The organism is Cellulosimicrobium sp. 4261, assembly GCF_040546915.1.
Classification (GTDB): Bacteria; Actinomycetota; Actinomycetes; order Actinomycetales; family Cellulomonadaceae; genus Cellulosimicrobium; species Cellulosimicrobium cinnabarinum.
The window spans coordinates 56,220-112,697 of the sequence record NZ_JBEPOQ010000001.1 but is presented as its reverse complement, the minus strand read 5'-3'; the positions used below and the strand labels follow the sequence as shown (position 1 = coordinate 112,697).

General features: G+C 75.1%; 53 protein-coding genes and 1 tRNA gene (1 of these 54 cut by a window edge). 30 read left to right on the top strand and 24 right to left on the bottom strand.

The features are described from left to right. Window positions 1–178, top strand: the 3' portion of a protein-coding gene (locus ABIE39_RS00510) for a VanZ family protein (RefSeq protein ID WP_209828305.1). The gene continues 968 nt to the left of window position 1, outside the view; 178 of the gene's 1,146 nt are visible here — the last part of the coding sequence; its start codon lies off the left edge, out of view; its stop codon occupies window positions 176–178. On the opposite strand, the gene ABIE39_RS00505 is transcribed toward ABIE39_RS00510, so the two are convergent. Beyond that, a complete protein-coding gene (locus ABIE39_RS00505; RefSeq protein WP_074805561.1) occupies window positions 165–347 on the bottom strand; it encodes a hypothetical protein in 183 nt (60 codons plus the stop codon). The two genes, ABIE39_RS00510 and ABIE39_RS00505, sit on opposite strands and share 14 nt — an antisense overlap. 264 nt (window positions 348–611) lie before the next feature. Here ABIE39_RS00505 and ABIE39_RS00500 point away from each other — a divergent pair, with 264 nt between their 5' ends. After that, a complete protein-coding gene (locus ABIE39_RS00500) occupies window positions 612–2,225 on the top strand; it encodes a methyltransferase domain-containing protein (protein WP_354049934.1) in 1,614 nt (537 codons plus the stop codon). A gap of 198 nt (window positions 2,226–2,423) precedes the next feature. Further along, window positions 2,424–3,029, top strand: a complete 606-nt coding sequence (locus ABIE39_RS00495; protein ID WP_175007577.1) for an ASCH domain-containing protein — start codon at window positions 2,424–2,426, stop codon at window positions 3,027–3,029. A 159-nt stretch (window positions 3,030–3,188) separates the two neighbouring features. On the opposite strand, the gene ABIE39_RS00490 is transcribed toward ABIE39_RS00495, so the two are convergent. Next, the gene (locus ABIE39_RS00490) at window positions 3,189–3,791 is read right to left on the bottom strand and encodes a pyridoxamine 5'-phosphate oxidase family protein (protein WP_175007578.1); all 603 of its coding nucleotides are present in this window, start codon (window positions 3,789–3,791) and stop codon (window positions 3,189–3,191) included. Between the two features lie 48 nt (window positions 3,792–3,839). Here ABIE39_RS00490 and ABIE39_RS00485 point away from each other — a divergent pair, with 48 nt between their 5' ends. Further along, the gene (locus ABIE39_RS00485) at window positions 3,840–4,454 is read left to right on the top strand and encodes a DinB family protein (protein ID WP_175007579.1); all 615 of its coding nucleotides are present in this window, start codon (window positions 3,840–3,842) and stop codon (window positions 4,452–4,454) included. A 25-nt stretch (window positions 4,455–4,479) separates the two neighbouring features. Here the strand turns inward: ABIE39_RS00485 and rlmC are convergent, their stop codons facing one another. After that, complete coding sequence (gene rlmC, locus ABIE39_RS00480) at window positions 4,480–5,604, bottom strand: 23S rRNA (uracil(747)-C(5))-methyltransferase RlmC (RefSeq protein WP_354049931.1); 1,125 nt, start codon at window positions 5,602–5,604, stop codon at window positions 4,480–4,482. Between the two features lie 244 nt (window positions 5,605–5,848). Here rlmC and ABIE39_RS00475 point away from each other — a divergent pair, with 244 nt between their 5' ends. Continuing rightward, a complete protein-coding gene (locus ABIE39_RS00475; RefSeq protein WP_175007581.1) occupies window positions 5,849–7,495 on the top strand; it encodes a glucan endo-1,3-beta-glucosidase in 1,647 nt (548 codons plus the stop codon). Window positions 7,496–7,609: 114 nt separating this feature from the next. On the opposite strand, the gene ABIE39_RS00470 is transcribed toward ABIE39_RS00475, so the two are convergent. Beyond that, window positions 7,610–7,897, bottom strand: coding sequence for a DUF4287 domain-containing protein (locus tag ABIE39_RS00470; protein ID WP_034651273.1), 288 nt, complete (start codon window positions 7,895–7,897; stop codon window positions 7,610–7,612). A 71-nt stretch (window positions 7,898–7,968) separates the two neighbouring features. Beyond that, window positions 7,969–8,208, bottom strand: a complete 240-nt coding sequence (locus tag ABIE39_RS00465) for a three-helix bundle dimerization domain-containing protein (protein ID WP_043655044.1) — start codon at window positions 8,206–8,208, stop codon at window positions 7,969–7,971. Window positions 8,209–8,401: 193 nt separating this feature from the next. On the opposite strand from ABIE39_RS00465, the gene ABIE39_RS00460 reads away from it, so the two are divergent. Continuing rightward, a complete protein-coding gene (locus ABIE39_RS00460) occupies window positions 8,402–8,863 on the top strand; it encodes an ATP-binding protein (RefSeq protein ID WP_209828309.1) in 462 nt (153 codons plus the stop codon). Window positions 8,864–8,907: 44 nt separating this feature from the next. Here ABIE39_RS00460 and ABIE39_RS00455 read toward each other — a convergent pair. Continuing rightward, window positions 8,908–8,980 (bottom strand) — tRNA-Lys (locus tag ABIE39_RS00455). A 383-nt stretch (window positions 8,981–9,363) separates the two neighbouring features. Here ABIE39_RS00455 and ABIE39_RS00450 point away from each other — a divergent pair. After that, window positions 9,364–9,645 (top strand): HesB/IscA family protein, encoded by a 282-nt coding sequence (locus ABIE39_RS00450; RefSeq protein ID WP_021479822.1) that lies wholly within the window; start codon window positions 9,364–9,366, stop codon window positions 9,643–9,645. Between the two features lie 166 nt (window positions 9,646–9,811). Here ABIE39_RS00450 and ABIE39_RS00445 read toward each other — a convergent pair whose 3' ends face one another. Further along, window positions 9,812–10,528 (bottom strand): M50 family metallopeptidase, encoded by a 717-nt coding sequence (locus tag ABIE39_RS00445; RefSeq protein ID WP_255436980.1) that lies wholly within the window; start codon window positions 10,526–10,528, stop codon window positions 9,812–9,814. Window positions 10,529–10,823: 295 nt separating this feature from the next. Between ABIE39_RS00445 and ABIE39_RS00440 the strand changes: the two genes are divergently transcribed. Both ABIE39_RS00440 and msrB read left to right on the top strand, forming a co-directional pair. Continuing rightward, a complete protein-coding gene (locus ABIE39_RS00440; RefSeq protein WP_175007583.1) occupies window positions 10,824–12,338 on the top strand; it encodes a DEAD/DEAH box helicase in 1,515 nt (504 codons plus the stop codon). 132 nt (window positions 12,339–12,470) lie between these two features. Continuing rightward, on the top strand, window positions 12,471–12,899 hold the full coding sequence (gene msrB, locus ABIE39_RS00435) for a peptide-methionine (R)-S-oxide reductase MsrB (protein WP_175007584.1): 429 nt from the start codon (window positions 12,471–12,473) through the stop codon (window positions 12,897–12,899). Here msrB and ABIE39_RS00430 read toward each other — a convergent pair. From ABIE39_RS00430 to ABIE39_RS00410, 5 genes are all read right to left on the bottom strand, one after another. After that, a complete protein-coding gene (locus tag ABIE39_RS00430; protein ID WP_175007585.1) occupies window positions 12,868–13,329 on the bottom strand; it encodes a DUF2809 domain-containing protein in 462 nt (153 codons plus the stop codon). The two genes, msrB and ABIE39_RS00430, sit on opposite strands and share 32 nt — an antisense overlap. A gap of 19 nt (window positions 13,330–13,348) precedes the next feature. Continuing rightward, window positions 13,349–13,846 (bottom strand): MarR family winged helix-turn-helix transcriptional regulator, encoded by a 498-nt coding sequence (locus tag ABIE39_RS00425; protein WP_061266562.1) that lies wholly within the window; start codon window positions 13,844–13,846, stop codon window positions 13,349–13,351. 169 nt (window positions 13,847–14,015) lie between these two features. Further along, complete coding sequence (locus ABIE39_RS00420; protein ID WP_175007586.1) at window positions 14,016–15,731, bottom strand: MFS transporter; 1,716 nt, start codon at window positions 15,729–15,731, stop codon at window positions 14,016–14,018. A gap of 141 nt (window positions 15,732–15,872) precedes the next feature. Further along, a complete protein-coding gene (locus ABIE39_RS00415) occupies window positions 15,873–16,379 on the bottom strand; it encodes a MarR family winged helix-turn-helix transcriptional regulator (RefSeq protein ID WP_354049926.1) in 507 nt (168 codons plus the stop codon). 174 nt (window positions 16,380–16,553) lie between these two features. Further along, the gene (locus tag ABIE39_RS00410) at window positions 16,554–18,008 is read right to left on the bottom strand and encodes a sugar porter family MFS transporter (RefSeq protein WP_175007588.1); all 1,455 of its coding nucleotides are present in this window, start codon (window positions 18,006–18,008) and stop codon (window positions 16,554–16,556) included. A 239-nt stretch (window positions 18,009–18,247) separates the two neighbouring features. Between ABIE39_RS00410 and ABIE39_RS00405 the strand changes: the two genes are divergently transcribed. From ABIE39_RS00405 to ABIE39_RS00395, 3 genes are all read left to right on the top strand, one after another. Next, window positions 18,248–18,847 carry a hypothetical protein gene (locus tag ABIE39_RS00405; RefSeq protein ID WP_043655142.1) on the top strand — a complete coding sequence of 200 codons (600 nt, stop codon included), beginning with the start codon at window positions 18,248–18,250 and terminating at the stop codon, window positions 18,845–18,847. Between the two features lie 620 nt (window positions 18,848–19,467). Continuing rightward, window positions 19,468–20,088: a DUF47 domain-containing protein gene (locus ABIE39_RS00400; RefSeq protein WP_021482999.1), complete on the top strand. Its 621-nt coding sequence runs from the start codon at window positions 19,468–19,470 to the stop codon at window positions 20,086–20,088. A 5-nt stretch (window positions 20,089–20,093) separates the two neighbouring features. Beyond that, complete coding sequence (locus ABIE39_RS00395) at window positions 20,094–21,095, top strand: inorganic phosphate transporter (protein WP_021482998.1); 1,002 nt, start codon at window positions 20,094–20,096, stop codon at window positions 21,093–21,095. A 118-nt stretch (window positions 21,096–21,213) separates the two neighbouring features. Here ABIE39_RS00395 and ABIE39_RS00390 read toward each other — a convergent pair whose 3' ends face one another. From ABIE39_RS00390 to mshD, 3 genes are all read right to left on the bottom strand, one after another. Further along, window positions 21,214–22,251, bottom strand: a complete 1,038-nt coding sequence (locus ABIE39_RS00390; RefSeq protein WP_175007589.1) for an NUDIX domain-containing protein — start codon at window positions 22,249–22,251, stop codon at window positions 21,214–21,216. Between the two features lie 3 nt (window positions 22,252–22,254). After that, window positions 22,255–24,519, bottom strand: a complete 2,265-nt coding sequence (locus ABIE39_RS00385) for an RNA degradosome polyphosphate kinase (protein WP_085386554.1) — start codon at window positions 24,517–24,519, stop codon at window positions 22,255–22,257. Window positions 24,520–24,593: 74 nt separating this feature from the next. Continuing rightward, the gene (mshD, locus tag ABIE39_RS00380; RefSeq protein ID WP_354049922.1) at window positions 24,594–25,625 is read right to left on the bottom strand and encodes a mycothiol synthase; all 1,032 of its coding nucleotides are present in this window, start codon (window positions 25,623–25,625) and stop codon (window positions 24,594–24,596) included. A gap of 257 nt (window positions 25,626–25,882) precedes the next feature. Here mshD and ABIE39_RS00375 point away from each other — a divergent pair, with 257 nt between their 5' ends. After that, on the top strand, window positions 25,883–27,013 hold the full coding sequence (locus ABIE39_RS00375) for an FAD-dependent oxidoreductase (protein ID WP_354050235.1): 1,131 nt from the start codon (window positions 25,883–25,885) through the stop codon (window positions 27,011–27,013). 40 nt (window positions 27,014–27,053) lie between these two features. Then, window positions 27,054–28,433: an MFS transporter gene (locus tag ABIE39_RS00370; RefSeq protein WP_209828317.1), complete on the top strand. Its 1,380-nt coding sequence runs from the start codon at window positions 27,054–27,056 to the stop codon at window positions 28,431–28,433. A gap of 140 nt (window positions 28,434–28,573) precedes the next feature. Here the strand turns inward: ABIE39_RS00370 and ABIE39_RS00365 are convergent, their stop codons facing one another. Continuing rightward, window positions 28,574–29,527 carry a pentapeptide repeat-containing protein gene (locus ABIE39_RS00365; RefSeq protein ID WP_354049920.1) on the bottom strand — a complete coding sequence of 318 codons (954 nt, stop codon included), beginning with the start codon at window positions 29,525–29,527 and terminating at the stop codon, window positions 28,574–28,576. A gap of 145 nt (window positions 29,528–29,672) precedes the next feature. Then, a complete protein-coding gene (gene acs / locus ABIE39_RS00360; RefSeq protein WP_209828321.1) occupies window positions 29,673–31,703 on the bottom strand; it encodes an acetate--CoA ligase in 2,031 nt (676 codons plus the stop codon). Window positions 31,704–32,045: 342 nt separating this feature from the next. Here acs and ABIE39_RS00355 point away from each other — a divergent pair, with 342 nt between their 5' ends. The 3 genes from ABIE39_RS00355 to ABIE39_RS00345 all read left to right on the top strand — a co-directional run bounded on the left by ABIE39_RS00355 (window position 32,046) and on the right by ABIE39_RS00345 (window position 34,103). Further along, window positions 32,046–32,720 (top strand): response regulator transcription factor, encoded by a 675-nt coding sequence (locus tag ABIE39_RS00355; RefSeq protein ID WP_354049918.1) that lies wholly within the window; start codon window positions 32,046–32,048, stop codon window positions 32,718–32,720. Between the two features lie 125 nt (window positions 32,721–32,845). Further along, window positions 32,846–33,319, top strand: coding sequence for a hypothetical protein (locus ABIE39_RS00350; RefSeq protein ID WP_354049916.1), 474 nt, complete (start codon window positions 32,846–32,848; stop codon window positions 33,317–33,319). A gap of 67 nt (window positions 33,320–33,386) precedes the next feature. Continuing rightward, window positions 33,387–34,103: a hypothetical protein gene (locus ABIE39_RS00345; protein ID WP_209828323.1), complete on the top strand. Its 717-nt coding sequence runs from the start codon at window positions 33,387–33,389 to the stop codon at window positions 34,101–34,103. Window positions 34,104–34,180: 77 nt separating this feature from the next. Here the strand turns inward: ABIE39_RS00345 and ABIE39_RS00340 are convergent, their stop codons facing one another. From ABIE39_RS00340 to ABIE39_RS00330, 3 genes are all read right to left on the bottom strand, one after another. Continuing rightward, window positions 34,181–35,002: an RNA methyltransferase gene (locus tag ABIE39_RS00340; protein ID WP_354049914.1), complete on the bottom strand. Its 822-nt coding sequence runs from the start codon at window positions 35,000–35,002 to the stop codon at window positions 34,181–34,183. A 2-nt stretch (window positions 35,003–35,004) separates the two neighbouring features. Next, window positions 35,005–36,480 (bottom strand): NAD-dependent malic enzyme, encoded by a 1,476-nt coding sequence (locus ABIE39_RS00335; protein WP_083385463.1) that lies wholly within the window; start codon window positions 36,478–36,480, stop codon window positions 35,005–35,007. Window positions 36,481–36,894: 414 nt separating this feature from the next. Further along, window positions 36,895–37,716, bottom strand: a complete 822-nt coding sequence (locus tag ABIE39_RS00330; protein WP_074810358.1) for an HAD family hydrolase — start codon at window positions 37,714–37,716, stop codon at window positions 36,895–36,897. 141 nt (window positions 37,717–37,857) lie between these two features. Between ABIE39_RS00330 and ssd the strand changes: the two genes are divergently transcribed. From ssd to ABIE39_RS00290, 8 genes are all read left to right on the top strand, one after another. After that, window positions 37,858–38,574 (top strand): septum site-determining protein Ssd, encoded by a 717-nt coding sequence (gene ssd / locus ABIE39_RS00325; RefSeq protein WP_186810320.1) that lies wholly within the window; start codon window positions 37,858–37,860, stop codon window positions 38,572–38,574. 53 nt (window positions 38,575–38,627) lie between these two features. Continuing rightward, window positions 38,628–39,884: a TadA family conjugal transfer-associated ATPase gene (locus tag ABIE39_RS00320; RefSeq protein ID WP_502914820.1), complete on the top strand. Its 1,257-nt coding sequence runs from the start codon at window positions 38,628–38,630 to the stop codon at window positions 39,882–39,884. A 67-nt stretch (window positions 39,885–39,951) separates the two neighbouring features. Then, window positions 39,952–40,602, top strand: a complete 651-nt coding sequence (locus tag ABIE39_RS00315) for a hypothetical protein (protein ID WP_209828328.1) — start codon at window positions 39,952–39,954, stop codon at window positions 40,600–40,602. Window positions 40,603–40,642: 40 nt separating this feature from the next. Continuing rightward, window positions 40,643–41,263: a type II secretion system F family protein gene (locus ABIE39_RS00310; RefSeq protein WP_175007600.1), complete on the top strand. Its 621-nt coding sequence runs from the start codon at window positions 40,643–40,645 to the stop codon at window positions 41,261–41,263. A 100-nt stretch (window positions 41,264–41,363) separates the two neighbouring features. Beyond that, window positions 41,364–42,167, top strand: coding sequence for a phosphotransferase (locus ABIE39_RS00305; protein ID WP_354049912.1), 804 nt, complete (start codon window positions 41,364–41,366; stop codon window positions 42,165–42,167). Between the two features lie 320 nt (window positions 42,168–42,487). Continuing rightward, the gene (locus tag ABIE39_RS00300; protein ID WP_175007602.1) at window positions 42,488–42,691 is read left to right on the top strand and encodes a DUF4244 domain-containing protein; all 204 of its coding nucleotides are present in this window, start codon (window positions 42,488–42,490) and stop codon (window positions 42,689–42,691) included. A 4-nt stretch (window positions 42,692–42,695) separates the two neighbouring features. Further along, the gene (locus ABIE39_RS00295; protein WP_175007603.1) at window positions 42,696–43,085 is read left to right on the top strand and encodes a TadE family type IV pilus minor pilin; all 390 of its coding nucleotides are present in this window, start codon (window positions 42,696–42,698) and stop codon (window positions 43,083–43,085) included. Beyond that, window positions 43,082–43,597 carry an Rv3654c family TadE-like protein gene (locus ABIE39_RS00290; protein ID WP_209828332.1) on the top strand — a complete coding sequence of 172 codons (516 nt, stop codon included), beginning with the start codon at window positions 43,082–43,084 and terminating at the stop codon, window positions 43,595–43,597. The genes ABIE39_RS00295 and ABIE39_RS00290 overlap by 4 nt, the downstream gene beginning before the upstream one ends. A gap of 80 nt (window positions 43,598–43,677) precedes the next feature. Here ABIE39_RS00290 and ABIE39_RS00285 read toward each other — a convergent pair whose 3' ends face one another. Next, entirely contained in the window at window positions 43,678–46,221 is a 2,544-nt protein-coding gene (locus ABIE39_RS00285) for a DEAD/DEAH box helicase (RefSeq protein WP_354049909.1), read from the bottom strand. A 103-nt stretch (window positions 46,222–46,324) separates the two neighbouring features. Here ABIE39_RS00285 and ABIE39_RS00280 point away from each other — a divergent pair, with 103 nt between their 5' ends. After that, the gene (locus ABIE39_RS00280; RefSeq protein WP_354049907.1) at window positions 46,325–46,972 is read left to right on the top strand and encodes an SRPBCC family protein; all 648 of its coding nucleotides are present in this window, start codon (window positions 46,325–46,327) and stop codon (window positions 46,970–46,972) included. A 103-nt stretch (window positions 46,973–47,075) separates the two neighbouring features. Here ABIE39_RS00280 and ABIE39_RS00275 read toward each other — a convergent pair whose 3' ends face one another. After that, the gene (locus tag ABIE39_RS00275; protein ID WP_499278590.1) at window positions 47,076–48,473 is read right to left on the bottom strand and encodes a M18 family aminopeptidase; all 1,398 of its coding nucleotides are present in this window, start codon (window positions 48,471–48,473) and stop codon (window positions 47,076–47,078) included. Window positions 48,474–48,542: 69 nt separating this feature from the next. Between ABIE39_RS00275 and ABIE39_RS00270 the strand changes: the two genes are divergently transcribed. Together ABIE39_RS00270 and ABIE39_RS00265 are read left to right on the top strand one after the other, a co-directional pair. Next, window positions 48,543–49,328 carry an alpha/beta fold hydrolase gene (locus ABIE39_RS00270; protein ID WP_209828336.1) on the top strand — a complete coding sequence of 262 codons (786 nt, stop codon included), beginning with the start codon at window positions 48,543–48,545 and terminating at the stop codon, window positions 49,326–49,328. Between the two features lie 142 nt (window positions 49,329–49,470). Continuing rightward, window positions 49,471–51,786 (top strand): sodium-translocating pyrophosphatase, encoded by a 2,316-nt coding sequence (locus tag ABIE39_RS00265; RefSeq protein WP_074810338.1) that lies wholly within the window; start codon window positions 49,471–49,473, stop codon window positions 51,784–51,786. A gap of 86 nt (window positions 51,787–51,872) precedes the next feature. Here the strand turns inward: ABIE39_RS00265 and ABIE39_RS00260 are convergent, their stop codons facing one another. Both ABIE39_RS00260 and ABIE39_RS00255 read right to left on the bottom strand, forming a co-directional pair. Continuing rightward, window positions 51,873–54,170: an exo-beta-d-1,3/1,6-glucosidase gene (locus tag ABIE39_RS00260; RefSeq protein ID WP_354049905.1), complete on the bottom strand. Its 2,298-nt coding sequence runs from the start codon at window positions 54,168–54,170 to the stop codon at window positions 51,873–51,875. 122 nt (window positions 54,171–54,292) lie between these two features. Continuing rightward, complete coding sequence (locus tag ABIE39_RS00255) at window positions 54,293–54,928, bottom strand: TetR/AcrR family transcriptional regulator (RefSeq protein WP_209828337.1); 636 nt, start codon at window positions 54,926–54,928, stop codon at window positions 54,293–54,295. 95 nt (window positions 54,929–55,023) lie between these two features. Here ABIE39_RS00255 and ABIE39_RS00250 point away from each other — a divergent pair, with 95 nt between their 5' ends. Next, a complete protein-coding gene (locus ABIE39_RS00250) occupies window positions 55,024–55,734 on the top strand; it encodes a DUF981 family protein (protein ID WP_354049903.1) in 711 nt (236 codons plus the stop codon). An 83-nt stretch (window positions 55,735–55,817) separates the two neighbouring features. After that, window positions 55,818–56,432 carry a hypothetical protein gene (locus ABIE39_RS00245; protein ID WP_354049902.1) on the top strand — a complete coding sequence of 205 codons (615 nt, stop codon included), beginning with the start codon at window positions 55,818–55,820 and terminating at the stop codon, window positions 56,430–56,432. Window positions 56,433–56,478 lie beyond the last annotated feature (46 nt).

Below are 56,478 nucleotides of genomic sequence, written 5' to 3'. Positions count from 1 at the left end.
GGCGGAGGTGCCGGCCGCGGTGGGGGTGGCCGCCTCGGTCGCGGCGCCGCTCGCGGCCCTGTTCGCGGTGGTGTCGGTCGTCGCGGTCCCGTTCACGCGGGGGCGCCGCGGGCTCTCGGGCGCGGTGAGCGGGGCGGAGCTCGTGGACGCGCGGGAGGTCCCGGTCAGCCCTCGGTGATCAGCCCGACGAGCAGCGCGACGGCGCCCCAGACGACGAGGCCGCCGCCGACCGCGATCGCGATGCCGCTCGCACCCGTCGACCCGGCGCGGCGCGCGCCGCGGACGGCCGTCGCGGCGATCGCGAGGCCGGACACGACGAGCACAGCCCCTGCCACGATCCAGAACATCGCCCATACCGTCGCATACGCCACCCCGTGCTGCATCGTGGACGACCGTCCAGGTCGGGCGTGTCGCACGGTGCGGACGCGTGCCCGGACCCACAGAACCGCGCCGTTCCGCGCCTCGTGAGCGGCCGTGCCCCGGATGCGCGCCCTCTGGGTGCTGCGCCCGGGCGCCCGAGACGTGAGACGGGTCGTGCCCAGGTCTGCGGCTGGCGGCCCGAGACGTGAGACGGGTTGCGCCCGGGTGTCGCCTGGCCGCACCGTGTGCGGGTGCCCCTCCCCACCGACGGCCCGCCCGTGCGCCGCATCCTCTTCCCCGGCCGCCACCACGTCGTCACGCGCTACCAGGTCGACTACCTCCGCGCGCTGCGCGCCGGGCTGGTGCACGACCTCGACGGGCGGCGCGTGCGCTGCGCCCCTGACGTGGAGGTCGTCTGGGTCGTGACGTCCGCCAACCACGCGGGCACGCGCCGCAACCCGCTGCCCGGGCACCGGCGCGAGGCGCTCGTCGAGAACGTCACGACCCGGGAGGGCCTCGCGTCCGTCGTCGTGCCCGTGCCCGACGTCGCGCCCGACGACCGCTTCGCCCACCTCGTCGTGACGAGCGTCGCGACCGCGACCGGCGTCGCGCCCGACCCCGCCGACACCGTCGTCGCGTGCTCGACGCCCGCGCTCGTCGACGCCTACCGCGCCCTCGGCTACCGGGTGGCGGGGGTCGAGCTCGACGCCGCCGAGCCGGGAGGCGACCTCCCCGCGCGGCCGTGGGACGTCGTCGAGCAGATCGCCGCGGGGGACGAGCGCTGGCGCGACGTCGCGCACCCCGCCGTGCCGGAGTTCTTCGCGCGCTACCGGTTCGTCGAGGACGTGCGGCGCATCTTCGCCGACCCGGTCGTGTCCGGCGACGGCGACCTCACGTCGACGCGCGACTACCGCACCTACGCCGCCGCGTTCGAGGACGCGTCGGCCCGCAAGTGGGCCCAGGTCGCCCCGCACGTGCGGCCCGGGCGGATCGTCGACATCGGGTGCGCGACGGGCGGGCTGCTGGAGCACGTGGCGCGTGAGCCGCGCCTGCACGAGTCGGACCTGTTCGGGGTCGACGTCGCGCGGCACCTCGTCGCGGAGGCCGAGCACAAGAAGGCGCAGGGCGTGTTCGCGAACCCGCACGTGTGGTTCGTGCAGGCCAACATCCTCGACCGGTCCGTGATGCCCGACGCTTCCGTCGACACGACCCTCACCGTCGCGCTCACGCACGAGGTGTCGTCGTACGGGGACGGCGTGCGCGACGTCGAGACGTTCGCGCGCCGCGTCCACGCGCACACGCGGCCCGGGGGTGTGTGGATCAACTCGGACGTGTGCGGCCCCGCGGAGCCGGACCGGGTCGTCGTGCTCACGCTGCGGACCGACGACGGCGTCGCCGCGACCGGCGACGGACCCGGCGGCGCGCGCACCGACCTCGACGACCTCGGGCGCGAGGACGTCGCGGCGTGGGTCGGGGAGCTCTCGACCGACGCCCGGCTCGTCCAGTTCGCGCACGACTTCCCCCGCCTCTCCGGGGCCGACTTCCGGCCCGAGCGCGTGCGCCCCGGGTCGTGGCGGCTCACGCTGCGCGAGGCGATGGAGTTCCTCACGCGCAAGGACTACGTCGACAACTGGCTGTCCGAGAGCCACGAGCGCTTCTGCGACCTCACCGGCCCCCGGTGGGCCGAGCTCCTCACCGCCGCCGGGTTCGAGGTCGAGCCGGGGAGCGGGGCGTGGCGCAACGAGTGGGTCGTCGCGCACGCGTTCGCGCCCGTCGCCGCGCTGCACGACGCCACGACCGGCGAACCCGTCGACTGGCCCGACACCCACGTCCTCACCGTCGCCCGCCGCCCCGAGCTCGCCTGACCTGCCCGCACTGCCGGGGTAGGGCCCCGGTCTCACGGCGTGCGCGAGGTAGAGCCCTGGTCGCGCGAGGTGGAGCCCCGGTGGGTCGAGGTAGAGCACCAGCGGGCTGAGGTAGAGCCCAGGTCGTGACCTCGGCTCTCCCTCACCGGACGGGCTCTCCCTCGGGAGGGCGTGGCGGCGTGGTCGTAGGCTCGGAGCGTGCTCCTCGACGCCCGCACGCTGCGCGGCCTCCAGGACGGGACGGTGACGCTGGCGTTCCGCCGCTGGACGACGCCGCGCGTGCGCGTCGGGACGCTCCAGCGCACGCGCGTCGGCGTCGTCGAGGTGACGTCGGTCGAGCGCGTGCCCGTCGGTCCGGACGGCAAGCCCGCCGTGTCCGACGACGAGGCGCGGCTCGCGGGGATGGCCTCGCCCGAGCGCGTGCTGGCGCGGGGCGCCGGGCGCGAGGGCGACCTCTACCGCGTGGGCCTGCGGCTCGCCGGCCCGGACCCGCGCGTCGCGCTGCGTGGGGACGCGGACCTCGACGCGGACGCCGTCGAGCACATCCACGCCGCGCTGGCGCGGAAGGACCGGGCCGCCGCGGAGCCGTGGACCCGCCGGTACCTCGAGCTGATCGGTGCGCACGAGGGCGTCGTCGCGCGCGAGCTCGCCGCCGGGCTCGGGACGGCCCGCGACGACTTCAAGGTGCGCGTGCGCCGGCTCAAGGAGCTCGGCCTCACCGAGAGCCTCGACGTCGGGTACCGCCTCTCGCCGCGCGGGAGTGCCTACCTCGCCGCGACGGAGGGCGACGACCCTTCCTCGTGAAATCAGGGCTCCGCCGCGCACGACCTGGCCTCTACCTCGCGAGACCAGACCTCTACCTCTCGTGACCAGGCCTCTACCTCGCGTGACCTGGCCTCTACCTCGCGGACCTGGGCTCTACCTCGGCGAGGTAGAGCCCAGGTCGTGCCTGACGGCGAGGCGTCAGCGCCTGAGGGCTTCCTGTGGCGTCGTCGTGTCCGCGATCTGCGAGCCGTCGCCGATCGCCGGGAGGCCGTCGATGCTCGTGGTGTTCTTCGTGACGCGGTAGGCCTCGAGCTGTTCCGGGGTCTTGCGGTCGGCCCAGCGGTCGAGCAGGTCCCGGTCCTCGACGAGCGCCATGCGGGGCACGGAGAACCCGCACGAGTCGGAGACCCGCGTCACGTCGACGACCACGACGCCGCGCTGGCCCGCCGTCTCGCGCTTGGGGAAGCGGGAGCGCAGCGCGTCGAACTCCGGGCTGCCGGCCTCGACGTACCGACCGGTCCCGTGGAAGCGGACGATGTTCGGCGGGCCGTCGAACGCGCAGAACATCACGACGATCCGACCGTTCTCGCGCAGGTGCGCGGGCGTCTCCGCGCCCGAGCCGGTGTAGTCCAGGTAGGCGACGCGGTGCGGCCCGAGCACGGCGAACGTCCCGGCCATGCCCTTGGGCGCGACGTTCACGTGACCGTCCGCCGCGAGGGGGGCGGTGCCGACGAAGAACACCGGCTGCGCGAGGACGAACGCCGCCAGCCGGTCGGTGATCTCTGCGTGCACGGTGGCCATGAGGGGAGTCTGGCACCGGTGTGGGAGGGCGTCGATAGCGTCCGGTGGATGAGCACGAGGACGGCACCGGACCACGACCCGAAGGCGACGCTGCTGCGGTACCTGAGCCGGGAGCGCGACGCGCTGCTCGCCACGGCGGAGGGGCTGAGCGAGTACGACGTCCGCCGTCCGCTCACGCGCACCGGCACGAACGTCCTGGGCCTGGTGAAGCACGTGGGCAGCGTGCAGCTCGGCTACCTGCACGAGGCGTTCGGCGGCACGCACGACCTCGACATGCCCTGGTTCGCCGACGACGCCGAGGTGAACGCCGACATGTGGGCCACGGCCGACGAGAGCCGGGAGGAGATCCTGGAGCTCTTCCGCCGGTCGTCGGAGCTGTGCGACGCGACCGTGGCGTCGCTCGACCTCGACGCGCCCGGGCACGTCCCGTGGTGGCGCCCGGCGAACCGCGACGTCACGCTCCACCAGGTGCTCGTGCACGTGCTCGCGGAGGTGGCGCACCACGCCGGGCACGCGGACATCGTGCGCGAGCTCGTCGACGGTGCGGCGGGGAACGGCCCGAGCAGCCTGCCCGCGCTGGACGACGACGCGTGGGTCGCCTACCGCGCGCGGGTCGAGTCCGCGGCGGTCGAGGCCTCCCGCCGCGCGGGGGAGCGACCCTGAGCGGCGCTCGCCACCACGGTCGGGGTCAGGCGCGCTCGAGCAGGACCGCGACCTCGTAGTGCGACGTCTGCGGGAACATGTCGAGCACGCGCGCCTCGCGCGGCCGGAGCGACGGCATGAGGGCCAGGTCGCGCGCGAGCGTCGTCGCGTTGCAGCTCGAGTAGACGACGTGCCCGACGCCGGACCGCTCCAGCCAGGTGCTGAGCGTCTCCCCGATGCCGCGCCGTGGCGGGTTCACGACGACGAGGTCCGGCACGTCCTGCCGTGGGAGGGCGAACGCGGTCGCGTCCTCGGCGAGGAAGGTCGTGCGGTCGAGCCCGGCGTCGCGCGCGGTGAGCCGCGCGCTCGCGACGGCCTCCGCGCTCGTCTCGACGCCGACGACGTCGCGACCGGGCCCCGCGACGTGCAGCGCGAACCCGCCGACGCCGCAGTAGAGGTCCCAGACCGAGGCGGGTGCGGCGTCGTCCACCCAGGCCCGGCCCTGGCGGTAGAGGGCCGCGGCGACGTCGGTGTTGGTCTGGAAGAAGCTCTGCGGGCGCAGGTGGAGGTCGATCCCGTTGACGTGCATGCGCAGCGTCTCGGCCTCGGTGAGGACGATCTCGGTCTCGCCCTCGACGACGGCCTTGTGCTCGGGGTGCAGGTTCACGGACACGACGCGCAGCGACGGGAGAGCGTCGAGCAGGGACGGCAGGTGCTTGCGGACCCGCGGCACGGACTCGGTGGACCGCAGGACGAACCGCGCCATGAGGTCGCCGTCGGGGGAGAGGGTGACGAGAACGTACTTGAGCTCGCCGCGCCGGGAGCGGACGTCGTAGGGGACGAGCCGCGCGCGCGTCACGAACTCCGCGAACGCGGGGAACGACGCCTGGAGCGCGGGCGGGTAGAGGGGGCAGTCGGTGAGGTCGACGCCGCCGCCCTCCGCGAGGATCCCGAGCACCGGGGCGTCGGTGGTGCCGGTGACGACCATCTTCGCCTTGTTGCGGAAGCCGGACTCCGCCGACCCGACCGTCGGCAGCCAGGCGAGGTCCGGGGCGAGCGGGGCGAGGAGCTCGGCGCAGTGCTCCTGCTTGCCGGTGACCTGCGTGGGGTAGGCGAGGTCGAGGAGGGTGCACGACCGGCACCGGCCGGCGTCGTAGTGGTGGCACTGCACTCGTTCGAGTCTACGGGCGACCCAGGTCCGTCCCGAGGCGCGCGGACGCGCCCGGACCGCGGCGGCGTCCCGCGCGGACGTGGCGCGAGGTGCGCCGCAGAAATCTGAGGGAGCGCTCCCTGGCGTCGTGAGCCGTCGTCCGTTACCGTCGTGGCAGCGCTTCCACACCTCCTGTGGCAACGCTGTCGCCGGGACGGTCCGGCGACCGGTTTCGACGGAGCAACCGAACAGGAGCAGATCCCGTATGCCTCACGACAGGAAGAACAGCAGCAGACGAGCGTGGGCCGCGCTGTGCGCCGTGGTCCTCGCGGTGAGCGGGGCGCTGGTCGGCGTGGCGGCGCCCGCGAGCGCGGTCCCCGCGACCATCCCGCTGACGATCACCAACGACTCGGGCAGGGGGCCGATCTACCTGTACGTCCTCGGCGAGCGCGACGGCGTCGCCGGCTGGGCGGACGCGGGCGGCACGTTCCACCCGTGGCCCGGTGGGGTCGGGCCCGTGCCCGTCCCGGCGCCCGACGCGTCGATCGCCGGCCCCGGCCCCGGCCAGTCCGTGACGATCCGGCTCCCGAAGCTGTCCGGGCGCGTCTACTACTCCTACGGCCAGAAGATGTCGTTCCAGATCGTGCTCGACGGGCGGCTCGTCCAGCCCGCCGTCCAGAACGACTCCGACCCCAACCGGAACATCCTCTTCAACTGGACCGAGTACACGCTCAACGACGGCGGCCTGTGGATCAACAGCACGCAGGTGGACCACTGGTCCGCGCCGTACCAGGTGGGCGTCCAGCGCGCCGACGGGCAGGTCCTCAGCACGGGCATGCTCAAGCCGAACGGCTACGAGGCGTTCTACACGGCCCTCGAGAGCGCGGGGTGGGGCGGGCTCGTGCAGCGCGCGCCCGACGGGAGCCGCCTGCGCGCGCTCAACCCGTCGCACGGGATCGACGTCGGGAAGATCTCGTCGGCCTCGATCGACTCCTACGTCACCGAGGTGTGGAACTCGTACCGCACGCGCGACATGGTCGTCACGCCGTTCTCCCACGAGCCCGGCACGCAGTTCCGCGGCCGGGTCGACGGCGACTGGTTCCGCTTCAGGAACGGGTCCGGACAGGAGGTCGCCGCGTTCAAGAAGCCCGACGCGTCGAGCGTGTACGGGTGCCACAAGGACCTCCAGGCGCCCAACGACCACGTGGTCGGGCCGATCGCCCGTACCCTGTGCGCGGCGCTCGTCCGCACCACGGCGCTGACGAACCCGAACCAGCCCGACGCGAGCAACGCCGGCTTCTACCAGGACGCCCGCACCAACGTCTACGCGAAGCTCGCGCACCAGCAGATGGCGAACGGCAAGGCGTACGCGTTCGCGTTCGACGACGTCGGCGCGCACGAGTCGCTCGTCCACGACGGCAACCCTCAGGCCGCGTACATCAAGCTCGACCCGTTCACCGGCACGGCGACACCCATCGGGAACGGCGGCAGCACCGAGCAGCCGGGCACCCCCGGCGGTCTGCCCACCGGGACGGGCGCGCTCCGCATCGGGAGCACCCTGTGCCTCGACGTCCCGTGGGCCGACCCGACCGACACCAACCAGGTCCAGCTCGCCACCTGCAGCGGCAACGCGGCGCAGCAGTGGACGCGCGGCACCGACGGGACGGTGCGCGCCCTCGGCAAGTGCCTCGACGTCGCGCGCAGCGGGACGGCCGACGGCACCGCCGTGTGGATCTACACGTGCAACGGCACGGGCGCGCAGAAGTGGACGTACGACTCCGCGACCAGGGCGCTGCGCAACCCGCAGTCCGGCAAGTGCCTCGACGCCCAGGGCGGCGCACCGCTGCGTGACGGCCAGAAGGTCCAGCTCTGGACCTGCAACCAGACCGACGCCCAGCGCTGGACGCTCTGACCGCGTTCGTCGCCCGAGCGGCACCGCACCCCGGTGCCCGACGACGCCCGCTCCCGGGACGTCGTCGGGCACCGGCGTGCGGGCCGGGGACGGCCGTGCCGAGCGCGCCGGGTGTCAGGCCGGCCGGGTCGCCTTGCCGTCGAGCCACAGCGTGTCCGAGTCGTCGCGGTGCGAGCCGTCCGACCCCACGTGCTTCGACGAGATCTGCGGACCCTTCGTGATGACGTGGACCATCGCCATGCCGTGCCCGCGGCCGAGGCCGTAGTCGTCCCGGAGCCACTCGAGGATCGGGGTCGCCTTCGTCGTCTCGTCGAACCCGCGCTCGTGCGCGAGGTCGACCAGCTGGCGCGGGGTCAGACCGGTCTTGTCCTCGACCGCGTCGAGATAGGCCTGGAAGGACATGCGAGCTCCTCGTCGTCGGGGCGGGTCGATCGACCCGCCGCGAACCTACCGACGACCGCCCACACCCGGACTCATCGGTCGGGGCGCACGCTCCCGCGGGGCGGCCGGTGCGCCCGCTCGCCCGAGCGCAGCACGTCCATCACCGCGTTCTCCACCAGGACCGGCACGAAGTCGCGCACGTGCGCGGCCTGGTACCGGCCCAGCTCCGCGAGCACCTGCTCGCGGACGTCGTCCACCGGAACGTCCGGGAAGCGCGTGCTGACCCGCTCCACCACGACGTCGATCTCGCGGTCCTCGTCCTCGATCGCCATGGTCCGACGGTCCGGCCGCACCCCTCCCGCGCGCAACCAACAGGGGATGAACAGGCGGCGGCCAGCCGCCGATCCGCCAGGGGCCGACGGCAGGGCGCGGCCCCGGGAGAGCCGGACGGGACGGGGTGCGGGTCGGAGGTTCGCGTGTCAGGGTGGCCGCTCCGCTCCTTCAAGCCGCTGGAGGTACCCCCGCGTGGACGACCAGACCCTGATCGACGTCCCCCTCGACGACGCCGACCTCATCACGTCGATGCCGCCCGAGGAGTACCAGCCCGTGGAGGAGTGGGTGCTCTCCACGACGGAGGAGCTCTCCGCGCTGCGCGCCGGCCTTGTCGCGCGGCTCGAGCACGAGGGCGTCGCGTCGACCGGTCGGCTCTCGTCCACTCCGGACAAGCTCGTCCTCATCGCCTCGGAGCTCGCGACCAACGCGCTGCGCCACGGCCTGCCCCCGACGATCGTGCGCCTCGCCCGCAGCGGTGACCGGTTCCTCCTCGAGGTCGCCGACCACGACGTGTCCACCGAGCCCGTCTACGCCGGGCGCCGCATCCCCGGCGCGGGCGGCGTCGGCCTGCACATGGCCCGCCAGCTCTCGCTCGACGTCGGCTGGTACCGGACCGACGACGTCAAGACCGTCTGGGCGACGTTCACGGCCTGAGCGTCCGCGGATGAGCGAGGTGCTGACGCGTCCCCGGCGGGAGGTGGGCCCCGTGGGGTTCGAACCCACAACCTACGGATTAAAAGTCCGCAGCTCTGCCGATTGAGCTAGAGGCCCCGGACGCCGGTGGCGTCCACGCACAGGCTACCCGCGCCCCGCCGTCGGCAGCCCCGACCGAGATCGGCAGCCCCGACCCGGATCGGCACGTGCGACTGCCGATCCCGGCACGAACTGCCGATCCCAGCAGAACCTGCCGATCCGTCGTCGACCCCCGCGGGCGCGCACCCTATGCGGCGCTCGGCGACGTGTCACCCGCGGTCTTGCTCCGTGAGAAATGTGGTGAGAACCGGGCGTCTCGCTTGCGACGACCGCGAGTTCTTGTTTCGGTGGAGAAGACCGAGGAGCCCGCGGGAGGGTGCACCGACGGCAGGTCACGCCGGCCAGGCGTGGGCCGCACGGACGTGTCCCGCAGGTTCCGCCCGGCGACGAGAGGAGCTCTCGTGCTTACCCTGACCGACAACGCCCGTACCGCTGTCCACGACCTGCAGACCCAGGCCGGCGTCCCCGAGGGAGGCGGTCTGCGGATCGCCGAGTCCGCGGACCAGGCGGGCAGCTTCGAGCTCGCGCTCGTCCCCGCCCCGCAGCCCGACGACACGGTCGTGGAGAACGGCGAGGCGAAGGTGTTCGTGGAGTCCGCCACGGCCCCGACCCTCGCGAACCTCACGCTCGACACGGACCCGAACGCGCAGGGACCGGCGTTCGTCCTGACGCCGCAGGGCTGACGGGACGTTCCCGGCGCTCGCGCCGGACCATCTCGACGACGCGTCCTCCTCCTCCAGGCGCGTCCTCGGTCCCACGACGGGCCGCTCGCTCCGGCGGGCGGCCCGTCGTCGTGTGTCGACCGGTGTGCGAGGGCCGCTCGACCGGGGTGCGACCGGGGTGCGAGGGTCAGGCGGCCGGGCCGACGATCCACGACCCGCCGAGCACGGCGGCGCCGACCGTCACGACGAGGAACACCCCGACCCAGAACAGGCCGGGCAGGCGGGTGAGGCGCGCGAGGATGTCGGCGTCGGAGGTGCCCGCCCGGCCGCGCGACCGCTCGGACTGCAGCTCCAGCACCGGCCGCACGGCGCCCAGCAGGAGGAACCACGTCACGGCGTACGCGACGGCGCTCTGCACGGGCGGCGTCGCCCACCACGACACGCCGACGAGCGCGGCGCCGGTGACGAGCACGGACCAGAGCCCGAACCAGTTGCGGATCTGCAGCAGCATGAGGGCGAGCAGCACGACGAGCAGCCACAGCAGCCCGACGGCGTACCCCTGGCGGAGCAGCGCGGCCGCCCCCAGACCGATGAGGCCGGGGCCGACGTACCCCATGAACGCGGTGAGGACCATGCCGAACCCGCGCGGGCGCCCGGACGACACGGTGAGCCCCGACGTGTCGGAGTGCAGGCGGATGCCCGCGAGCCGACGGCCGGTCAGCAGGGCTGCGATCGCGTGCGACGCCTCGTGCGCGATGGTCACGACGTGCCGGGCCACGCGCCACACGGGCGTGACGAGCACGACGACGAGCGCGAGGGCACCCATCGCGACGACCACGGCGGCCGCCGGGGGAGGGACGGGCGTCGTCGCGGCCTCCCACACCTGCCCGACGACGTCCCCCACGGACGCGGCGACGTCACCGCCCGCGGTGGAGGCGTGGTCGAGCGATCCTGTGACCAGGTCTCGGGGGAGGCCGGGCAGGGCGGTGAGGGCGTTCGCCAGGGCGTGCACGCGCGACATTCCACCACAGGGCCCTGTGCCCGAGGGTGCCGAGACGCACCTCACCCGGCCGCCCGTCGTCGGGCATGAGACACTGGACGTTCGAGGGCAGCGCGATCCCGCGCGCCCGGCGTCGTGGAGATCCCCCCGGATTGCGTGCGGCGGACCCCGACCTTGAGCCCCGAGAGGCCCATCACCTGTGACTTCCTTTGCCGACTTCGGCCTGCCCACCCCTGTCGTGCGCGAGCTCTCGCGCCAGGGCATCGACTCCCCGTTCCCCATCCAGACCGCCACGCTGCCCGACTCGCTGAAGGGCCGTGACGTCCTCGGCCGCGGTCGCACCGGCTCCGGCAAGACGCTCGCGTTCTCGCTGCCGACCGTCGCCCGCCTGTCGTGGGCGAAGTCGTCGCGCCACCCGCGCCGGCCCCGCGCGCTCGTGCTGTGCCCGACGCGCGAGCTCGCCAACCAGATCAACGCCACGATGGAGCCGGTCGCCAAGGCGCTCGGGCTCGTGACGACGACGATCTTCGGCGGCGTCGCGCAGTCGCGCCAGGTCGCCGCGCTCGACAAGGGCGCCGACATCGTCATCGCGTGCCCGGGGCGCCTGGAGGACCTCCTCAACCAGCGCCTGCTCACGCTCGACGGCATCGAGATCACCGTGCTCGACGAGGCCGACCACATGGCCGACCTCGGCTTCCTGCCCGGCGTGAAGCGCATCATGGACAAGACGCCGAAGCAGGGGCAGCGCATGCTGTTCTCCGCGACGCTGGACAACGGCGTCGACCAGCTGGTCAAGCGGTACCTCAGCAACCCCGTGCGCCACTCGGTGGACGACGCCGCGGCCGCGCCCCCGCAGATGACGCACCACATCCTCGCGGTGCGCGACGCGGACGCGAAGAAGCAGATCGTGCACGAGCTCGCCTCGGGCACGGGCCGCCGCGTGCTGTTCATGCGCACCAAGCACCAGGCGAAGAAGCTCGCGAAGCAGCTCACCGCCGCGGGCGTCCCCGCCGTCGACCTGCACGGCAACCTCGGCCAGGGCGCGCGCGAGCGCAACCTCGAGGCGTTCTCGTCGGGCGCGGTCAAGGTGCTCGTCGCGACGGACATCGCGGCGCGCGGCATCCACGTCGACGACGTGGAGCTCGTCGTGCACGTCGACCCGCCGGCGGAGCACAAGGCGTACCTGCACCGCTCGGGCCGCACGGCCCGCGCCGGGTCGGAGGGCGTCGTCGTCACCGTCATGCTCCCGGAGCAGCGCGGCGACGTGCGCGACCTCACGCGCAAGGCCAAGATCACGGCGCAGCCGCAGCAGGTCGCACCCGGCGATGCGACGATCCAGGGGCTCGTCGGCGAGGTCGCGGAGTACGTGCGCCCGGCCGACATCACGCCGCCGCAGACGCAGGCGAAGCGCGGCACGGGCTCGACCAACGGCGGGTCGCGCGCGTCGCGTCGTGGCCGGGGCGGCCAGGGCGGCGCACGCCCGGCCGCGCAGCCCGCGGGCCAGGGCACGACGGCGTCGCGCGCCGGGGGTGCCTCGCGGCCCGCGCGCTCGTCCGGCGGCCGCCCGGAGGGTGGCCGCGGCGCGTCGACCGGTGCGGGCAGCGGTGCGGCCGGGGCGGGCCAGTCCGCGGGCCGCCGTCGCGGCGGCCGCGGCCGCGCGCAGCGCCCGGCCGGCGGATCGAGCACCGTGTACTCGACCTCCAGCCCGCGCTGACGCCCCACGCTGAGTGCAGGAAAAAGTCGCGGTCGAACCGATTCGGCCGCGACTTTTTCCTGCACCCAGCGGGTGGGGTGGGGCCGGGAACACGGGAGCGGTCGGCGTGGTTGGGACCGTCGGAGGTGGATCATGACCAGCCAGACCCACGAGAACCAGCCCTACGAGGTCGCGAAGACCGACGCCGAGTGGCGCGCCGAGCTGTCCCCGCAGGAGTACGCCGTGCTGCGGCAGGCCGGGACGGAGCGCGCGTGGACGGGCGAGCTGCTCGACGAGAAGCGCGTCGGCGTGTACGCGTGTCGCGCGTGCGGGAACGAGCTGTTCCGCTCCGACACGAAGTTCGACTCGCACTGCGGGTGGCCGAGCTTCTTCAGCCCGCTCGCGGGCGACCGCGTCGAGCTGCTCACCGACCGCAGCCACGGCATGGTGCGCACCGAGGTGCGCTGCGCGCGCTGCGGCTCGCACCTGGGCCACGTGTTCGACGACGCGCCCCAGACCCCGACGGGCGACCGGTTCTGCATGAACTCGGTCAGCCTGACGTTCGAGGCCGACGAGCGGTAGCCGACCGGGCGCCGACGCCCGCGTCCACCGCGCACGCGAGCGCCACGCCCACCAGATAGCAGACCAGGTCCCGCACCGCGAACGTGCTGCCCAGCAGCCACGCCGCGGGCGGGACCGCGTCGTTCACGGCGGCGGCGACGCCCGTCGCCTGGAGCGCCTCGACCGCCCAGCACCACCCCAGCGCGACGGCGCCCGCCACGAGCGGGCGCACGCGGGCCGCCACCAGGACCACGAGGACGTAGGTCGCGACGGCGTAGAGGACGTCGCCGCCGACGTCGCCCCACGGGTCGGGGACGCGCGTCGCGACGACGAGGCCCAGCACCACGACGGCCGCGAGGACGAGCGCGACGACGGGCCGCCGTCGGGCTCGGGACCCCGCGCGAGCCGGCGGGGCCACGCGGGGCGGCCGGGCGCCGTCGGACGCTGTCATGCGGCCCCGGGAGACAGGGTCACCGGTTGGCGGCCCAGCGCACGACGTCCTCCGAGTACCGGTGCAGGAGCGTCGCGAGCGTCGCGACGTCGCGCCGGTCCCAGCCGTCGAGCGCCTCGGTGATCGACGTGACCCGCCCGCTGTGCGCGGCGTGGAGCCGGGCCTCGCCGTCGGACGTCAGGGTGATGAGCTGCCCGCGCGAGTCGTCGGGGTCGACCTCGCGCGCGACGAGGCCGAGGTCGTGCAGGCGGCTGAGCTGGCGCGAGATCGTCGCGCGCCCCACGCCGAACTGCGCCGCGAGCTCCGAGCCCCGGACGCCGGGATGGTCGGCGATGTGCGCGAGCAGCGGATAGGCGCTCGCCTCGAGGTCGGGGTGGATGCGGCGCGCCATGCCCGTCGCGACCGCGCCCGCGCGGCGCAGCAGGATCCGCAGCTCGCGTTCGAGGTCGACGTACGCGTCGTCGTCGACGCGCGCGGTGTCGGGAGCGGGGCGGGCCGGAGCGGTCTCGGGGGGCACAGGGCCATCATGGCGCGAACGGGACGGCCCGGTCACCTTCCTCCCGCGAACCTCACCCGCGCGGGGCGACGGGAGCGCCCCGCGCACGACCGCGGGGGTGGTCCCGGAAGGTCGGGACCACCCCCGCGGGGTGCGGCAGCGGTGCCCCCGCGCGGCGGGGGCACCGACGTCAGCGCGACCGGCGCGCGGTCGCCTCGTCGTCGACCACTCCCGCGGGCTCGTAGGCACCGAGCAGCGTGGACTCCGTCTCCTCGGCGAGCGTCACGCGACCAGGGGTGGCGTCGATCGGGGCGTCCGCGCCGAGCAGGGCCGCCTCCTTCTCGAGGCGCTCCTGGAGGCCGGTCTTGGTGCCGAGCGGCACCTCCTTGAGGAACGACACGGCGATGAGCGCGACGAGCGCGAGCGGCACCGCGACGAGGAAGATCTCGGCGATCCCGTCGCCGTAGGACTTCTCCACGAGGTCCTTGACCGGTGCGGGCAGGGTCGAGACGTCGGGCACGGCGTTGCCGCCGCCCATCGAGCCGGCCGGGACGCCGAGCTGCGTGAGGCCGTCCTGGATCGACGTCGTGACCTTGTTCGCGAGCACCGCGCCGAGCACGGACACGCCGATCGCGCCGCCGAGGCTGCGGAAGAACGCCACGGTCGAGGTCCCGGCGCCCATCTCCTCCACGGCGAGCGTGTTCTGCACGGCGAGCACGAGGTTCTGCATGAGCATGCCCATGCTCACGCCGAGGAAGAACAGGTAGACGCTGATCAGGGTGAAGCTCGTGTGGTAGTCGATCGTCGACAGCGCGAACAGCGAGGCGACGAGGACCGCGCCGCCGGTGACCATGAAGGCCTTGTAGCGGCCGTAGCGCGTGATGAGCTGGCCGAAGAGGGTCGACGCGACGAACGTGCCGACGATCATCGGGATCGTGAGGAGGCCGGACTCGGTCGGGGTCTTGCCCCGCGCCACCTGCATGTACTGGCTGAGGAACACGGCGGTGCCGAACATCGCGACGCCGACCGCGACGGACGCGACGACCGCGAGGACGAACGTGCGGTTCTTGAACAGGTGCAGCGGGATGAGGGGCTCGGGCGTCACGCGCTCGACGAGCACGGCACCGACGAGCGCGACGACCGCGCCGCCGACCATCGCGAAGGTCTGCCACGAGAGCCACTCGAAGTTCTGCCCGGCGAACGTGACCCACAGCAGGAGCGAGGAGACGCCGGCGCTGATGAGGATCGCGCCCCAGTAGTCGATCCGGACGACGCGGCGCGCGACCTTCGGCAGGTGCAGCGTGCGCTGGAGGACGATGATCGCCGCGATGGCGAACGGCAGGCCCACGAAGAAGTTGAGGCGCCAGCTCACGGCGTCGGTGAGGACGCCGCCGAGGAGCGGCCCGCCGATCTGGCTGACGGCCATGATGCCGCCCATGAGGCCCATGAACTTGCCGCGCTCGCGCGGCGAGATGATGTCGGTGATGAGCACCGTGGCGAGCGCCATGAGGCCACCGGCGCCGATGCCCTGGAACGCGCGCAGCGCGATGAGGGTGCCGACGTTCTGCGAGAGCCCCGCGAGCGCGGAGGACACGACCGCGACGACGAGCGCGATCTGGATGAGGACCTTGCGGTTGGTGAGGTCGGCGAGCTTGCCCCAGATGGGGGTCGAGATCGTCATGGCGAGGAGGGTCGAGGTGACGACCCACGTGTAGGACGACTGCGAGCCGTCGAGGTCGCTGACGATCTTCGGGAGCGAGCTCGAGACGATCGAGCTCGCGAGGATCGCCACGAACATGCCGAGGAGGATCCCGGAGAGGGACTCCATGACCTCGCGGCGGGTCATCGGTGCGGGGGCGCCGGCGGTGCCGGGCGGTGCGGTGGTGTCTGCGGGGGTGCTGGTCATCAGGCGCTGGGTTCCTTGCTCACGAGGCCGAGGCGGGGCGCACGTGTCGGGGGGCGGTGTCAGGGGGGTCGGGGGCCGGCCCGCGGTGCGGTCGGCGGTCGGGGGACGTGCCCGACGGCGCAGGGCCGCCGGGCGCCGTGGTCACCCGGCGCTGCGGGGGGAGTCGTGGACCGCGACGACCGCCGCGGCGACGCGCTCGATGTGGCGCGTGGCCTCGACGATCTCCTCGTCGCCCCACTCCGCGAACGTCGTCGCGGCGAGGACGTCGATGTGCGCGTACGCCCGTACGAGGAGCGCACGACCCTCCTCGGTGAGCTCGACGGTCCGGGCCCGCCGGTCGTCGTCGTCCACGGTGCGGCGCACGAGGCCCGCGTCGACCAGGTGGCTCACCTGGCGGCTCGCGACGGAGAGGTCGACCCGGAGCCTCGCCGCGACGTCCCCGAGCTGGACGGGGCCGCAGTGCTGGAGCATCCGGAGGAGCCCGAACGACGCGCGCGGCATGTCGAGGTCGCGGGCGATCCGGACGGCGGACTCTCGCTGGGCGCGCGCGAGGTCGTCGAGCGCGCGGACGAGACCCGCCGCGGGGGACGGGTCGGGGGTGAGTCCGGGGGCCGCGACATCGGTCGCGGGAGGGGCGGTCACAGGCACGGGCACTCCTTGGTTGCTGCAGGCAAGCATACTCCGCGAAGTTGCTTTCAGCAACCATTGTGCGGGGCAAGGAGTTCCCGCCGGTCGAGCCTGCGCGTGCACGACGGAGCCCGGGCCCTCCTCGTCGCCGCAGCGGCGAGGTGGGCCCGGGCCCGGTGGCGACCCGGAGGGCGGTCAGCGCGCGGAGCGGCCCCCGGCCTGGTTGCCCATGTCCTCCAGCTCGACGCCCTTCGTCTCCGGCACCTTGCTCAGGACGAAGACGAACGACAGGGCCGCGAAGATCGCGTACATCAGGTAGGGGATCGAGGCGCCGAAGGTGGCGAGCATCGGCGGGAACGTCAGGGTGATGGCGAAGTTCGCCAGCCACTGCGCCATGGCCGCCACGCCCAGGGCGGCGGCGCGGATGCGGTTCGGGAACATCTCGCCCAGCAGGACCCAGACGAGCGGGCCCCACGACGCCCCGAAGAACACGACGAACGCGTTCGCCGCCACGAGGGCGATCGGGCCCCACGGGTCCGGCAGGCTGATGTTGTCCCCGCTCCCGCTGGCCTGCGTGAAGGCGAGCGCCATGATGCCGAGCGAGAGCGTCATGCCCGCGGAGCCGATGAGCAGGATCGGGCGTCGACCCACCTTGTCGACGAGCGCGATCGCGATGAACGTCACCGCGACGTTCGTCACGGACGTGATCGTCGAGACGAGGAACGACTGGCTCTCGTCGAAGCCGACGGCCTGCCAGAGCGTCGTCGAGTAGTAGAAGATCACGTTGATCCCGACGAACTGCTGGAACACCGAGAGCAGGATGCCGACCCACACGATCGGCTTGAGGCCGAGCGCCGAGCCCTTGAGCGTGCCCTCCTGCGCGTTCTGCTCGTCGACGGCGATCGAGCGGTGGATCTGCGCGATGCGGTCGTCGACGTCCTCGTCCGGTCCGAGCACGGACTCGAGCACGGCGCGCGCCTCGTCGTCCCGGCCCTTCGCCACCAGGTACCGGGGCGACTCGGGGATGCGCAGGGCGAGGATGCCGTAGACCGCCGCGGGGATGACGCACACGAGGAACATCCAGCGCCACGCCTCCCACCCGAGCCACAGCTCGTTGGACGCTCCGCCGGCCGTCTCCGCGAGCAGCTGGTCGGAGAGCAGCGCGGCGAAGATGCCGATCGTGATGGCGAGCTGCTGGAGCGAGCCCATGCGGCCGCGGAGCCGGGCCGGCGCGATCTCCGCGATGTACGCGGGCGCGATGACCGACGCGATACCGATGCCGACACCCGCCATGAACCGCCAGATCGCCAGGTCGAAGGCCGACCAGGCGATCGCCGACAGGATCGAGGAGGCGAAGAACAGCACGGCGCCGAACACCATGACGCGGGTGCGGCCCCACCGGTCGGCCAGGCGTCCGCCCGACCACGCGCCGAGCGCACAGCCGAGGAGGGCGATCGCGACGACGAGCCCCGTCACCGCGGAGTCGAGGTCGAACTGTCCCTCGATCGCCGCGACGGCGCCGTTGATGACCGAGCTGTCGAACCCGAAGAGGAAGCCGCCGACCGCGGCGGCGACGGCGAGACCGATCGCCTTCCGGTGGGCGCTCCGCTCGCTCACGGTCCTCTGACCTGCTGCGCCGCTGCTCGACATCTCGCCCTCCGCTCCGTCCCGGAGCCGGTGGCAGCTCCTGTCGTCCCTCTGTCGTCACTGTAGGGCGGGGTCCGGACCGTGGCGCGGTGAACGAGGGTGGGCCCCGAGCGGTGCCCCGGAGGCTGCGCACGTCCCGGCGCCGGGTGGAGACTGGGCGGGTGCCAGACGACGTCCCCACCCCCGGCGGCCGGCCCGACCCCGGTCGGTCCGACCGCACGCAGCGACCCCGCCGCCCCGCCATGCTCGACCCGCGCGACGCCGACGAGCTGCCCGGCGAGCTCGACCCCGCGCTCCGCGACCGGGTCGCGCACACCACCGCGCACGCGATCGTGCACCGCGCCCGCGACACGGAGGACCCGGAGGTCGTCGAGCGGCTCGTCCACCTCGTCGAGACCGAGGGTCTCGACGTCGTCGCCGGCTTGTGGTCCGACGCCGCGCCCAACTCCTTGCCCGGCGCGCTGTGGCGGCTCTACGTGCTGCGCGAGTGGGTCCGCCGCGACCCGCAGACCGTCACCCTCCGTTACCGGCTCGGCGTCGACGCCGCGCCCGTCCACGAGGCGATCGCGGGCGTGCCCCGGCCGCCGGGGCCGCAGGACGTGCGCGACCTCGCCGACGCGGTGCTGTCCGGCGTCTTCACGGGCGACCTCGCGGTCGCGCTCGAGCGCGCGGGGTCGTTCTGCCGCATCCTCGCCACCGGCGCCGCGTTCGACGCCGACGCGCGCGAGGTCGCCGACCCCGACGGCGCCCTGCGCACGACCCGGGGCGCGGGCTCGCTGCTGCGGACCGCCCAGGAGCTCGAGCACGCCGCCGAGCTCTGGCGCGCCGACCGACTCGACTGAGCGCACGCTCCTCCCCGCTGCGGAGGCCCCGGTCGTCGCCGAGCAGGCGGACCTGGCGCGTCCGTGCCATGTCACGAGCCGAGACCGCCTGCTCGGCCGACCAGAACCTCCTGGTCGGGCCTGTCGGGACCTCGCAGGCGCGGAGGGTGCGGGATCGACGGCGCCCCCGCACGGCGGGCGGGGGCGGTCTCGCGGAGCGCGAACACGGGTACCCCGGGCGGGGTGCGGCACGTACGATGGATCTCGACGCCGGGCCGCGGTAGCCCCGGGCTCCACACTCAGCCGCTACGAGCGGCCACGCGCCGAGAGGCGCTCCCGGTCCGGCGTCACTACCTCCCCCCGCCCACCGCCTCGTGCGGTGCGCGGGTGCGGTGGCCGCACCGGCGAAGACGCCGGGCGCAGGCTGTGGGCGTCCTGAGCATCCGGGACCTTGGACCCGACGATTCCAGCATCGCTCCGCGCGTCGGCTACATTTGACGAGAGTTCGACGTGCGTTCACCGAGAGATCATCCGACCAGAGATCGTGACCACCCCGACCGTCCGGTTCCCCCGGCGGCCGAGCGGCCCTCGCGGCCGACGCCAGCTCAGACCCCTACCCCGCGTCCCTTCCGGAGCCCCCCGTGCGCCTGCGCCTGACACCGCGCGACACCTCGTTCTTCGACCTCCTCGCCGCCTCGGCGCAGCATCTGGTCACAGGGTCCACGCTCCTCGCGGAGCTGCTGGGGGCGGACCGCCCCACGCGCAAGCAGCTCGCGAAGCAGCTGAGCGAGACCGAGCACCTCGCGGACGACGCGACGCACTCGATCATGCGACGCCTCAACCAGACGTTCGTCACGCCGTTCGACCGGGACGACATCTACGCCCTCGCGTCGGCGCTCGACGACTGCATGGACTACATGGAGGAGGCGGCGGACCTCATCGTCCTCTACAAGGTCGACGAGCTCCCGGCCCGCGTGTCCGAGCAGGTCCAGGTGCTCCAGCGGGCGTCCGAGCTCACGGCCGAGGCGATGCCGCGCCTGCGCTCCATGGACGACCTCCCCGAGTACTGGGTCGAGGTCAACCGCCTGGAGAACCAGGCGGACAAGGTCCACCGCAAGCTGCTCGCCGAGCTCTTCGACGACGTGTCCGACCCGGTCCTCCTCATGAAGCTCAAGGAGATCGTGGAGGTCCTCGAGCAGGCGGCCGACGCCTTCGAGAAGGTCGCCAACACGGTCGAGACCATCGCCCTCAAGGAGTCCTGAGCCCCGTGGAGGCAGTGCTCGTCGTCGTCGTCGTGGCCTTCGCCCTGGCGTTCGACTACACCAACGGGTTCCACGACGCCGCGAACGCCATCGCGACCTCGGTGTCGACCCGGGCCCTCACACCGCGCGCGGCGCTCCTCATGGCGGCGGTGTTCAACCTCATCGGCGCGCTGCTCGGCACGGCCGTGGCGCAGACCATCGCGGAGGACATCGTCGCCGTCGGTGACGTGCCACCCCACCAGGGACTCGTCATCGTCCTGTGCGGGCTGGTCGGTGCCATCACCTGGAACCTCATCACGTGGTGGCTGGGCCTGCCGTCGTCGTCGACGCACGCGATCATCGGCGGCCTCGCGGGCGTCGGGCTCGCGTCCGGGATCACGGTCCACTGGGACGCGATCCTCGACAAGGTCGTGCTCCCCATGATCTTCTCGCCGCTGATCGGCTTCGGCCTCGCGTTCGCGCTCATGGTCCTGCTGCTGTGGGTGTTCCGGAACGCGGCGCCCGCCCGGGCGTTCCGCCGGTTCCGGATCGCGCAGACCGCCTCCGCCGCCGCGATGGCGCTGGGCCACGGTCTGCAGGACGCGCAGAAGACGATGGGCGTCATCGTGCTCGCCCTCGTGGCGGGCGGGTTCCAGGACGACAACACGATCCCGCTGTGGGTCAAGCTGTCGGCCGCGACGGCGATCTCGCTCGGCACCTACGCGGGCGGCTGGCGCATCATGCGCACGCTCGGCCGCAAGATCATCGAGCTCGACCCGGCGCGCGGCTTCGTCGCCGAGTCGGTGTCGGCGGTCGTGCTCTACGCGAACGCGTTCATCTTCCACGCGCCCGTCTCGACGACGCACACCATCACCTCGGCGATCATGGGCGTCGGCGCGACCAAGCGCCTGTCCGCGGTGCGCTGGGGCGTCGCCAAGAACATCGGCGCCGCGTGGGTGCTGACGATCCCCGCCGCCGCGCTCGTCGCGGCCGTCGTCTACTGGATCCTCAGCCCGATCCTGCTCTGAACCGCCGGCGACGCCGGTCCCCGCACGACGACGGCGCCCCGTCGGAGGGCTCTCGCCCACCGACGGGGCGCCGTCGTGCGTCCGGACGTCGCCCGCGCGGCGACGTCGGCCCCGGGTCTCAGTGCAGCGGCGGGGCGACCTTCTCCGCCGCGACGACGCGCGGGCCCTTGGGCGTGCGTGCCACGTGGGCCACGATCATCTCGCCGGGCTCGAGGAACGGGTCGTGCGCGGGGAGGGCGTTCGCGACCGGTCGGCGCGAGTGCTGGCCGAGGACGTCGAGCACGGTGGGCAGCACGGGCCGGTGCGTGCACAGCACCGACGACCGCTCCGCCTCGAGCAGCTCCCGGACCGTCCGTGCGACGCGCGCGGGGGACCGCTCGTGCTGCGCCTCGGTGAGGTGGTCGATGCTGACCGTGGCGAGGCCGGAGGCGGTTGCGTAGGGCGCGATCGTCTGGGCGCAGCGGTCCCAGCGGCTCGTGACGATCGTCTCGACGCCGTAGGCCGCGAGCACCGGCACGAGCGCCACCCCCTGGGCGTGGCCCGCGGGCGTGAGCGGGCGGTCCTGCTCGTCGCCGTGCCACGCCGACCGCGCCACGGCCTTGCCGTGGCGCGCGATGACGACGACGTGCGTCGCGAGCCGGCCCTCGTCACGCTCGCGCACGAGCGCCTCGAGCGGCGCCCGGTCGGCCTGCCGGGTGAGGCGCCGCGCGGCGTCGTCCGTGGAGAGCCACGCGGCGCGGTCGATCTCCTGGGGCGACACCGGCGGGACGGGGGCCCGCGCGGCGAGCGCGCCGGCGTCGGACCGGCCCGACGCCCGGCGCGCGGCCCAGTAGTGCACGCGCTTCACGCGGCCCTCGGGCGTGAGGTACTGCAGCCCGGGCAGCGGGACCCCGAGCACCACCGGCTTGCCCGTCTCCTCGGCGACCTCGCGCGCGGCGGCCGCCTGGAACGTCTCGCCCGGGTCGAGCTTGCCCTTGGGCCACGACCAGTCGTCGTAGCGCGGCCGGTGGACGAGGCGCACCTGGAGCTCGTCGTCGCGCACGCGCCACACGAGCGCCCCGGCAGACTCGATGACGGGCGCGTGCGACACGTGCGTCGGGCCGAGCGCGTCCACGAGGGGCACGCCGCCGCGCAGCGCGGAGGACGGCACTCCCATCCGCTACCGCCTCCCGACGAGCCGGCGGCGCTGTCGCTGGACGAGGCTGGCCTGCAGGTCGACGAGCGGGGAGCCGTCGGGCGCGGTGTCGGGGCGGTGCCACGTGCCGTCGGCGTCGAGGTGCCACGACGCCGTGCGCTCGGACATCGACGCGTCGAGCAGGTCGAGCAGCTCCATGACCTGGTCGGGGTCGGTGATCCGCACGAGCGCCTCGACGCGGCGGTCGAGGTTGCGGTGCATGAGGTCGGCCGACCCGATGAACACCTCCGGGCCGCTCTCCGGGCCCTCGCCGATGGCGGGGCCGGCGGAGTTGGCGAACGCGTAGATGCGCGAGTGCTCGAGGAACCGGCCGAGGATCGAGCGCACGCGGATGTTCTCGCTCAGCCCGGGCACGCCCGGGCGGACGGCGCAGATGCCCCGCACGACGAGGTCGACCTTCACGCCCGCCTGCGACGCGCGGTAGAGCGCGTCGAGCGTCGTCTCGTCGACGACGGAGTTGACCTTGATCTTGACCCACGCCTCGTGGCCCTCGCGCGCGGCGACCGCCTCCCGGTCGATCCGCTCGACGAGGCCGGAGCGGACGGTGCGGGGCGCGACGAGCAGGCGGTGGAACCGCGACTGCGGCGCGTACCCGGAGAGCTGGTTGAACAGGCGCGTGAGGTCCTGACCGACGTCGGGATCGCACGTGAGCAGGCCGTGGTCGGTGTACAGGCGCGCCGTCTTCGGGTGGTAGTTCCCGGTCCCGACGTGGCAGTAGCGGCGCAGGCCGTCCGACTCCTGGCGCACGACGAGCGAGAGCTTGCAGTGCGTCTTGAGCCCGACGATGCCGTACACGACGTGTACGCCCGCCTGCTCGAGCTTGCGCGCCCACGAGATGTTGGCCTGCTCGTCGAACCGGGCCTTGATCTCGACGAGCGCGAGCACCTGCTTGCCCGCCTCGGCCGCGTCGATGAGCGCGTCGACGATCGGCGAGTCGCCCGACGTCCGGTACAGCGTCTGCTTGATCGCGAGCACCGCCGGGTCGGCCGCCGCCTGCTCGAGGAAGGTCTGCACCGACGTCGAGAACGAGTCGTACGGGTGGTGCAGCAGGACGTCGCGCTCGCGGATCGCGGCGAACACGTCCGTCGGGGACGAGCTCTCCACCTCGGCGAGGAGGCGGTGCGTCGTCGGGACGAACGGCGGGAAGTGCAGGTCCGCCCGGTCGAGGTCGGCGATGAGGTTGAGGCCCGTGAGGTCGAGCGGCAGCGGGATCTCGTACACCTCCTCCTCGACGACGCCGAGCTCGCGCACGAGCAGCGCGCGGATGCGCGGGCTGATGCCCGGCGTGAGCTCGAGGCGCACGGGAGGGCCGAACCGGCGGCGCAGCAGCTCCTTCTCCATCGCCTGGAGCAGGTTCTCCGCGTCGTCCTCCTCGACCTCGACGTCCTCGTTGCGCGTGACACGGAACAGGTGGTGCTCGCGCACCTCCATGCCGGGGAACAGGTGGTCGAGGTGCTGGGCGATGACCTCCTCGATCGGCACGAACGACGTCGGCCCGCGGTCGGGCGACGCCGTCTGCGACGTCGGCGCGCTCGGGCGGCCCCGCGCGTCCACGGCGATGAACCGGGGCAGCAGCGGCGGCACCTTGACGCGCGCGAAGTGCTCCTTGCCCGTCGTCGGGTTGGCCACCACGACCGCGAGGTTGAGCGACAGCCCCGAGATATACGGGAACGGGTGCGCCGGGTCGACGGCGAGCGGCGTGAGCACGGGGAAGATCTGCTTGCGGAAGAACTTGTGCAGGCGCTCCTGCTCGCGCGTCTCGAGCTCGTCCCAGTGGACGAGCGTGATGCCCTCCGCGGCGAGCGCCGGCTGCACGTCGTCGGCGAAGACGCGCGCGTGGCGGTCCATGAGCTCGTGCGCGCGCTCGCTGATCGCGTCGAGCACCTGGCGCGGCGACAGGCCCGAGGCGGCCGTGACCGCGATGCCCGTCGCCATGCGGCGCTTGAGGCCGGCGACGCGGACCATGAAGAACTCGTCCAGGTTGGACGCGAAGATCGCGAGGAACCGCACCCGCTCCAGCAGCGGCTGGCTCGGGTCCTCCGCGAGCTCGAGCACGCGCTGGTTGAACGCGAGCCAGCTCAGCTCGCGGTCGGCGAACCGGTCGTCGGGCAGCGGACCGAGGTCGAGCTCCGCACCCACCGGTTCGATCTCCGGCTCCTCGGCGATGTGCTCCGCGATGTGCGCGGCGAGGTCCGGGTCGAGGGTGCGCTGCGTGGACGTGTCGGTCATGGGTTCATGGTGGCACCAGATGATGAACGGTGCGTGACGCGGGTCACCGCGCGGTCACCGCGGCCGGGGCGGGGTCAGCGGGCGGGGCGGGCGTACTGCACGTGCACGGCGCGCCGCACGAACCCCGCCCGCTCGTACGTCCGCACCGCCGGGACGTTGTCGCCGTCCACGTACAGCACCGCCGTGCGTGCCCCGCGCTCCGCGAGGTGCGCGAGCCCGACGGCGGTCAGCAGCCGCCCGAGCCCCTCGCCCTGGGCGGACGGGACCACGCCGACGACGTAGATCTCGCCCTCGCGCGCGGCGTCCGGCTGGCCCGTCGGGATCTTGGTCCAGACGAACCCGACGAGCTCGGGCGCCCCGTCGCCGGGCGCCGGGTCGCGCTCGAGGAGCAGGAGGCCGGCGGCGTCGAACCAGTCCTCCCGCATCCGCGCGCCCAGGTCGTCGACCGTGAGCCGGCCCTGCTCCGGGTGGTGCGCGAACGCGAGCGCGTTCGCCCGGACCCACGCTGCGTCGTCGTCCCCGGGCACGAACGCGCGCAACCGCAGACCCGCCGGGACCGCGGGGCGCTGGTGCTCCGCCGGGCCGCCCAGCGGGCGCTCGAGCACGAGCAGCTCGCGCACGACGGCGTACCCCGCCCGTGCGGCGAGGGCCTGCGCCGCGGGCAGGTCGCCGTGGGCCCACACGCGCAGCGGCGCGACGTCCCTGCCGGGGGAGGGGGCCGGTGCGGGGGCGCCGTCCGTCGGGCTCTCGTCCGGGGTGCCCGCGTCCGCGGCGCGCTCGGACGGGCGCGGCTCGACGGCGCGGTCCGCGGCGCTCCCGAGGAGGTGGAAGCCGAGGCCGTGGCGGCGGTGCGCCGGGCGCACGACGAGCTCGGCGCTCGGCGCGTCCCCGCGCTTGTCCACCTGCGCGTAGCCGGCGAGCTCGCCCCCACGCCACGTGAGGAGGTGCACGACGTCGTCGGTCGCCTCGCGCAGGTTGAGCAGCGGCTGCTCGGAGAGGGGCGCGACGCCGTCCTCCCGCTCCGCCGCCGCGGCGAGGTCGTGGACCTGCGCGATCTCGACGTCGTCGATGAGCGGCCCGGTGTGCCAGAGGATCGCGGTCTCCACCGGTCCATCTTGCCCCCGGCGCCCGCGCACGACCGAACGGGCGCAGCCGAGCACGGGGTTGCTCGCCGTCGACCACGGGGTTGTCGTCGTGGAGAGCGCGATGACGACGGCAACCTCGTGTTCGGCACCTCACCTCGGGGTGGGGGAAGGTTCCGCGAGGGCGGGCCGTTGTCCCGGACGTGAGCGAGCGGACCCACGGGCGAGAGACGGCGGCACCGGGCACGGCGGGCGCGGACCCGCTCGGTCCGGGCGGAGTCGTGCACGACGTCGTGGTCGTCGGTGCGGGCCAGGCCGGGCTGTCGGCGGCGTACCACCTGCGGCGCGCCGGGCTCGACCCGGTCGTGCTCGACGGCGGGGGTGGCCCCGGCGGCGCGTGGCAGGACCGCTGGGACGCGCTGACGATGGCCGAGACGCACGCCGTGCACGACCTCCCGGGCGTCCCGCTCCCGGCCGGCGACCCGGACGAGCGCGCGAACGTCGCCGTCCCGCGCTACTACGCGGCGTACGAGCGCGAGAACGACCTGCGCGTGGTGCGGCCCGTCACGGTGCACGACGTGCGCGACGACCCCGGCGACCCCGCGCTCCTGCGGGTCCGCGCGACGGTCGGCGCCGGGCCGGACGCGCGCGACGTCGTCGTCCGCACGCGCACGCTCGTCAACGCGACCGGCACGTGGACCCGCCCGTTCTGGCCGCGCTACCCCGGGATGGAGACGTTCCGCGGTCGCCAGCTCCACACGCACGACTTCCGCGCCGCCGAGGACTTCGCGGGGCAGCACGTCGTGGTCGTCGGCGGCGGCGCGTCCGCGACACAGCTCCTGCTCCAGATCGCGCCGCACGCGTCGGGCACGACGTGGGTGACGCGCCGCGAGCCCGTGTGGGTCGAGGAGGAGTTCTCGCCGGAGCTGGGCCGGGCCGCCGTCGCGCGCGTCGCCGAGCGGACGGCTGCGGGCCTGCCGCCCGGGAGCGTCGTCTCGGTCACGGGCCTGCCGCTCACGCCCCGGTACCGCGCGGGGATCGCGAACGGGGTGCTGCGGCGTCGGCCGATGTTCGCGCGCGTCACGGCGACCGGCGTGGAGTGGGCTCCCGGCGCGAACGACGACGGCCTCCTGCACCAGCCCGCCGACGTCATCCTCTGGGCCACCGGGTTCCGCGCCGCGCTCGACCACCTCGCGCCCCTCGGCCTGCGTGCGCCCGGCGGCGGGATCGTGCTCGACGGCACGACGGCGGCGAGCGACCCGCGCGTCCAGCTCGTCGGCTACGGGCCCAGCGCCTCCACGATCGGGGCCAACCGGGCGGGGCGCGAGGCGGCGCGCGGCGTGCTGCGGGCGCTCGGCCGACGGCCCGAGCGCGGCCCCGCGGCAGGATCTCGGCGACCGGTGGCGGTGTGAGGGCTCGTCAGCGCCCGCCGTCGAGCCCTAGCGTGCACCCGTGAGCACCGAGTCCTCCCCGGCCCCCGACCCGTCCGCCGCCCGCGAGCCCGCCCCGGTCGCGGTCGACGCGCCCGCCCTGCCGACGCAGCGCCGCACCCTGACGACCCTCGTCGCGACGCAGGTGCTGTCCGGCGTCGGGGTCGCGAGCGGCATCGCCGTCGCGCCGCTCGTGGCCTCGGCGCTGTCCGGGTCCGACGCGATCGCGGGGCTCACGTCGACCTCCGGCGTCGTCGGCGCGGCGCTCGTCGCGCTGCCGCTCGCCCAGGTCGCGGGTCGGCGCGGCCGACGGCCGTCGCTCCTGCTCGGCTTCGGCCTCGCGACCGGCGGCGCCCTCCTCGCGACGGTGGCCGTCCTCCTGGGCTCGTGGCCGCTGCTCGTCGTGGCGATGCTGCTCTTCGGCTCCGGCACGGCCGCCGGTCTCGCCTCCCGCTTCGCCGCGACGGACCTCGCGACCCCGCAGCGCCGGGCCCGCGACCTGTCCGTGGTGGTGTGGGCGACGACCGTCGGGTCCGTCGTCGGGCCGACGCTCGCGGGCGTCGCCGACCGGGTCGCCGGCCCCGCCCTGCGCCTCGGGGACGCGCACGCCGAGCACGGGAGCACCGCGCCGAGCGCGGCCCCGTTCGTGCTCGCGACGCTCGCGTTCGCGCTCGCGGCGACCGTCGTCGCGGTGTGGCTGCGCCCGGACCCGCTGCTCGCCTCGCGTGCGCCGTCGGGGGCGGGTGCGGTGGGCGCGGGTGGTGCGGGGGGAGCGCCGGGTGGCGCGCCCGGCCACGTGTCGTGGCGCGACGGCCTGCGCGCCGGCTGGGCCGTGGTCGCGGCCAGCCCGACGGCGCACCTCGCCCTCGGCGCGATCGTGCTGAGCCACCTCGTCATGGTCGGCCTCATGTCCATGACCCCGGTCCACATGAACCACGGCGGCGCGACGCTCCAGGTCGTGGGGCTCGTGATCAGCGCCCACATCGCGGGCATGTACGCGCTGAGCCCCGTGGTCGGCTGGCTCGCGGACCGGCTCGGGCACGCGCGCGTGCTGTACGCCGGCGGCGCGCTGCTCCTCGCCGCGGCGGTCGTCGTGGCGGGCGCGCCGGGCGAGGACTCCGCGCGTCTCACGGTCGGCCTGGTGCTGTTGGGGCTCGGGTGGTCGTGCGGGCTCGTCGCCGGGTCGGCGCTGCTCGTCGACGCGACGCCCGGGCCGTCGCGCACCGCCGTGCAGGGCCTGTCCGACCTCGCGATGAACACGGGCGGCGCCGTCGGCGGCATCCTTGCCGGAGCGATCATCGGGTTCTCCTCGTACGGCGCGCTCGCGTGGGGTGCGGCGGTGCTCGTCGTCGTGTGCGCGGTCGTGGCGGCTCCGCTCGCGCGGCGGGCAGCGCTCCGCTGACGACGGCCGCCGAGATCGGCACCCGGAGGCGGGATCGGTGGTCGTGACCGCCGACCTCGCCCGCGACCACCGACCTTGCCCGCGACCGCCGATGTCGCCCGCGGGCGCCGATCTCGCGGGGGTGCGCGGTCGGGGGAGGGTCAGGCCAGGACGGCCGGGAGCGCGGTGCGCTCGTCCCGGCGGACGGCGCCGACCTGCGCCGGGGTGAGGAACAGCGCCCGGGAGAGGTCCGTGCCGCGCGCGTCGGCGCCGCGCAGGTCGGCGCCGAGCAGGTCGACGGCGTCGAGCCGGGCCCCCCGCAGGTCGGCGCCCAGGAGCAGCGCGCCCCGCAGGTCCGACGCCGTGAGGTCCAGCCCGCGGAGGTCCGCACCGACGAGGTCGGCCCCCGGTCGCAGCCGACGACGCAGCCCGGCGCCCGGAGCCCGGTGCCGCGCTCCGTCGTCGGGCGGGGCCGCTGCGCGCGCGCCGTGGTGCCGGGCGGGGCCGTGCCGTGCGGGGCTCCGCCGGGCGTCCAGGCTCCGACCCGCCCGGGCCGCGTCCCGCACGAGCGCGCTCGCCCGGTCGACCAGCGGGCCGACGGCGCGACGGACCGCGCCGACGTCGAGCGCGAGCAGGTCCGCCGCGGCGAGGTCGACGAGGGGCGCGGTGCGGTCGAGCGCCTCCCGGGCGTCGTCGTGCACGGCGGCGGCCGCGGGGAGCGCGAGCACCTCCGCGAGGTACCAGAGCAGCTCCTGGAGCTGCGTGACGACGGGCAGGGCGGCGAACGCGTCGCGCGCGGCGGCAGGGTCGTCGCGCCAGGTCGCGCCGTCGTGCGCCGCGCGGACGGCCGCGGTCACGCGCTGGCCCGCGCCCAGGCAGTCGTAGGCGACGCAGCCGGGGAAGCCGGACTCGGGCAGGCGGGCGTGGATGCCGCAGCCGAAGTCCGTGCGCAGGTTCGGGCAGGGCGTGCCGGCGGGCTTGTCGATCGCGAAGTCGGCGGACCGCACGAGGTGCAGGCCCACGCAGCACAGCCCGGTGCAGCGGGAGCAGTCGCTGCGCAGGTCGAGCTGCTCGACGAGGAGAGCGCGGCCGTCGGCCGCGGGGACGCGGGGCACCCCTCGACGCTACGCCGTCGCGGGGACGCCGGGCACGGGCATCTCGTCCGCGTGCGCGGGCCGGGGGCGACCGCAGCGCGAGAACGGGGCCGGTGCCGTCGTCGCGCGGACGACGGCACCGACCCCGCGGCCGGCGTGCGGCGCGTCAGTCGTCCGAGGACGACGGCTTCTGCAGGCCTGCCGAGATGAGCCCCATCACGGACGAGTCCGCGAGGGTCGTCGCGTCGCCCACCGTGCGGTTCTCCGCGACGTCGCGCAGGAGGCGGCGCATGATCTTGCCGGACCGCGTCTTCGGGAGCTCGGGCACGACGAGGATGCGCTTCGGCTTGGCGATCGGGCCGATCTCCTTCGCGACGTGGTTGCGCAGCTCGGTCTGCACGGCCGCCGCGCCGTCGGCGTCGGACGCCCGGCCGGCGTGCTCGCCGCGCAGGATGACGAACGCGACGACGGCCTGGCCCGTGAGGTCGTCGCTCGCGCCCACGACCGCGGCCTCCGCCACGGTCTCGTGCGAGACGAGCGCGGACTCGATCTCCGTCGTGGAGAGGCGGTGGCCCGAGACGTTCATGACGTCGTCGACCCGGCCGAGCAGCCAGATGTCGCCGTCCTCGTCCTTCTTGGCGCCGTCGCCCGCGAAGTAGATGCCCGGGAAGCGCGACCAGTACGTGTCCTTGAAGCGCTCGAGGTCGCCCCAGATGCCGCGCAGCATCGACGGCCACGGCTCGGACAGCACGAGGTACCCGCCGCCCCCGTTCGGCACGGAGCGCGCCTCGTCGTCGACGACGTCCGCCACGATGCCCGGCAGCGGCACCTGGGCGGAGCCCGGCTTGGCCGCCGTGACGCCCGGCAGCGGCGAGATCATGATCGCGCCCGTCTCCGTCTGCCACCACGTGTCGACGATGGGCGTGCGGTCGCCACCGATGACGCGGCGGTACCACATCCACGCCTCGGGGTTGATGGGCTCGCCCACCGACCCGAGCACGCGCAGCGACGACAGGTCGAACGTCGCGGGGATCTCCTCGCCCCACTTCATGCACGCGCGGATCGCGGTCGGCGCGGTGTAGAGGATCGAGACCTGGTACTTCTCGACGATCTCCCACCAGCGGCCCTGGTGCGGGGAGTCCGGGGTGCCCTCGTAGATCACCTGCGTCGCGCCGTTGAGCAGCGGGCCGTAGACGACGTACGAGTGGCCCGTGACCCAGCCGATGTCGGCCGTGCACCAGTAGACGTCGGTCTCGGCCTTGAGGTCGAACACGTTGCGGTGCGTGTACGCGGCCTGCGTGAGGTAGCCGCCCGTGGTGTGGAGGATGCCCTTGGGCTTCCCCGTGGTGCCCGACGTGTAGAGGATGAACAGCGGGTGCTCCGCCTCGACCCACACGGGGGCGTGCGTCGGGTCGGCGGCCTCGAGCGCGTCGTGCCACCAGACGTCGCGGCCCGCGGTCCACGCGGTGTCCTGGCCGGTGCGACGCACGACGAGCACGTGCTCGACCGTCGTCGGGGCCGCGCCCTCCTTCGGCGCGAGCGCCTCGTCGACCGCGGGCTTGAGCGCGGAGGCCGCGCCGCGGCGGTAGCCGCCGTCGGCCGTGACGACGAGCTTCGCCTCGGCGTCCGCGATGCGGCTGCGCAGCGCGTCGGCGGAGAACCCGCCGAACACGACCGAGTGCGGGGCGCCGATGCGCGCGCACGCGAGCATCGCGACGACGGCCTCGACGACCATCGGCAGGTAGATGACCACGCGGTCGCCCGTCTCGACGCCGAGGGCCGCGAGCGCGTTGGCCGCGCGCGACACGTCGCGCTGCAGCTCGGCGTACGTGACCGTCCGGGTGTCGCCCGGCTCGCCCTCGAAGTGGATCGCGACCCGGTCGCCCAGGCCGGCCTCGACGTGGCGGTCGACCGCGTTGTACGCGGCGTTGAGCGTGCCGTCGGCGAACCAGCGTGCGACGGGCGCCTGCGACCAGTCGAGGGTCTCGGTGAACGGGGTCTGCCACGTGACGAGGTCGTTCGCCTGCCGCGCCCAGAACGCGAGCCGGTCGGCCCGCGCCTCCTCGTACAGCTCGGGCTGCGCGTTCGCCTGCGCGGCGAACTCGGGGCTCGGGGGGAAGCTCCGGGTCTCGTGGAGGAGGTTCTCCAGGCTGGACGTGGTGGCCGCTGCTGCGGCCTCGGGCTCGTTCTCTGGCACGCTGACCTCCGGTGCGCATCGACTCTGGTGCGGTCCCGCCGACCGCGGCGGCCGCCCGGGGGCGGCGTGACGGTACGACGGTACGACGGGGCGGACGGCCGCACGACCGGGGCCCCGACCTGGCGAGTCTAGACCTCCTGCGGTGAGCGCGGTCACATCCGTCCGGGATTCGGCGAGAGTGCTCGCAAAGGAGCGGGCGGGCGGCCGGGACGGTGGGGAGCGCGCCGTCGGACGACGCGCCGGGCGCCCCGCCGCGCTGTTGCCGCGCAGGGGCCGGTGCCCCACCATGGGCTCACGTTCCTCGCGGAGCGGGCGGCCTCACGGCGAGGCACAGGGGGCGGGTTGGCGTACGCGGCGGTGCGGGGCGCGCGGTCGCGCCCTGCCGCGCCCGCACGCCGGGACGACGGCGTCGACGTCGCGTCCCGGGACCGCGTGCTCGCCGTCGCCGTGGCCGCGGGGCTGCGTGCCGTCGGCCGATGCGGGGCGCGCACGGTCCCCGAGGACGCTCTCCGGCCGGGGTCCGGCGGCCGCCGCGGGCTCGTGCTCGTGGCCGACGACGCGGGCTCCCTCCCCGGCCCGCCGCTGCTCGCGGTCCTGCGGCGCCCGGGCCCGGTCGTGGTCGTGGGCGGCGCGGTGGCGGCGGACCGGCTGCTCGTCGCCGCGCGGGCAGGCGCCCTGGTCGTCGCCGCGGAGCGGCCGTTCGGCGACCAGGTGCGGACGGTCGCCCGCATGCTCGCGGGGGACGTGCGCGCGGGCGACGCGCTGCTGGTGGACCAGCTCGTCGGGGTCGTGCGCGACCGTCGGGCGGTGGCGTCGCTCACGGGCCGGGAGACCGAGGTGCTGGAGCACCTCGCGGGCGGTCGGTCGGTGGCCGAGATCGCGGCTGCCCTCGTGCTGTCGGTCGCGACCGTGCGCGCCCACGTCCGCTCGATCCTTCGCAAGCTCGGCGTCTCGTCGCAGCTCGCGGCCTCTGCCGCCCTGGCGCGGGCGCGGGGCGGACGTCCCGTCCGCAGATAGTCAGAACTGACGATGTGGGGCGGTGCGCGGCCGGCAGATCCTGGCGACGGACCCGGACGAAGGCACCGGGCCGACGGCGGGGCGACGCAGCCCCGCCGACGCACGAGAGGGGGCACGACATGCTGGTGGTCTGCACACAGGACGACGACATCCGCGAGGCCGTCGAGGAGCACGGCTCCGGGGCGGACGCGTGGGGCGAGGTCGTCCTGCTTCCGAAGGGTTCACGGGCCGCCGCGGAACGGGCGCTCGTCGCGGCGCTCGCGACGGCGCGGGGCCCGGTCTGCTTGTCCGCGCACGGCAACGACGAGGAGATCGGCGACGAGGGGAACGGCGCCGACGACTGGGGGTGGGGCCGACGGCAGGTCGCGCGGCTCCTCGCCCGGGTGCCCGGGCCGGTCGGACCGGTGCTCGTGCACGCGTGCGCCGAGAACGTCTCCAACTTCTCGGCGGGGCTCGCCCTCGCGCTCGAGGAGGAGCGGGCGCTCGAGGGCGTCTGGATCTACGGCTACAACCGGCCCGTCCCGGCGGACGCCCGCTACCCGCGGCCGGACGCGCTGAGCAGGCAGGTCGACCTGCAGGGCACGCAGGTCCTCTTCTGACCTCGCGCCACGGGGGCGGGGCGGTCGCCGCGCTCCGACACCGCACCACACGTCATCGGAGGAAGCCATGTCGCTCGTGAGAGACATCGTCAAGCAGTTCGACAACAGCGACGAGCTCGCGCAGACGCAGCGCGAGGTCGTGGAGTCGCTCGCCCGGCTCGGCGAGACGAAGGCCGAGCTGTTCGAGGCGAAGATCCAGGAGTCGCTCCGCGGGGCGGGAGGCACGAACTCGACCGTGCCCATCACGTCCATCCTCGCGTCCAAGAAGGAGGTGCACGCCTTCACGTCCACGTCGGCGGAGCACCTCGCCGACACCGTGAAGTCGTCGCTCAAGTCGTTCGTCTCGGGGACGGCGGACAGCATCATCGACGGGGTGGGCGGCCTCATCTCCGAGGCCCTCACCGTGTTCCTCGGCGGCGCGTCGGCGTCGACGGGCACGATGGAGGAGTACTACGTCGTGACCGAGGGCCTGTCCATCGTCCGGGTGGACCTCAAGGCGTGGTACCTCAACGTCTCCGCCCGCGGCATCTACGAGAAGATGGAGCGCATCAGCGCGTTCGTCGCGGTCAAGTCCACGGTGGACCTGACGAAGATCGACTTCAACACGTTCCTGTACCTCTACCAGAACCAGCTGACCGCGGCTCACCTCGACAAGAACCAGGTCAAGCAGGCGCTGCAGGAGGCGAAGGAGATCTACCAGGAGTTCCACGGGGCCGGCCTGCGCACGCAGGCGGTGCACCACATCACCCGCGCTCCGGGCAGCACGGCGCCGCGCTCGTCCTGACGCGGGGACGACGGCGGGTGCGGCGCCCCGGGACGCCGCACCCGCCGTCGGGCGTGCACCGACCGCCGTGCGTGCCGTCAGCGCGCCCGGCGCTGGCGCACGGCCTCGTACAGCACGACGGTCGTCGCGCTCGCGGCGTTGAGCGAGCTCGCGGCGCCGAGCATGGGGATGCTCACCATGACGTCGCACGCCTCGCGCCACCCCGCGCTGAGACCGGTGGTCTCGTTGCCCGTGAGCACGAGCGTGGGCCCCGTGAGGTCGTGCTCGGCGAGCTCGACCTCGCCGTGCTCGTCGGTCCCGACCAGGGTCAGCGGGACGCCCGAGGAGCGCTGCGCGGCGACCCAGTCGAGGACGTCGCGCCCCGCGGGGACGCGGACCGTCGGCACGGAGAAGATCGAGCCGGTGCTGGCACGGACGGCGCGCGGGTCGTACGGGTCGGCGGCGTGCCCGGCGACGACGAGCCCGTCGCCGCCGAACGCGTCGAGCGACCGCGCGACGGTCCCCACGTTGCCCGGGCTCGTGGGCCGGTCCAGCACGACGCCGAGGAAGTCGGCGCCCGGGGCGCCGCCGCCGATCCGGCCCAGGTCGTCCGGCGGCGTCGCGACGACGGCGAGGAGCTCGGGCGTCTCGTCCTCCTTGCCGCCGAGCTCGCGCAGGAGCGCGGACGACACGGCGAACCGCTGCGCGCGGACGCGGTCGAGCATCGCGTGGGCCCACGACGACAGCGACCGGTCGGCGTCGACGAGCCAGGTCCGCACGGTCCACCCGGACTCGACGGCGAGCGTGATGGGCCGGACCCCCTGGACGACCATCTCGCCCGCCCGGTGCCGCTTCGTGCGGTTGGTGAGCAGCGCCTCCCACTGCTGGAACGCCGCGTTGCGGGTCGTGACGCGCTGCACGCTCAGGCCTCCGGGGCGGTGGTCGGGGCGGACGTGGTCGTGGTCGCGACGCGCGGGAGCCCGCCGGTCAGCGCGGGAGGCTCGGCGACGCCGTCCTCCCGCGCGGCGCGCTCGACCGCCGCGGCGACGAGCGTCGTCACCTCGGGGTTGAACACGCTCGGGATGATGTAGGTCGGGTTGAGCTGGTCCTCGTGGATCGCGGACGCGAGCGCGCGGGCGGCGGCGAGCAGCATCGCGTCGGTGATCCGGTGCGACCGCGCGTCCAGCAGGCCGCGGAACACGCCCGGGAACGCGAGCACGTTGTTGATCTGGTTCGCGAAGTCGGAGCGCCCGGTGCCGACGATGGCGGCATGCTCGGCTGCCTCGACCGGGTCGACCTCGGGCCGCGGGTTTGCCATCGCGAACACGATGGCGTCCGGCGCCATGCGCGCGACGTCGTCGCCGGTGAGGACGTCGGGGGCGGAGACGCCGATGAACACGTCCGCGTCGACGACGGCCTCGCGCAGCGTGCCGGTGACGCGCCGCGGGTTGGTGTTGACGGCGGTCCACGCGAGCGACGGGGACAGGCCCGGGCGGCCCGGGTGCACGACGCCCTCGATGTCCGCGACGACGACGTCGTGCGCGCCCGCCGCGAGGAGCAGCTTGAGCACCGCGGTCCCGGCCGCGCCCGCGCCCGAGAGGACGATGCGCACGTCGGGCAGCTCCTTGCCGACGACCTTGAGCGCGTTGGTCAGCGCGGCGAGCGCCACGATGGCCGTGCCGTGCTGGTCGTCGTGGAACACGGGGATGTCGAGCTCGGCCCGCAGCCGCGCCTCGATCTCGAAGCACCGGGGGGCCGAGATGTCCTCGAGGTTGATCCCCGCGAAGACGGGCGCGATCGCCTTCACCGTCCGCACGATCTCGTCGACGTCGGTCGTGTCGAGCGCGATGGGGAACGCGTCGATGTCCGCGAACCGCTTGAACAGGGCCGCCTTGCCCTCCATGACGGGCAGCGACGCGAGGGGGCCGATGTCGCCCAGCCCGAGCACGGCGGACCCGTCGGTGACCACGGCGATGGTGTTGCGCTTGATCGTCAGGCGGCGGGCGTCGTCGGGCTTGGCGGCGATGGCCTCGCACACGCGCGCGACGCCGGGCGTGTAGATCATCGACAGGTCGTCGCGGTTGCGGATCGGCACCTTGGACTCGATCTTCAGCTTGCCGCCCAGGTGCAGCAGGAACGTGCGGTCGGAGACGCGGTCCACGACGACGCCCGGGAGCGCGCGCAGCGCCTCGACGATCTGCCCGGCGTGCTCCTCGCCGCGCGTCGCGACGGTGACGTCGACCGTGATGCGCTCGTGGCCCGACGCCGTCACGTCCAGGGCGGTGACGATGCCCCCGGTGTGCTCGATCGCCGTCGTCAGCTCGCTCACGGCGGTGGGGCGGGCCTCGACCTGGAGGCGGGCGGTGATGGAGGAGGAGACACTCGGCGCTGACGTCATGGGCCCCAGTATCGCCCCGCGGGCGGGCCGCGACGCGGGAACGCGGCGCGCGAGCCCGGACACGACGACGGCGCCCTCGCGGACGCCGTGGTCGCCAGCGGCGACGGTGAACAGGCGCGCTCGCTCCAAGTCGCTGCAACGGGTCGGGGGCCGTCGTGGCCGGGTCCGCCCCGGTCAGCGCGTCCTTCGGTGGACTGCCCTGCGCGTGGGTACCGCCGCGGTGCTGTTGTCCTTCCATCACAGCCCGTCGGGACGGCGGACGCAAGCGCTCCGGGGGTTCTTCCACACCGTGTTCTACCGGGGTTCGAACACGCCGGTGCGGATGGTCCGGGAGGTCCGGATCGGGCCCTTCGGCGGTCGTCCGCGGACGCCGGACGCGCGGGTCAGCCGCGCGGGCGGCGACGCTGAAGAGGGTCAGCCGCGCGAGCGGCGGCGCCACGCCCGCCACACGAGCCACCCGACGACGCCGAGCCCGACGAGGCCCGCGGCCGCGAGCACCGGCGTCGGCGCGGCGAGCTGCGAGCGCAGGGCGACGGGCCGCGAGAACGTCAGCGCGCCCCACCCGTGCTCGGCGGCGAGACGACGCAGCGTCCGGTCGGGGTTGACGACGAACGCGTGGCCGACGGCGCTCAGCATCGGCGCGTCGGTCACCGAGTCCGAGTACGCGTAGCTCGCCGCGAGGTCGTAGCCCTCGCGCTCCGCGAGCTCGCGCAGGGCCACGGCCTTGTTGTCGCCGTACGCGTAGAAGTCGATCGCGCCGGTGTAGCGCCCGCCCTCGACGGCCATCCGGGACGAGATGGCGTGGTCGGCGCCGAGCACCGCGGCGATGGGCTCCACCACCTCGCTGCCTGACGCGGAGACGATGACGACGTCGTGCCCGTGCTCGTGGTGCGACTCGATGAGCTCGACCGCCTCCGCGTACACGACCGGGTCGATGTGCTCGTGGAGCGTCTCCTCGACGATGCGGGAGACGGTCGCGACGTCCCAGCCGGTCACGAGGTTCGACAGGTGCGCGCGCATGCGCTCCGTCTGGTCCGCGTCGGCGCCGCCCACCATGAACAGGAAGTGCGCGTACGCGCTGCGGAGCACGTCCCCGCGGTTGATGAGCCCGCCCGCGAAGAACGGCCGCGAGAACGCCGCGGCCGACGACGTCGCGATGATCGTCTTGTCCAGGTCGAAGAACGCGGCGACCCGGCCGGCGCGTGGCGGGTCCTTCGGGTCCGGGAGCGGGGTCACGGTCGCGAGCCTAGCGGCGGAACGTGGCCGTCCCCAGGAGCGCTCGCCGACGGGCCCGTCCCCAGGGTCGGCGACGGGCCGACGGCGGCCCGCGTCCACGGGCGAGGGTGGTCCCCGGTCGACGGAGGGCGGGGGAGCGCGATGGTCGGAGCGGTCGTGGCGGTGGTCGGTGCGCGCGGCGGGGCAGGGGCGAGCGTCGTCGCCGCGTCGTTGGCCCGGGCGGTCGCCCGGCGGCGCGCCCCGACGTGCCTGGTCGACCTCGCCCTCCTGGGCGGGGGCCTCGACGTCCTCCTGGGCGTCGAGCAGGACCCGGGCGTGCGCTGGCCGGACCTCGCCGACGCGCGGGGCCGGCTCGACGGCGACGACCTCCTCGCGCGCCTGCCCCGCTGGGGCACCGTGCCGGTGGTCAGCACCGAGCGCGGCGGGGGCCCGGAGCAGGCGGCCCTGGCCGACGTGGTCGCCGCGCTCGCCGAGGCCACGGCGGCGAGGTCCGGGGTGCTCGTGCTCGACGCCGACCGCGCGGCCCTCGCGCCGGGTGCGGCCGGGGCGTCGTTGCTCGAGGCCTGCGACGAGGTGCTCCTCGTGACACCGCTCGACGTCGCCGGGGTGGCGGGCGCGGCCGCGGTGCGCGACCGGCTCCCCGGCCGGGCGGCCCTCGTGGTCCGCGGTCCCGCGCCCGGTCGGCTCTCGCCGCCCGAGGTGGCCGCCGCCGTCGGGCTCGACGTCGCCGCGACCGCCGGGTGGGACCGCGCGCTCGCGGGCGCGGTCGAGCGCGGGCAGGGACCGTGCGTCGGCCGCGGCGCGGTCCTGCGGGCCGGTCGCGAGCTCGCCGCGCGCTACCTCGGGCCCGTCCGGTGACGGGGCGGGAGGCGCGTGCGCCGCGCGAGGGGCGCGGTCGTGACCGGGGTGTCGTGGACGACGCGTACCGGCGCGGGGAGGCGTCGCCGCGTGCGGAGCGCGGCCGGGTCGCGCTGCTCGACGGCGTCCGGGACCGCCTCGTGCGGTCGGGCGACGAGCAGGGCGGTGCCACCGAGACGCTCGGCGACGCGGCCGTCGCGGACGCGCTGCGGGCGTCGGGCCGGGTGCTCGGCACGACCGCGCTGCGCGAGCTGACCCGGACGGCCCACGCGGAGATCTTCGGGGCAGGGCCGCTCCAGCGGTACCTCGACGAGCCCGGCGTCACGGACGTGCTCGTCAACGGGCCCGACGACGTGTGGGTCGACCGCGGCGCCGGGCTCGAACGGGTCGAGGTCGCGCTCGGCGGCCCCGAGGCCGTGCGGGCGCTCGCCGTGCGTCTCGCCGCGGCGGGTGGGCAGCGGCTCGACGACGCGTCCCCCGTCGTCGACGCCCGCCTCCCGGACGGGACGCGGCTGCACGCCGTCGTCGCGCCCGTGTGCGCGACGGGGGCGGTCGTCTCGCTGCGCGTCCTGCGGACGCGGACGTTCCGGCTCCACGACCTCGTCGCGGGCGGGACCGTCCCGCACGCGTGGGAGGCGGTGCTGCGCGGGCTCGTCGCGCGGCGCGCGAACGTCCTCGTGTCCGGCGGCACGGGCACCGGCAAGACGACGCTCCTCGCCGCGCTCCTCGCGCTCGTCCCGCCCGACGAGCGGGTCGTCTGCGTCGAGGAGGCGCGCGAGCTCGACCCCGACCACCCCCACGTCGTCCCGCTCACCGCGAGGCGTCCCAACGTCGAGGGCGCGGGCGGCGTGGACCTCGCCGACCTCGTGCGCGCCGCGCTGCGCATGCGGCCCGACCGCATCGTGCTGGGCGAGTGCCGCGGCCCGGAGGTCCGCGAGGTGCTCATGGCGCTCAACACCGGCCATGACGGCGGCCTCGCGACGATCCACGCCAACGACGTCGAGGTGGTCCCCGCCCGGCTGGAGGCGCTCGCGGCGCTCGCGGGGATGGACCGGGCCGCGGTCGCCGCGCAGGCCGCGGGCGGGCTCGACGTCGTGCTGCACCTGCGCCGCGTCCGCACGGCGGGCACGACCCGGCGCGTCCTCGCGCAGCTGGGCGTCGTGCGGCAGGACGAGCGCGGCGCCCTGCGCGTGGACGTCGCGGGGTCGTGGGACGGGACGGTCGTGCCGCCGGGCGGTGGGTCGACGGGTGCGGCGGGGCCGGTCGCGGGACCGGCGTGGGACGAGCTCGTGGGGCGGTGGTCGGCATGACGCGGCGGCGCGGCGTGGGCCGTCGGCCGGGTGCGGCCCCGACGACGCGCGGCGGGAGAAGCGGCGCATGACGGTCGTCGTGGGTCTGCTCGTCGGTGCCGCGGTCTGGTGCGCCACGGCGCGGGTCGGGCGGTCGGCGCGTCGCGTCGTCGGCCGGCCGGCGTCGCGCGCCACGCGGTGGTCCGTGCTGCGCCGGCCCGGCCGACCGCAGGCGGTGCCCGAGCTCGTGCGTGTCGTCGTGACGCAGGTCGGGTCGCTCCTGCGGTCGGGAGCCGCGCCCGGCGTCGCGTGGACCCGTGCGGTCGGCGTGCGCGTCGACGGCGGTGGCGTCCCCCGGGTCGCGGACCTCGCGCCGCACGTCGGCGGTCCGGCGACGGCGCGTGCCCTCGTCTCGGCGTGCCGGCTGGCCGCGGAGCTGGGCGCGCCGCTCGCGACCGTGCTCGACGAGGTCGCCGCGTCCGTGGCCGCGGACGCCGAGGCGCGCGCCGAGCGGGAGGCGGCGCTCGCCGGACCACGCGCGACCGCCCGCGTGCTGCTCTGGCTCCCCGTGGTCGGCGTGCTGCTCGGCTACGTGCTGGGCGCCGACCCGCTCGGCACCGCGACCGACGGCGGCCTCGGGACGGCGGGCGTGCTCCTCGGGGTCCTGCTGCTCGTGGCGGGGCGCACGTGGTCCGCGCGGCTCGTCGAGCGGGCGCGCACGGCGGGGGAGGACCGGTGACCGCGCTGCGCCCGAGACCGGCCCGGGAAGGAGAGCACCGATGACCCTCGTCCTCCTGGCGCTCTGCGTGCTGGCGGGCGCCGCGCCGTGGTGGTCCGCGCGCGCCGCCGTCGGGCGGCGCGCGGCCGCCGTCGGACGGCGCGCGGCCGCCGTCGGGCGGCCAGGACCCGAGCGCGACGCGGCCTCCGCCGGGGAGGGCGGTCGACGGCCACGGGGTGACGACCGCGACCCCGGCATCGAGACCGGGGTGCTCCTCGAGCTGCTCGCGGCCGCCGTCGGGTCGGGTGCGGCGATCCCGCGGGCGCTGGACGTCGTCGGGACGTGCGTCGGGGGCCGCGACGGTGCCGGGCTGCGTGCTGCGGGAGCCGCGCTCCTCCTGGGGGCGTCGTGGGACGGCGCCTGGGCCGGCGCGCCGCCGCGGCTCGGGGTCGTCCAGCGGGCGCTGCGACCCGCGTGGCTGCACGGCGCTGCTCCCGCGTCGTCGCTGCGGGCTGCCGCCGAGGCGTCGAGGCAGGACCGGACCGGAGCGGCCAAGGCGGCCGCGGCGCGGCTCGCCGTGCACCTCGTGCTCCCGCTCGGTGCGTGCTTCCTGCCCGCGTTCGTGCTCGTCGGGCTGCTCCCCGTCCTCGTCTCCCTCGGGGCGGGTCTGCTCTCCGGATAGGCGTCGGGGGTCCGGAGGACGGGGCGGGCGTGGGTCTCGGCGTGGGTCTCGGTGTCGGTGTCGGTGTCGGTGTCGGTGTCGGTGTCGCTCCGGTGGCCGCATGGACCCGTCCCCCGTCTCCCGTGTCCCCGCTGCGCGCCGAGACGACGCCTGGCGTGAAGCAGGGAGCGGCGAGTCCTCGGCCCGTGTGCTCGTCAGCGCGGACGGCTCCCGGTACGCCAAGGTCGTGGGCCCGGACCAGCTGGCCGCCCTGGTGGGCGAGCGGGACCGCGCGCTCTGGTCGGCCTCCCGCGGGATCGCCGTCCCCGAGGTGCTGGCATGGGAGGACACGGGGGAGGGGGCCGCCCTCGTGACGCGCACGGTGCCGGGGGTGCCCGCCGACACGGTCCGCCCCGACCAGGTCGACCGCGCCTGGACGAACGTCCTCGCGGCGGCGCGGACCCTCCACGACCTCCCCGTCGACGGCTGCCCGTTCGACCGGAGCCTCGACGCCATGGTCGCCCTCGCCCGCGACGTGGTCGACGGCGGCCGCGTGCACGCGGAGTTCCTGCGGCCGGAGCAGGAGTCCCGGGACCCTGTGGACCTGCTCGCGGAGCTCACCACCGAGCTGCCGACGCGCCGGGAGCAGCAGGTGGCGGACCTCGTCGTCTGCCACGGCGACCTGTGCCTGCCCAACGTCCTGCTCGACCCGGAGACGCTGGAGGTCCGCGGTCTCGTCGACGTCGGGCGGCTCGGGGTCGCGGACCGGCACGCCGACCTCGCCCTCCTCCTGGCGAACGCCCAGGACACCTGGCCGGAGCACGCCCGTGCCCTGGAGGAGACGCTGGCGCCGCGGTACGGGTCCCCGGTCGACCCGGGTCGGCTCCGCTTCCACCTCGAGCTCGACCCGCTGACCTGGGGCTGACCGCACGCGCCTCGACGAGGGCGGGTCGCTCGACCTGTCGACCGGGCCGCGCGCTTCGACCTGTTGACCGGGCCACGCGCTCCGACCTGTCGACCGGGTCGGCCGCTTCGACCTGTCGACCCGGGCTGGGTGCTCGGCCTGTCGACGGTGGCTCGCCACTCGGCCCGTCGACGCGGGCGGAGCGCGCGCTGCTGTGCACAGGTCGTCGCCTCGACGGCCCCGTCCACCGGCGCGGCGGGGTGGGGTGCGCCGCAGCCGCCGGTCCCGGCAGGGTCGCTCCGACCGCCCGCACGACGCGGGCCACGAGAGGGGAGTCGGAGATGACACGACAGCCGCGACGCGCGTTCGCGCGCCTGACGGGGACGAGCACGGGGCAGGGCGAGGCGGGTCTCGCGACCGCGGAGTACGCCATCGCGACGGTCGCCGCGGCGGGCTTCGCCGGGCTGCTCATCGTCGTGCTGAAGAGCGGCGAGGTGCGCGAGATGCTGCTCGGCATCGTGCGCAGCGCGCTCTCGCTGGGCTGAGCCCGTGCGACGGGACGCCGGGGCCGACGGCCGCCGGCCGAGGGATCGGGCCCGTGAGGGGAGCGAGCGCGGTGCGGTCACGGCCGAGCTCGCGGTCGCCCTGCCGGCCGTCGTCCTGGTTCTCGTCGTGGTCCTCACCCTCGCCGCGGCGGCGGGCGCCCAGATGCGCTCCGCCGACGCGGCGAGGGCCGCCGCCCGGGCGGCGGCCATCGGCGAGGACGACGCGACCGTGCGTGCGACGGCGCTCCGGGTCGCCGGAGCCGGCGCGACGGTCGGCGTGGTGCGGGGCGACCCGTGGGTCGAGGTGCGCGTGACGACGCCCGTCGTGGGCGGGTGGCTCGCGGGCTCGCCCTTGCGCGCCAGCGGTGAGGCCGTCGCCTGGGCCGAGCCATGACCACGGCGCAGCCACCTCGGGGGCGGTGCACCGAGACCGAGACCGCGACCGCGGGCGAGATCGAGACCGAGACCGCGGGCGAGATCGAGACCGACGGACGAGCAGCGGCGGGACCCGGGGCGGTCACCATCCCCGACACCGACACCGACACCGACACCGACGCCGAGCACGGAGCGGGCACCGTGCTCGTGCTCGGCGTCGTCGCGGCAGTCCTGGTGCTGGCGGTCGCCCTCGGCGCGCTCGCGCAGGCGCAGGCGGCGCGTGGCACGGCGCAGACCGGGGCCGACCTCGCGGCGCTCGCGGCGGCGACGGCAGCCCGCGACGGGTGGGAACCGTGCGGCCGGGCGCGCGAGGCCGCGGCGCACAACCGGGTCGTGGTGGTCGCGTGCACGGAGCAGGGCGCGGGGGTCGTCCGGGTGGACGTCGAGTCGAGAGCCGGTGTCACGTTCCTCGGCGCCTCGCTCGGTCGCGCGAACGCCGCGGCACGTGCCGGCCCGGCGAGCGCGCGGTGAGCCGCAGCGGGCCGTCGGGCGGCGGCACCTGTCCGGGCCCGGCCGCAGCGGTCCTCGACCCCGTGGGGGGAAGCGGTGCCCTATCGCGCGGAACCGGCGCTCCGCCCCGCGGGGTCGGTCTCGGCGACCGGGGCGTGCGCCAGGACGGCGTCGAGCAGCCGGACGGCGGCGGCCTTCTCGAGCGGGGCGTTGTACGACCCGCACTTCGGCGACTGCACGCACGCCGGGCAGCCGTCGTGGCACGGGCAGCGCGCGATGGCGTCGCGGGTCGCGCGGAGCCAGGTCGCGCCGAGCTCGAACCCGCGCTCGGCGAAGCCGGCTCCGCCGGGGTAGGCGTCGTGGACGAACACGGTGGCCTCGCCGGTGTCGGCGTGCAGCGCGGTGGACACCCCACCGAGGTCCCAACGGTCGCACGTCGCGAGGAGGGGGAGCAGGCCGATCGACGCGTGCTCGGCGGCGTGCAGCGCGCCGGGCAGCTCGTCGGCGTCGACGCCCGCCTCCTCGATCACGGAGGCGGGGACGGTCCACCAGACGGCCATGGTCGGCAGCGTGCGCTCGGGGAGGTCGAGGGTCTCCGTGCCGAGGACCTGCATGTCGAGGAGGCGGCGACGCTGGAAGCTCACCACCTGGGAGCACACGTCGACCGGGCCGTAGCCCCAGCCGACCGGGCCCCAGGTGCGCTCGACGACGTCGCGGCCCGTCGCGACGTCCCCGCCCGTGGGCTCGTCGACGATCGTGATGGACGTGGTCGACCGCGACCACGTGCCGTGGTCGACGTCCTGCCGACGCACGAGCGCGACGTGGTCGGCGAGGTCGAGGTGCTCGACCACGTAGGTGCGGCCCTGGTGGACATACACCGCGCCGTCGTGCACCGAGCCGTCCGCGGAGGCGGCGTCGACCGTCCCGAGCAGCCGGCCGGTGCGCGCCTCGGCGACCCGGACGGGCGCGCCGCCGGACCCGCGCAGGTCGGTCATGCCCGACGCGGGCTGCGCGTGGGTCCAGTACCAGCCGGAGGCCCGGCGTCGCAGGGCTCCGCGCGCGACGAGCACGTCGAGCAGGCCGCGCACCACGTCGGGCGCGCCGAACGCGGCGAGGTCCTCCGACCGCAGCGGCACCTCGGCTGCCGCCGCGCACAGGTGCGGCGCGAGGACGTAGGGGTTCGCGGGGTCGAACACGGTCGCCTCGAGCGGCGCGTCGAACACCGCCTCGGGGTGGTGCACGAGGAACGTGTCGAGCGGGTCCTCGCGCGCGACGAACGCGACGAGGCCGTCGGCGCCCGCCCTCCCGGCGCGGCCCGCCTGCTGCCACACCGACATGCGGGTGCCGGGCCAGCCCGCGATGAGCACGGCGTCGAGCCCCGAGATGTCGACGCCCAGCTCGAGGGCGTTGGTCGTCGCGAGGCCCAGCACGTCGCCGGTGCGCACCGCGTCCTCGAGCTCGCGCCGTTCCTCGGGCAGGTACCCGCCCCGGTAGGCGGCGACGCGGCGCACGAGGCGGGGGTCGACGACGCGCACGCTGTCCTGCGTCTGGACCGAGACGGACTCCGCGCCGCGGCGCGAGCGCGTGAACGCGAGCGTGCGGGCGCCCGCGATGACGAGGTCGGCGAGCAGGTCGGCCGTCTCGGCCGTGGCGCTGCGGCGCGGGTGCTCGGGCCCCTCGGCGGGCGTCGCGACCGCGGGGTCGTCGTCGTGACCCTCCGCGGGCCCGGCGTCCGCGGACGCCTCGAAGCCCACGACGACGGGCGGCTCCCACAGGGCGAACGTCTTGCGCCCCGCGGGCGAGGTGTCGCGCGCGACGGTCACGACGTCGTCGGGCTCGACCCCGACCAGCCGTGCCGCGCTCGTGGCCGGGTCGGCGGTCGTCGCCGACGCGACGACGAACGTCGGAGGCGGGTCGCCCTCCCGCGCGTAGTGCGCGGCGAGCCGCCGCAGGCGCCGCAGGACGAGGGAGACGTGCGCGCCGAACACCCCGCGGTAGGCGTGCCCCTCGTCCACGACGACGTACCGCAGGTCCCGCAGCAGCCGCGTCCAGCCGCGGTGGTGCGGCAGGAGCGCGAAGTGCAGGAAGTCCGGGTTCGTGAGGACGACGTCGGCGTGCTCCCGCACCCACCGGCGCTCGTCCTGCGCGGTGTCGCCGTCGCACGTCGCGACCCGCACGTCGCGCGTCCCGGCGGCGTCGAGGAGCCGCTGGAGGCCGGAGAGCTGGTCGGCCGCGAGCGCCTTCGTGGGCGAGAGGTAGAGCACGGCACCACGGCGCGCGACCGACTCGATGCGACCGGGGTCGAGCACGCGCGCCGCGGCGTCGGCGCGGACGGCCGTGAGCGCCGGGAGCCAGAACGCGAGCGACTTGCCGGAGCCCGTGGAGGTCGCGAGCGCGACGTGCCGGCCCGACCACGCGGCGTCGGCGGCCTCCACCTGGTGCTCCCAGGGGCGCTCCACGCCCAGCGCGCGGTACCCGGCGACGAGCGACGCGTCGGCCCACGCGGGCCACTCGCCCTGCGTGCCGGGGCGTGCGGGGAGCTCGCGCACGTGCCGCAGCCGCTCGTCGCGCCGCCCGCCCGCGCGCAGCACGTCGAGCAGCGTCGCGCTCGTCGGTCGCGGGGAGGTGGTGGGGGCGTGCAGCACGTCTCCGAGTCTCCCACCTCCGGCCCATGGTCCGGCCGAGGGCCGCCGTGCTCGGGACCTCCGGCCCTCGCGCGGGGCGGGGCGCACGGTCGACGATCGACGCATGGCAGCGTGGCGTGGGGTCCGGGTCGTGACGACGATGGCGCTCGCCGTCGGGGCGCTCCTGCTCACCCGGCGCCTGACGCAGACGTGGGGCACCTGGGAGGGCGAGCACGAGTGCGTGCTCCCGGGGGACGACCTCGTGCCCGACGCGCGCGCCGTCGTCGCGACGCGGGCCGTGACGGTCGACGCGCCGCCGGCCGCCGTCTGGCCGTGGCTCGTCCAGCTCGGCCAGGGCCGCGGCGGCTTCTACTCCTACGACGCGCTCGAGAACCTCGTCGGCCTGGGCATCCGCAGCGCGGACGCGATCGAGGAGCGCTGGCAAGGCCTGGCCGTGGGCGACGACGTCCACCTGGCCGACGAGGCCGTGCTGCGGGTCGCGGCGCTCGAGCCGGGTTCGCACCTCGTGCTGCTCGGTGCGCCGGGGCCCGGGCAGGCGGACACGATGCCGTTCCGGTTCTCGTGGGCGTTCGTCGTGCGGCCGCTCCCGCCGGGGCCGGACGGCACGCTCCGGTCACGTCTGCTCGTCCGCGAGCGGTACCTGCCGCTGGGCGCCGCGGGCCGCGCGATCGTCGAGGCGGTGCAGCCGGTGAGCTTCCTCATGACGCAGAAGATGCTGCGCGGCGTCCGCGCCCGCGCCGAGCGCCCCTGACGGCCACGACCAGGCGGTCGCGGCTCCCCGACCAGGCGGTCGTGGTGCGTCCGGTGTCCGGGACGGGCCGGAACCGCCTGCTCGGCCGGTGGGGGTGGGGGGCTCAGCCGCGGAAGAGGTCGAGCACCGCGCGGGACAGGTACCAGGGGTCCACGACGGCGGTGAGCTCGCGCGCGGAGTGCATCGAGAGGATGGGGACGCCGACGTCGACCGTGCGGATGCCGAGTCGGGTCGCGGTGAGCGGCCCGATGGTCGAGCCGCACGGCACGGTGTTCTTCGAGACGAACTCCTGGCTCGGCACCCCGGCCCGGGCGCAGGCGCGCGCCCACGCGGCCGCGCCGTGCGCGTCGGTCGTGTAGCGCTGGTTCGCGTTGATCTTGAGGATCGGTCCGCCGCCCGCGAGGGGACGGTTCGCGGGGTCGTGCCGCTCGGGGTAGTTCGGGTGGACGGAGTGGCCGACGTCGCTCGACACGCACAGCGACGCCGCGAGCTGGCGGTGCCGCTCCTCGGCCGTCGCGCCGAGGCCGGCCGCGACCCGGTCGAGCACGTCGGCGAGGAACGGGCCCGACGCGCCGGAGCGCGACTCCGACCCGATCTCCTCGTGGTCGAACGCGGCGAGCACGGGGATCGTGGCGCTCTCGACGGGCCGGCCGGGCGTGCCCGCGACCTCGAGCAGCGCGACGAGGCCGGCGTGCACCGACAGCAGGTTGTCGAGCCGCCCGGACGCGAGGAACGCGTCGTGCGCGCCGAACACGCGGGGCGCCTGGGTGTCGGCGACCACGACGTCGTACCCCGCGACCTCGCTCGCCCGCACGCCCGCGTGGTGCGCGAGCTCGGCGAGCACGTCCCCGCCGCTCGTCCCGTGCGGCGCGCCCGCGACGTCGGACCCGGCCGGACCGGACGCCGACGCGAGCCCCCACACGGGCTGCGTGTGCTGCTGCTTGTCGAGCGTGAGCCCGTCGTTCGCGGCGCGGTCGAGGTGGATCGCGAGCTGCGGGATGCGCAGCAGGGGACCGGTGCGCACGAGGTGCTCCTCGCCGTCGGCGGTGACGAGCCGCCCGGCGAGCTCGAGCTCGCGGTCGAGCCACGAGTTGAGCAGCGGACCGCCGTAGACCTCCACGCCCGCCTGCCACCAGCCCTCGCGGCCGACGCTCGGGCGCGGCTTGAGCTTGAAGCCGGGCGAGTCGGTGTGGGCGCCGAGGATCGCGAACGGCGTCGTCGCGGTCGCGCCCGCGGGCACGGCCCAGGCGATCACCGCGCCGTCGCGCACGACGACGTACCGCCCGCCCGCGGGCCCGTCGCCCTCGCCGCCGGTCGCCGTCGGCCACGCCGCGGTCTCGTCCAGGCGCTCGAAGCCGACGGCCTCGAGCCGGCGCGCGACCTCGTGGGCGGCGTGGTACGACGACGGGGACGCCTCGACGAACGTCGCGAGGTCGTGCGCGTGCGCGAGGGCGCGGTCGTGCGGGGTCGGGTCGGTCACGGGGGTGCTGGGCGTCGACACAGGCTCCACCCTACGCACGCCCAGGAGCGCTCCGTAGGGTGGTCGCGCACCGCGAGAGAGGGAGTCCGCATGACCTGGGTCGTCCTGCCGGGCCTGGCGCTCACCCCTGAGGACTTCGCCCCGCTCGCGCGCGCCCTCGGGACCGCGTCCGGTCCCGGAGCCCCGGCCCGCAGCGACGACGTCCGGGTCCTCGACGCGTGGCGCGTGCCCGTGACGGGACCGGTCGACGTGGTGCGCGCGGGCCTCGGTGTCGACGGGTCGGAGCCCGTGGACCTCGTCGGGCACTCCGTGGGCGGGCTCACGGCGATCGAGTGGGCGCTGCTGCACCCGGGCGAGGTCCGGCGGCTCGTGCTCCTCGACCCGACGAGCCCGTGGGAGGTCCATCTCCCGGCCCTGCACACGGGCACCGTCGCGGCCCGGGCGGGCACGGCGGTGGCGGGCGCCCTCGCGGCCGGTCTCGCCGTGACCGGGCCGGCGCTGCGCCGCGCGGGCGTGCGGGTGGTCACGCGCGCGCCGGACCGTCTCCCGCACGACCTCGCCCGCGCCCGCTACGGGTCGCGCGACGCGTGGACCCTGCTCGCCCACCAGTGGTTCGCGAGCTGGGAGCAGGCGCCGCGCGTGCGCGCCCTGCTCGACGACGGCCACCGCCTGCCCGCGGGCGCCGAGCCGCTGCTCGTCGCCGGGCTGCGCGCGAGCGCCCGGTTCCTGCGCGCGCAGCGCGAGCTGTCGGACCGGCTCACGGTCCCGCGCGTCGGGCTTGCGGGGGAGGGCCACCTCTACCCGCTCACCCGCCCCGACGCCGTCGCGCGCCTCGCCGTGGGCACCCGCCGAGGGGCCGCGCGACCGAAGGGCTGACCCGCCCGAGGGCGCTGTCGCCGAGCACGCTCGTGACGTCCTGCACGAGTGGTCGTGACGTACGACACACGTGCGTAGACTCACCCCCATCGCTCCGGCAGGGGACCGGCGCGACGGTCGCGCGGTTCGTCAAGGAGGACGGATGCTCACGCTCGGTACGGAAAGTCTCACCATCGTCGCGGTCATCGCGGCGATCGCCCTCGTGGCCCTGGCCTTCGCGGTCGTCCTGCGCAGACAGGTCCTCGCCGCGGACGAGGGCACGGCGAAGATGCAGGACATCGCCCAGGCCGTGCAGGAGGGCGCCGGCGCGTACCTGAGCCGACAGTTCCGCACGCTCGCGCTGTTCGCGGCGATCGTCTTCGGCCTCCTGTTCCTGCTGCCGGGCGACGGCGGCATCCGCGTGGGGCGCTCGGTCGCCTTCCTCGTGGGCGCCGGGTTCTCGGCCGCGATCGGCTACCTCGGGATGTGGCTCGCGGTGCGCGCGAACGTGCGCGTCGCGTCGGCCGCGACCCGGCCGGGCGGGCGCTCGGAGGGTGCGCGCATCGCGTTCCGGACGGGCGGCGTCGTCGGCATGTCGGTCGTCGGGCTCGGTCTGCTCGGCGCCGCGGGCGTCGTGCTCGTCTACAAGGGCGACGCCCCGGCGGTGCTCGAGGGCTTCGGGTTCGGCGCGGCCCTGCTGGCGATGTTCATGCGCGTCGGCGGCGGGATCTTCACCAAGGCGGCCGACGTCGGCGCCGACCTCGTCGGCAAGGTCGAGCAGCACATCCCGGAGGACGACCCGCGCAACGCCGCCACGATCGCGGACAACGTGGGCGACAACGTCGGCGACTGCGCGGGCATGGCGGCCGACCTGTTCGAGTCCTACGCGGTGACGCTCGTCGCCGCCCTCATCCTCGGCAAGGCGGCGATGGGCGAGGAGGGTCTCGTCTTCCCGCTCGTCGTCACGGCGCTGGGTGCGCTCGTCGCGGTGCTCGGCGTCTTCATCACGCGCGTGCGGGGCCAGGAGAACGGGCTCAAGGCGATCTACCGCGGCTTCTACCTGTCGGCGCTCGTCGGCGCGGCGCTCGCGGCCGTCGCGGCGTTCGTCTACCTGCCGTCGTCGTTCGCCGCGCTCGACGGCACGGCGGACCTCGGCGAGCTGTCCGGCATCGCGGCGGACCCGCGCGTCGTCGCGAGCCTCGCCGTCGTCATCGGCATCGTCCTCGCGGGCATCATCCTGTGGATCACGGGCTACTTCACCGGGACGACGTCGAAGCCCACCCTGCACGTGGCGGCCACCTCGCGCACGGGCGCGGCGACCGTCGTCCTGTCCGGCATCGGTGTCGGGTTCGAGTCGGCGGTGTACACGGCGGGCGTGATCGCCGCGGCGATCTGCGGCCTGTTCCTCCTCGCGGGCGGGTCCGTGTGGCTCGCGCTGTTCCTCGTGGCCCTCGCCGGGTGCGGCCTGCTGACGACGGTCGGCGTCATCGTCGCGATGGACACGTTCGGCCCCGTCTCGGACAACGCCCAGGGCATCTACGAGATGTCGGTGGGCGAGTCGGGCGACGGCGACGAGGAGGCGGCCCAGATCCTCACGGACCTCGACGCCGTGGGCAACACGACGAAGGCCATCACCAAGGGCATCGCGATCACGACGGCCGTCCTCGCTGCGACGGCGCTGTTCGGGTCGTACGCGGACGCGGTGAGCCATGCGATGGCCGACGTCGAGCGGGTGGGCGGGGGGCTCGTCGCGTCGATGCTCGACTACGAGATCATCTCGCCGATCACGCTCGTGGGCCTCATCCTCGGCGCCGCGACCGTCTTCCTCTTCTCGGGTCTCGCGATCGACGCCGTGACCCGGGCCGCGGGCGCGATCGTGTTCGAGGTGCGGCGCCAGTTCCGCGAGCACCCCGGGATCATGACGTTCCAGGAGCGCCCCGAGTACGGCAAGGTCGTCGACATCTGCACGCGCGACTCGCTGCGCGAGCTCGCGACCCCCGGCCTGCTCGCGGCGTTCGCGCCCATCGCCGTCGGCTTCGGCCTGGGCGTCGGGCCGCTCGCCGGGTTCCTCGCCGGGGCGATCGGCGCGGGCGTCCTCATGGCGGTGTTCCTCGCCAACTCGGGCGGCGCGTGGGACAACGCGAAGAAGATCGTCGAGGACGGCGCGTACGGGGGCAAGGGCTCGCCGGCGCACGACGCGACGGTCATCGGCGACACGGTGGGCGACCCGTTCAAGGACACCGCCGGTCCCGCGATCAACCCGCTCATCAAGGTGATGAACCTCGTGTCGGTGCTCATCGCGCCGGCGGTGGTGCTCATGAGCGTGCCCGAGGACGCGAACCACGTCCTGCGCATCGGGATCGCGGTCGTCGCGGCCGCCATCGCGTTCGGCGCGGTGATCATGTCGCGGCTGCGGGCGGCGCGCGTCGACCGCGAGGAGTCCGCCGTCGAGCGGGAGCGCGTCGCGACCGGTGCCTGACGCACGGCCACCACGCGCGCTGGAGGGCGCCCGGGTCGACCCGGGCGCCCTCCGGCGCGCGCGGCGTGTGCCTGCAGCCCTCGGGGCTACCCCGTGACGGTGAACGTCGCGCGCAGGAGGGCGTCCTCGCGCGACGACGGCCCGACGCGCAGCTCGAACTCGCCCGGCTCGACGACGCGGCGCCCGCGCGCGTCGACGAGCGTGCAGTCCGCCACGGGCACCTCGAGGCCGACGGTCGTCGACTCGCCCGGCGCGAGGTCCACCTTGCGGTAGGCCTTGAGCTCCTTCTCGGCCCACGTCACGGACGTGACGGTGTCGCTCACGTAGACCTGGACGGTCTCGCGCACGGGGCGCGGCCCGGTGTTCGTCAGCGTGACCTCGGCGCGCACGACGTCGTCGGGCCCGTGCTCCGTGCCGAGCACCCGCAGGCCGTCGTACTCGACGGTGGTGTAGCTCAGGCCCTCGCCGAACGCGAACGCGGGGCTCTGCGTGAGGTCGGCGTAGCGGACGCCGTGCTGGCCGCGGACCACGTTGTAGTACGTGGGCTGCTGGCCGGCGTGGCGCGCGAACGAGATCGGCAGGCGCCCCTCGGGCTCGATCAGCCCGAGCACGAGCTCCGCGACGGCCTGGCCGCCCCGCATCCCGGGGTTGGCCGCCCAGACGACCGCCGCCGCGGCGTGCGCCGACGGCGGCAGGACGAGCGGCTTCGACGCGACGACGACCACGACCACGGGGGTGCCGGTGGCGACGAGGGCGTCGAGCAGCGCGACCTGTCCGCCGACGAGCTCGAGCGTCGCGGTCGAGCGGCCCTCGCCCACGAGCTCGATGCGGTCGCCCACCACGGCGACGGCGAGGTCGGCGTCGCGGGCCGCGGCGACGGCCTCGGCGATCAGCGCGTCGTCGGGGGCGGCCGGCACGACCACCTGGGGCCGGGGCTGCCCGTCGGGGAACAGCTCGCCCTCGGGGTCGGGCGCGAGCGTGAGGACGTCGGCGCCGCGCGCGTGCGTCACGGCCCAGCCCTCCGGGGCGAGCGCGCGGAAGCCGTCGAGCACGGTCGTCGTCATCTCGCGCGGGTGGCCGTCGGGCAGCCAGTCGGCCTGCCCCGACGCGCCCGCCCAGTCGCCGAGCTGGGTGTGGTCGTCGTCCGCGTTCGGGCCGACGACGGCGATCGTCCGGGCGGGCGCACCGCCCGGGGCGAGGGCCCGGCCGTCGGGCACGCCGGCGGCGCGGGCGAGCCCGCCCGCGAACGGGAGGGTGCCGTCGTTGGTGAGGAGCACGAGGGAGCGGCGCGCGACCTCGAGGTTGACCGTGGTGTGCTCGGCCGACGCGATGACCGCCTGCTGGCGCGCGACGTCCGGCCGGCGGGGGTCCTCGAACAGGCCGAGCCGGAACTTGAGCGTGAGGATGCGTCGCACGGCGGCGTCGATCGCGGCCTCCTCGACGAGGCCGCGGTCGACGGCCTCGAGCGCTCCCTCGAAGAAGTGCGGCGTCGTCATGACCATGTCGTTGCCGGCGCGCACGGCCGCGGCGGACGCGTGCACGTAGTCGGGCTGGATGTGCTGCTCCCACACCATGCGACCCACGTTGTCCCAGTCGGTGACGAGCGTGCCGGTGTACCCCCACTCGCCGCGCAGGACGTCGTCGAGCAGCCAGCCGTTCACGGTGACGGGCACGCCGTCCATGGACTGGTAGCCGAGCATGAACGTGGCGCAGCCCTCGCGCGCGACCCGCTCGAACGGGGGCAGGAACCACGACCGGAGCTTGCGCTGCGAGATGTCGGCCTCGCTCGCGTCGCGCCCGCCCTGCGTCTCGGAGTAGCCCGCGAAGTGCTTCGCCGTGGCGAGGATGCCCGTCGGGTCGGACAGCCCGTCGCCCTGGTAGCCGCGCACCATCGCGGACGCGAGCTCGCCGATGAGGAACGGGTCCTCGCCGAACGTCTCGTCGACGCGGCCCCAGCGCAGGTCACGCGCGATGCAGAGCACGGGGGAGAAGGTCCAGTGGACGCCGGTCGCGGCGACCTCGACCGCGGTCGCGCGCGCGACGCGCTCCACGAGCGCGGGGTCCCACGTCGCGGCCATGCCGAGCTGCGTGGGGAAGATCGTCGCGCCGACCCAGAACGAGTGGCCGTGGATGCAGTCCTCGGCGAGCAGCAGGGGGATGCGCAGCCGTGTCCGGCCGGTGAGCTCGTGCGCGGCGACGACGTTCTCCGGCGAGGTGTGCAGCAGCGAGCCCGCGTGCTTCTCGAGCACCGCGGGCCCGACGCCGTCGCGCGCGTCGAGCTGGAGCATCTGGCCGACCTTCTCGGGCAGCGTCATGCGGGCGAGGAGGTCCTCGACGCGGTCGGCCACGGGCACGGCGGGGTCGAGGTAGGGCAGGGTGCTCACGGACGGTCCTTCCACGGCGGCGGCGACGGCGCCCGGTGGCGCCGCGGGTGCGTGCGGCGTCGGCGGACCGGGCGTCGCCACTCTACCGGGAAACCAAGTAACTGGTCAGTAAGTTTGCGAGCTCAGCGCCAGTGGTCGAGGAAGCGCGCGACGGTCCGCGTCGCGTGGTCGAGCACGCGGCCGTCCTCCGCCGCGGCCCCCGAGAGCAGCGCCGCGTCCACCACGTGCGCCACGAGGTCGGTGTCCGTCACGTGCCCGTGGCCCGACGCGTCGAGCACCGTCCGTGCGGCGGCCAGCAGGCGCGGGCGGGACGCGCGCATGATCGGCCGCAGCGCCGGGTCCCGCATGGCCGTGAGCATGGGGTCGAGACGCACGTCGACCACCGAGTCGTCCACGTGCGGGGCGTACAGCGTCTCGATGAGCTCGCGCGCCGTCGCAGTGCTCGAGCGACGCCGGTGGGCGAGCGCGTCGGCGTGCTCCTGAGCGGCCGTCGCGCGCACGTCCTCCGCGGCCTCGACGGCCGCGGCGACGAGCGAGGCGCTCGTCGGGAAGTAGTACGAGGCCGAACCCTGCGGCACGCCCGCGGCGCGCGCGACCTGCCGATGGGTCACGGCGGCGAAGCCCTGGTCGATGAGCAGGTGCGCGGCGGCGTCGACCATCGCGCGCTGCCGCTGCGCGCTGCGCCCCTGCACCGTGGTGCGTGCGCCTCGCGCGCCGCTCGTCGCCGACCGGTCCCGGGCACCCGCAGCGTCGTCCACGCGGCCATCGTAGTGAGGAATAACCTATACGTGCGTATGGTTATCGCCCTCGGACCGCGAGCGCGGCCCGTGGAACGAACGAGGAGTGGAGAAGGATGGTCGCCGCCGAGGGGCTCGTCATCGACTGGGCGCAGATGCCCACCTACAACACCGTGATGTCCGTCGCCGTGGGCGCCGGGCTGATCCTGCTGGTCATGCTCGGCCGCGAGCTCCTGCGGGCGCCCGGGAAGATCGTCGTCGAGGGCTGGTCGCTCGCGTTCGGCGTGCTGGGCACGATCCTCACGGCGACCGGGCTGCACATGACGCTCACGTGGCCGCTCGCCGCGGGCGGCTTCCCGTTCGACAACATCGTCTTCGGCGAGACGAGCCTCGCGTTCGGCGTGCTTCTCCTCGCTGCCGCGTTCTACCTGTGGACGCGCGGCCGCGCCGCGCTCGAGCGGGCCGACGCCACCGAGCACCTGCAGGCCGTGGCGCGCCCCGTCTCGGTGTTCGTGCTCGGCATGGGCCTCGGCCTCGTCGCCATCGCGATCGCGGGCGTGACGTACCAGCTCTTCGCCGCGCCGCCGGAGGAGCCGATCTCCGGCGCGTTCGCCGCCTACCCGCTCGTCGAGGCGATCTTCATGTCCGGGCTCATCGCGCTCGTGGGCGTCGGCGCGATCCTCTTCCCGTTCGCGGTCCGCTCCGGGCGCCGCGTCGTGCGGGTCGTCATCGGGTGGGCCTGGGGCCTGTCCGGCGTCGCGTTCCTGCTGTTCGGCGCGATGAACTTCTTCACCCACATCGGCCTCATCGTCAACACGATGGGCTGACGCCGCGGCGACCGTGAGGACCCCGTGGGCCGGCCCGGCCCGCGGGGTTCTTCGCGCGCGCGGGAGGCGTCATCATAGGGGCCATGCAATCACCGGTGCGCGCCGTGGCCCACGCCGCGGTCCTCGCCGTCGTCGCCGGGCTGTGCCTCGCGGTCGTGGCGAGCGGGGCGTTCGACGTCGTGTCGCTCCCGGGCTCCGCGCCCGCCGCCGCGCCGCCCCCGCCGGCCGCTCCCGGGCCCGGTTCCGCGGACGCCGGGGACCCCGCGGACGGCACGGACTCCGACCCCGCGGGTCCCGGCACGACGGACCCCGGCGCGACCACCGCGCCGGACGACGGCGCGGACGCGGGGGCGGGCGCCGTCGACCCGGCGTGCCGCGAGGCGGAGGTCGCGTGGGCCGCGGCGGCCAAGGCGCAGGTGAACCTCACCGTGGAGCACCCCGTGGCGCTCGTCGAGGGGTTCACCACCGCCCGCGACACGCTCGCCGGGGCCACCCCGCCCGCGGCGGTCGCGCGCGACTGGGCCGTCGTCACGACCTACCTCACGATGATCGCGGACGAGGTCGAGGCCACGGGCACGCGGGACACGGGTGAGCTGTCGCGGGCGATCGACCGTGTGGGTCGCCGGATCGACACGGCCGCTCTCACGTCGTCGTCGCGGGCCGTCACCGAGTACTTCCGGGCCGGCTGCGTGCTCTGACCCGTCCCGGGCGAACTTCACCCCGTGGCGATGGCCACATGGGGAG

Coding starts and splice junctions, on each gene's coding strand:
- ABIE39_RS00505 (WP_074805561.1), bottom strand. CDS start 347: ATGTTCTGGATCGTGGCAGGGGCTGTGCTCGTCGTGTCCGGCCTCGCG.
- ABIE39_RS00490 (WP_175007578.1), bottom strand. CDS start 3,791: ATGGCCACCGTGCACGCAGAGATCACCGACCGGCTGGCGGCGTTCGTC.
- ABIE39_RS00485 (WP_175007579.1), top strand. CDS start 3,840: ATGAGCACGAGGACGGCACCGGACCACGACCCGAAGGCGACGCTGCTG.
- ABIE39_RS00475 (WP_175007581.1), top strand. CDS start 5,849: ATGCCTCACGACAGGAAGAACAGCAGCAGACGAGCGTGGGCCGCGCTG.
- ABIE39_RS00470 (WP_034651273.1), bottom strand. CDS start 7,897: ATGTCCTTCCAGGCCTATCTCGACGCGGTCGAGGACAAGACCGGTCTG.
- ABIE39_RS00465 (WP_043655044.1), bottom strand. CDS start 8,208: ATGGCGATCGAGGACGAGGACCGCGAGATCGACGTCGTGGTGGAGCGG.
- msrB (WP_175007584.1), top strand. CDS start 12,471: ATGACCAGCCAGACCCACGAGAACCAGCCCTACGAGGTCGCGAAGACC.
- ABIE39_RS00430 (WP_175007585.1), bottom strand. CDS start 13,329: ATGACAGCGTCCGACGGCGCCCGGCCGCCCCGCGTGGCCCCGCCGGCT.
- ABIE39_RS00420 (WP_175007586.1), bottom strand. CDS start 15,731: ATGACCAGCACCCCCGCAGACACCACCGCACCGCCCGGCACCGCCGGC.
- ABIE39_RS00410 (WP_175007588.1), bottom strand. CDS start 18,008: ATGTCGAGCAGCGGCGCAGCAGGTCAGAGGACCGTGAGCGAGCGGAGC.
- ABIE39_RS00405 (WP_043655142.1), top strand. CDS start 18,248: ATGCTCGACCCGCGCGACGCCGACGAGCTGCCCGGCGAGCTCGACCCC.
- ABIE39_RS00390 (WP_175007589.1), bottom strand. CDS start 22,251: ATGGGAGTGCCGTCCTCCGCGCTGCGCGGCGGCGTGCCCCTCGTGGAC.
- ABIE39_RS00385 (WP_085386554.1), bottom strand. CDS start 24,519: ATGACCGACACGTCCACGCAGCGCACCCTCGACCCGGACCTCGCCGCG.
- ABIE39_RS00345 (WP_209828323.1), top strand. CDS start 33,387: ATGTCGCTCGTGAGAGACATCGTCAAGCAGTTCGACAACAGCGACGAG.
- ABIE39_RS00335 (WP_083385463.1), bottom strand. CDS start 36,480: ATGACGTCAGCGCCGAGTGTCTCCTCCTCCATCACCGCCCGCCTCCAG.
- ssd (WP_186810320.1), top strand. CDS start 37,858: ATGGTCGGAGCGGTCGTGGCGGTGGTCGGTGCGCGCGGCGGGGCAGGG.
- ABIE39_RS00315 (WP_209828328.1), top strand. CDS start 39,952: ATGACGGTCGTCGTGGGTCTGCTCGTCGGTGCCGCGGTCTGGTGCGCC.
- ABIE39_RS00310 (WP_175007600.1), top strand. CDS start 40,643: ATGACCCTCGTCCTCCTGGCGCTCTGCGTGCTGGCGGGCGCCGCGCCG.
- ABIE39_RS00305 (WP_354049912.1), top strand. CDS start 41,364: ATGGACCCGTCCCCCGTCTCCCGTGTCCCCGCTGCGCGCCGAGACGAC.
- ABIE39_RS00300 (WP_175007602.1), top strand. CDS start 42,488: ATGACACGACAGCCGCGACGCGCGTTCGCGCGCCTGACGGGGACGAGC.
- ABIE39_RS00290 (WP_209828332.1), top strand. CDS start 43,082: ATGACCACGGCGCAGCCACCTCGGGGGCGGTGCACCGAGACCGAGACC.
- ABIE39_RS00280 (WP_354049907.1), top strand. CDS start 46,325: ATGGCAGCGTGGCGTGGGGTCCGGGTCGTGACGACGATGGCGCTCGCC.
- ABIE39_RS00270 (WP_209828336.1), top strand. CDS start 48,543: ATGACCTGGGTCGTCCTGCCGGGCCTGGCGCTCACCCCTGAGGACTTC.
- ABIE39_RS00265 (WP_074810338.1), top strand. CDS start 49,471: ATGCTCACGCTCGGTACGGAAAGTCTCACCATCGTCGCGGTCATCGCG.
- ABIE39_RS00250 (WP_354049903.1), top strand. CDS start 55,024: ATGGTCGCCGCCGAGGGGCTCGTCATCGACTGGGCGCAGATGCCCACC.
- ABIE39_RS00245 (WP_354049902.1), top strand. CDS start 55,818: ATGCAATCACCGGTGCGCGCCGTGGCCCACGCCGCGGTCCTCGCCGTC.